The following is a 55688-nucleotide window of genomic DNA, read 5'->3' as shown; positions in this document are numbered from 1 at the left end:
CGCCAATCTCCAACGCCCGGTCCCCAAGGTCATGCGGGACGCCGCGGAACTCGTGCGCCACCACGGCGAGCATCTAGGCGACCGGCAAGATGAACTTGTCGAACGTCTCCAAGCACCTTACAGCCCCCGCATCCTCCGCACCGTCCGCGCCACCATGAACCAACCGGGCAGCCCCCACGATCGAGTCGACCAAGTCGCGGACCTCGCCGACCGCCTCGGCCTGGTACGCCAGCACGCACCACAACCCCTCCCGCCCATCACTTCAGACGACGTCCACTTGGTCTGCTGGATCGCCATCACGCCCCGCCTCGGACCCCTAGGTGCACAGTCTGGGACACCCGGCCACGTCATCTAGATCTTGTCGGTTCGATGGCGCAACCACGCCATTACGGCAGAGGCGGCCCGACGCTGTACGGATGCAGAAGCGGACCCCCTTCCGGAGCTGGCTGGCGGCTCATTCGTGCCCAGGTATCTGGCTTAGACGTCGAGTTCGATGACGTCACTACCAGGGCCTTCTGCGCATTTTCCTAGATTCCCTACGGCCGCCCCCGGAGTGGGGCCGGTAGTGATCCGCAGAAGGGACAGCAAACCAAGTGCCTGTCCCGGAAGCGGGGCGGCTGGACCGGGGGCCCGGGATGAGTCAAATGCCGCTTTCGGGTCAAGAACCACTGATGACCTCGAACCGGTCAGGGGCTGGGATCAGGCCAAGGGTGCTGCTGTTGTCCCACCGGACTTGGATGGTGCCCGGGCTGTCGTCGGTGACGGTGCCCAAAGCGCCCGGCTCCCGTGCGGGTGCAGGGGCCCGCTGGTGGTGGCCACCAGCCGGATCCGGTCCCCGCGGCGCGGACGCGGACCGGACACCTGGCAGGTGCGGTCGGAGCGGCTCGTGGATTGGACGGCAAGGCGAACCAGGCGATTGTTGATGCTCTTGGTCGAGTCCGGCCTGCGGAATCTGGATGCGGGTGACGCCGCGGCAAAGTTGAGCGACGCGTCCGGCGGGGACAGCATTGCGGTGGCGGGCCCAGAAACCGGCGCAGACGCGGACCCGAAGCGACGCATCGTCTTCACCGACCGCGCCCTGCCTCCCGTCCAGCCGGTCAACTACGCCCTCGCTCAGGGGGACGCCATCATCCGCATGTCCTCACGTCCCGCCTAACCACCGCCGCGCGCGACACCCGTCGTCGCCTTCGAGATCGACGACGTTGACACCGCCGTCCATGCTGGCTGGTCGGTCGCGATGATCGGGAAGGCTCGCCGAGCGCGCACGGACGTTTTGCGAGACGAGCAAACGCCACCACCTGAGCATGCCCTGACCGCGCTCGACCGGGTCAGGCGCGACTACGCCAGCGGCCTCCCCAACCAGGAACTGCGCGCCACAGACGGACCCCTCCTTGGCACAGGGACGAGAGGTAACCCTTGAGCCCCACGACGACCCCGGCGAAGGGCTCGGCGAGGGGGTATCTCTCCAAGAGTTACAGGCTCCCCGGCGAGGATGTTATGCCAGTGCGTCATGGTTCCAAAGTACGTCCGACGGACGGTAGAGGCCAGATCAGACTTGTCCACAGGCAGACGTTCTGGCGCCTTGGGGGTCAGGGTCTGGCTAGCGTTGCCCTCATGGGGCCACTGGACACAGCAGCCAAGATCGCCGCGGTCGTGGGAGGGACCTTCGGAGTCCTTGGCTTCATCATGGCTTTTATCGCGTGGCGTTACCCCAGGGCGCCGACTACACCTACGCAAGGTCCCCCTGGGCCGAGTGGGATGCGCACTCCTACCAGCAAGCCGTTCGACCGACATGGACGTGCGGCGGTGCCTGAGCCCTCTATGGATTGGGATTTGAAGGGTTCGCTGTGGGTCTCTAAGAACTCAAAGGAAGCACTGCGGGTCATCTATGGGGCTCTAGCTTCTCCCGTCGCATGGTATTCGGCAGTCGCCTACATGGATTGGAAGAATGACCCTACCCTGGTGACGATCGGGTGGGCGCTTCTAACAGGGATTGCAGCGGCGGTAACGTTCACTGGCTGGGTACGAGCGTACGAAGGAAGAGACGGCATCATAGAAAAGATCACGACGGTCTTGGGCGGCACTCATTTGTTGCTTATCTTGTTCAGCGTACTGGCGCTGATCGGCGCGCTGGCCGACACATGACGCGCCTCTCAGCGGCCAAATCAGGGCCGTCCAGGGCCATCTGGAGCCCCAAAAGGGCCCAAGTTTTGCCATTCCGTGATCTAGGATGTCTTCGCAGCTCTGACAAGGGTTTTCAGGTAACGAATCGGCCTAGATCGTTGCCCCAGTTTCGTACATCTACGGAGAGGGAGGTGAAGTCGACGACGACTACGGGCCCAAGACCGCCAAGGCTTTCAGGCAGCTCCGGCTGGACTGCGGGTCCGTCGCCGCCAAGGTCTCTACCGGTGGAGACAAGGTCACCAGGGCCGGTTACGCCCAGTTCCTGTTCGCGATTGGCAAGAAGGCGGCTGGTGAGTGATGGGCAGGCACTCCAGGCGGGGTCTGCCGGCCGACGTATTTCCCTCGGAGACCCGTCCTGACGGTACCTTCCTGCCCTCTTGGATACCGACGCCCGAGGAGTCCGAGGATCCCGACTGGGCCGAGAGGGCACATGAGGAGCGGGAAGAGGTCTTCGACTCCTTCTGGGAGGTCGCCGAGGACTTCGCCGAGAACGGAAAGGTCGACAAGCCCCACGTCGAGAGGCTCGTACGGGCCCTGCGGACCCTCGCCCAGGGCGCCATTGCGGCCGTCGTCGTGTCCGTCATCCCGGCCGTCTCGGACGTTGTCCAGGGAGGCCAGGCCGATGGCGCATCGCTGGTCAACGCCGCCAAGGTCGCTGCTGTGTCCGCGCTCGCTGCGTACCTGATGCCCAAGTCCAAGAAGTGAGCCCATCTCCGAGCGCCTTCGGGGTAGAGTGGCTGGTCATGACATATCCCGGTCCGCCCGAAGTTCGAGGAGGACGGACTTGAGGTCGTACGGGACGGTGTGGCTCGCACTGCGGTAGTGGAGTCGTGGTGTCCCCTGATATTTCGCAGTCATGATCGGCTGCGAAGAACGGAGAAACTTACAGCGCAAGACGCTGAAGCCCTTCTCGCCGCCAGCAGGTGAGCCCGCCCCGATGGGCGCCAGATCCGTAAGTCTGCCTCGAACCGGGATGGCTCAGTTCCACCAGGTATCGACCTGGTCGAGCTGAGGCATGCCCGCCCTCTCGATCAGGGGAGAGGGAATGGAACGTGCGGGACCTTATCGACTCGATCCTCGTGGGTGTCATTATCGCCTTGTTGATCGCGATCTTGGTGGCTACCTACGAGGGCGCGCTTGCGGCGGTCGTATCCGGCATCTTGGCCTTCTTCGCAGCCTCGCCCTTCGCGTACCTCGTATTGAGCGTTGTCGGCAGCAAGAAGACTACGAAGTAACGAACGAAGTGCCCCCCACCCGCCAGGGTGGGGGGCACTTCGTCGTCTCAAGATCCTTAGCCAGCAGGCTGTGGGGCTCGAAAATTCGGTTTGGCTACGCGACCTGCGAGTACTCATTGATCAGGCCACCGAGGATCGCGCGTCGCTCGACTCGCGCTGCGGGAAACTCCACCACTGATGACGTTGGATCGGGCGGTCTCTGCTGCAGCGATCGATGCGGCCGATGCCGGTTGTAGTGCCGGACATACTCACCAAGCACAACGTGGAGATGGTGTTCACCATAGATCAGCATACGGTCCGTGCATTCCCGGCGCACAGTGCCCACCCAACGCTCAGCGATCGCGTTTGCCCGCGGTGCCTGCGGCGGAGTGCTGATGACGCGCAAGCCAGCGGAGGTGAACACCCGGTCGAACACCGCGGTGAACTTGGCGTCGCGATCACGCAGGACAAATCTGAACCGGGATCCCGCTTGCTCGTCCATCTCCATAAGCAGGTTGCGGGCCTGCTGGGTTACCCACGCGCCGGTCGGGTTCGCGGTGAGGCCGGCCAGGTGAACCCGGCGGGTGCCGTGCTCGATGAAGAACAGCACATAGATCCGTTTGAGGAGCACCGTGTCGATCGTGAAGAAGTCGCACGACAGCATGGTCGTGGCCTGGGCGGCCAGGAACTGGGACCAGGTGGGCCCGCTGCGGCGGGGTGCCGGATCAACACCGGCCTTGGTCAAGATCAGCCAGACCGTGCTGGGCGCGATCCGGTATCCCAGCCCGGCCAGCTCGCCCTGGATGCGCCGGTGCCCCCAGGTCGGGTTCTCGGCGGCCAACCGCAGCACGAGCCGACGGATCTCGGCCGATATCGGTGGACGGCCACGCTGAGTTGGAGGGTAGGTCCACCGTCGGCGGACGGCGTCGCGGTGCCAGCGCAACAGCGTGGCCGGTGTCACGAAGAACGCTGGCCAGCGGCCGCGGGAGAGCAGCCTTGAGAGCAAGGCCAATACGGCCCGGTCAGCCGGTGACGTTCGGACCTGGCCGACCTGTCGCCGCAGCACCGCCACTTGGTGGCGCAGGACGAGGATCTCCACGTCCTTGTCGATGTCGGCACGGAACCTCAGCACCAGGAACTGGGCGAACCGGATGATCATTTTGTAGAGGAAGGAGGCCAACACAACCAGCAATCCTGCCGGAGCAAGCACCGTGATCGTGACGTAACACCGCAGGTCACAGGCCCGATTCCAATTTTCGAGCCCCACAGCCGAACCGATTAGATTGGGGCCGCACGCGGCCCTGCTTGGAGAGCCTGCCTGCGGCGGTTACCGCCGGGGTGATCGTTTGGCTCGCGTGGTCAATCTCAGGTGGGCGAGCGGGTCCAGACCGGTGTAGTCGATGCGTGTCTGGTGGGCACGGAGCGTGGCCGATATTCGCGGGTACTTCAGGCCCATCGGCAGGGGCGGGTGGGGCGTTGAGGTAGTTGGCGAAACAGCATCCGGACAGGTGCGGGCAGCGGTCGACACGAGAGTTGCAGTCCTGACAAACCAGACCGTGAATCAGCCCGGTGAAGGGATCGTGATCGAGGTAGGCGCCGAGGAATCGTCCGCAGCAGTGGCAGTCTGGCCCTAGCGCGTCGATGAGGGTGTTCAGGAGCTTTCCGCCTCGAGATTCTGGCCCTTGGTAGGGCGGCCAGGCACCGATGGCTTCTTTGATCGGACAGCGGTGGCGTCTGGCGACGAGTGCCGGGTCGGTGGTCGTCTCGGTGAAGGTGACCGTCCAGCGCACGTTCCGGGCGCCGCGCCCAACTTGCCCGGCTTGAATGGACGGAGCTTGGATTCGGTAGCAGGATCCGTCGGTCCACCAGCCGCACCGTTGTTCATGGCGATGCAGTCGGCGTGGGCGTTTTACGCGCTTCACGCAGATGGGGTGACCGTCCACCAAAAGGTGATAGCGGCCATCATCGCCCAGGACAGCAACCCGCTCGGGCTGTTGATCGGCGTGGCGGCCTCGGGACGGCCGGATGATGCCCGGGGCCAAGCATGGGCGACCGGAAGCCTCGACCACCAAGTCCTCGACACCGTAGTAGTCCAGGTCGAGAACGTACCGCCACAGCAGCAACTCCCGACGATGCTGCGGCCATGCCTCAAGGCCGGTCACGGCCTTGCGTCCCTCTGTGTCGTCGAGCCCGGTCATGGTCAGATGCTAAAACGGCCCGCCGACGAGCCCCGCAGGTCCTTATGGCCATTGTCGTTGGCCTTGCGAGCCCGAATCAGGCTCAAGGGAGGGTCGCGACCGCGACGGCGAGGAGAACCTCGGCGTCGCCGATGATCTGTCCATCCGAGGCGGAGGCCGCGTTGCGGACGCGTTCGGCCAGCTGCGCCCCTGCCCACGCTCGGGCGTGCTCATGAGCCCGGTTCTGCACGCTGGGATCAGTCCGAAGCTGCTCGGTCAAGTGCGCAGCCATATGGGTGAGGTAGGAACGCAGCAGATCCCCGGAGCCCTCGTCGTCGCCGAGTCCTTGGAGCAGCGCTGCTGCGTATTCGGGGTCTGTGGCAGCGGTTTGCAGATCGGTGAGCACCTGGATGGTGTTGAGGATCCGCAGGTTCGCCTCGTGGTCGGGCTGTTCGCCGCCGTGTAGTTTGACGTACCGGTCGACGGCCTCTTGCCATTCCTGGGCGTCGCGGTCGGTGGGAAAGCTGCCATCGGAAGAGGGGAGAAGGCCACCGGTCTGCTGGTAGGCATAAATCCAGGCCGGAGCCAACCCGGCGTGCTCCAGCAGGGACACGCTTTCATTCTCGACGTCGACCAGGGACGGCACCTGGGGCGTATCCGCATCGGGGTCAAAGAATATCGGCTCGTCGGGTGCGGGAGGTCGGCCGAACTTGTCTTCGAAGCGGCGGTACTGCGCCTTCAGCATGGCCGCGGCGTCCGGACTCATGCGGACCACCTTCCCGTCCCGGGTGACGACCTGTGAGTACCCCAGTTCGAAGGCAAGGTCGATCAGGGCACGGCCGGGGGAGGTATGCCATAGCCGGTCCTGGGGACGGACCTGCTGGGTGAAGGCGGGAACCGCGAACAGATGTCCCAGGACCTCATCGATCGACAGATCCCGCTGTGGCGCGACCAGCAGGATGTCGGTGATCGAGATCAGTGGTGAGTCCTTGTGCAGGCCGAGCGACCAGGCGGCGGCGCGCTCAGCGGTGTCATCGAGTGACTCGTCGTCTGCTGCGACGAGCGCGAGGTAGAGGGCGGGCAAGAGCATCGCGGGATCCTGGCGCGCGGGCATCCCGGCCGCGGCAAGGAGGTGAACGCCCTCACGCAGGGCGTCGGCAGGGGTCCCGTCGTGCGGCAGGTCGATTTCCGTGCTCGCCCAAAACCGGGTGATCTGTTCGCCTATCCCGGCGGGGGCATGCGGGAGCGGAAGATCGACGGGTGGTCCGAACACCGCCCGCGTGTTGGCCAGAGCGTGCTCGGGGAGCAGGTCGCGGGGCAGCTTGCGCTGATCCAGCCTGGCGTTTTCCAATCGTCCGGCGACCAGGAGCATCAGTTCCCCTTCATCGACGGGGAGGTCGTGCTCTGCGCTGGCGTCGATCACTTCACGGACGAACCGCTCGATCCCGCTCCAGTGCACGGTGCCGCGCAGCAGGTCGAGCCAGGCATCGCGGGCGTTGGCGAACTCCCGCTCGTCGAGGAAGTTCTTGGGCCATGCCGTGCCCAGGAACAGGGTGTCGAGCGGATCGAGCTCGTGGAACCAGTCCGGCCCATCATGCTCGGTCTGGGCCATCCCCAGGGCCCCGTAGCCGAACGCATACGCACCCGCCAGACTGACCTTGCCGGGGGCATTGAGCCGCAGCAGCCGGGGGACTGCGGCTTCAGCCCGTGCGCGCGGATCGGCTGGGGTGGTGTCTGTGGTTGCTTTCGCCTTCGCAGCCCGGGCCTTGCGATCTTCCTGCCGGCGTCGTGCAGCTTTGCCCATGCTCCATCCTCCCAAGGCGACCCTGCCCGAGACACCGAACTCTCGCCGCGTTTCCCGCCGAACAGCGCGTCTAAGCTCAAGGGAACTGTCCTACGCAGCCTCGGTCATCAGCTGGACTCGGCCGCCAACGCCGACCTGGTCGGGCGCATCCAGGAACTGACTCGGCGGTGCCACGCCTGTCCCACCGGCGCGGGCGGCGATCTCGCAGTGGACTGGGCCTTGTAAGGTCACGACCACCTCGTGGTGCGTAACGCCGCTGTAGGAAGGGAAGCAGGCCACCACGCGCTCGTTGAACACCAGCAGTTCCTTCAGCACGGGCCCGTTCGGGACGGCGACGCCGCGCAGCGGGGCCCAGATCCTGGTATGAAGTGGTCGGCCCGCCGTCGCCGCGATGACCTTGCCCTGGTCCACGACGCTATCGACGTGTCAAACCGCGGTCAGGCGCCGGGTCCGAGCGGGTGTCTGTCCTCCAGGTCGCTCATCGACCTGGAGGACCTGGTCGCGCGGACGCCCGACCAGGCGTCGCTGGAAGCGGAGGAATTCGTTGACGGCGAGCTATATCGTCCCGAGAACATGATCGCTATCTATCGGGCCGTGGTGGACTGGGGACGATCTGAACAGGAGCGCCTGCATTGGCCAGCGCACTGGCTGGCGAGCGTTTGTCGGCCGTTTGCCGACCCGTTGTCGACGGCAGGGGCCTCGTCGCAGGTCAGGAGGGGGTCAGCAGGGTGAACAGGGCTTGGTGGTAGGTGGCCTGGACCGGTGGGATCGACTCCAGGGAGATCTGTTCGTCGGTGCCGTGCAAGCCCCTGTAGTCGACACCGAACCCGGTGGTGGCCGGGACACCGAGCCCGGCCAGATAGTTGCCGATGTTGGACGGCCCGGCGACCTTCGCGCTCGTGTTCACCCCGGCGGCCGCGGCGGCGCTCAGCAGCGCGGTGCGCAGCGGCTCGTGTTCAGCGAGCGCGAACGCGGGCCAGTGGGTCGTGATCTCCACGTGCGTCGGCTGCGTGCCCGGCCAGGCCGCATCGACGTCGGCCGCGGCCAAGCGCAGCAGATCCAGCGCGGCGTGCTCATCGCGTTTGACGACCACGATGTCGCGGGCGTAAGCCTGCTCCAGCGGCGCGCCGGGAGTGAAGAGGTGCCGAGGCACCGCACGGAAACGCCTCCGCGATGCTGGGCGTGGCGATGACGCCGTCCGAGATGAGACCAGTCACGAGCCGTTCCCGCAGCTCACTCGGGGAAGGTGTGGCGATGGTGTCGTTGTCCATTGGCGGCAGTGTAGACATCGCCGTCGCACCTCCCGGTCCGGTATCACTCCACGGTCCTGGCATCCGGGAACTGCCCTCCCGGCCCTGCGGCGGGCTCGATCGTCCTCGCCAACGCGGTACCTTGTGGGGCCGATGGGTTACGGGTTGAGGCGATCGAGCTGGGCCAGGCGGCCCTGGCCTACGCCAGGCGTCGCCGACCTGGTCGACCTCACCGATCTCCGGATCTCTGGCAACGCAGCGGAAGAGACCGGGATAGGCCGGGCCAGCCGCGCATCAGGAACGTTGAGTGCGGCCATGTACGCATTATCGAACAGCTGTTCCGGGCAGTGTCACTCGCCGTGGATTGAGCAGAGCCCGGTCGCCGCGCACCACAGAGTCTGGGCGAGCCCATAACCGGGTGTCTCGATGGTCAGCGTCCAACACCTGATCGGTGGCCACAAGCCGACGCGCCGTAGTGGGCACGGAGTAGGAATCTAGCGCCGAGGCTAGGCGCCTGGCCGGGAGCTTCGAGGTATACCCGTGGGTGGGAGCGCACCCGCAACGTCGTGAGGCGATTGTGCGATGAAACGCTCTCTGATCATCAATTCCCACGCCAGCTCGTGCTTCTTCCGAACCTCGGTCGCCGGTGATGGGCGTAAGGCGCTCGTGCAGATCACCGAGCGGTGCAATCTGCACTGCGCGCACTGCTTCGTCTCCTCCACCCGCGAGGGACGCGACCTGTCGTTAGCGGCGCTGACCGGGACGGTGCTGCCGCGGTTGCGGCGTGCCCGGGTGGAGCGGATCACCTTGACCGGCGGTGAGCCGTTCGTGCACCCCGGCTTCATGGGGATCTGCCGGGCTGTGGTGTCCGAAGGGCTGCCGGTCGGGGTGTGCACCAACGCCACACAGACCAGCGACGAGCAGATCGCCGAACTGGCTGAGCTCGGCGGCGTGCACATTAACGTTAGCCTGGACGGGTTCCGCCGCGAGAGCCACGGCCGGTTCCGTGGCGACACCGGTTCCTTCGATGTCACGGTCGACACCATCCGGAAGTTCGCGCGGGCCGGGCTGCTGCAGGGGCTGCTCTCGACGCCCAACGCGCTCACCGACCCGGGCGAGTTCGCCGAGCTGTGCGCGTTCGCCGTCGAGGTCGGCGCCCAGTACGTGCTGATGAACCCGCTCAGCGCGTTCGGGCGCGGCAGCCTGTCCCAGGGCCGTCTGGCGGCCGCCACCGCAGCGATGGACACGATCCGCGCGGTGACCGAGCAGTTCCGCGGCAAGGGCATCGACCTGGTGCACATCCGCTTCCCCAACGCTGACCGGCCGCTGGCCGGGTGCGATGCCAGCAAGCTGCTGTACGTGTTCGCCGACGGTCAGGTCGCGGTGTGCCCGTACCTGGTGTTCGCCGCCCGCACGCCCCGATCGCGCTACAGCGACACCGACTTCCTGGTCGGCGACATCCTGCGCAACGAGATCGCCCCCGCCCTTGACCACTACGACCTGGAAGGCACGCTGGGCATGGGCGCCAACCCCACCTGCAGGTCCTGCGGCTTGAACCCGGACTGCGGGAAGGGCTGCCCGGCCGCGGTGATCTCCCAAGGAGGCCGGATCGGCGAGGTCGACACCGAGCAATGCCCCCGCGTGGAGCACCGGCCGCTGCTGCAGATCGGCCGCCGCCGTTGACCGGACCGGGCAGCGCCGGCGGCGTGTTCATCGTCATCGAAGGCCCCAACGGCGCCGGGAAGACCACCACCGCCGCGCGTCTTGGGCGGCGGCTACGGTCGGCCGGACGGGCTGTTCATGTGACCGCCGAACCTTCGGACACACCGCTGGGACGCCTGGTCCGGTCGGCCGAAGCCGAGTTGACCGGACGGGCCCTGGCGTTGGCGGTGGCCGCTGACCGCCACGTCCACGTCGAGCAGGAGATCCTGCCCGCTCTGGACGAGGGCCGGATCGTGATCAGCGACCGATACGTGCCGTCGTCGCTGGTGCTGCAACGCCTCGACGGGCTCGACATCGACGAGGTCTGGGAGTACAACGCGCGCCTCCCTGCCCCCACGCTGACCTTCTATCTCCATCTTGCTGCGCAGCACCTGCAGACGCGATTGAATGACCGGCAGCGCCTGTCCCGCCTGGAACAGGCAGGGTCTCCCGAGCGGGAGCTGCACCTGTACCGGGACGCTCACCGGTTCCTGGACCGGCGTGGCTGGCGCCAGCACTGGGTGGACTGCGGCGGCAAGAACCCCGACCAGGTCACCGACCGCATCCTCGAACACTTGGGTTCGCTGCCGTAAGCCGCCCGGGCCTGTTCCACCGCCACGCTCGCCCATTCGGATAAGAGGCCCGGTCATGGTGTCCATGCTGACCGTCAATATCGGTGCCGCCGCCGCCGACCGCGCCCAACGGCTCCTGGAATGGCTGGCCAGCCGCCCCGAGGACGTCTTCTTGATCACCGAAACCAGCAGTGGGCCCGGCACCGCCCTGCTGCTGGATCGGTTCCGCGCCGCCGGGCACGCCGTGGTCCACACTCCCGCACCCGGTGACCGCGGTGCCGCGCTCATCAGCCGCATCCGCGTCCTGGACGAACCCGCCGCGTTCGAGAAGGTCAGCATCCCCGGCCGGGTCGCCGCGGCCGTCCTGGACACCCAGCCTCGCCTCACCGTCGCGGCGGTGTATGTGCCCAGCCGGGACCGCTCGGCCGCCAAGACCGAACGCAAACAGCAATTCATCACCACGTTCCTGGACGCCCTGCGCCACCTGCCGCCCGAGCAACGCCGCGGCCTGGTCGTCGGCGGCGACTACAACGTGATCGGCCGCGACCACAGGCCCGCCCATGCCGGGTTCTTGCCGTTCGAGTACGCGATGCTCGACACCCTGAGCGGACTGGGCCTGATCGACGCCCACGCCGCGTGCCATCCCGGGGACCAGCCACACAGCTGGATCGGCCGGACCGGCGACGGCTACCGCTACGACTACTTCCACCTCGCCCAGGACCTGGCCCAGAAGCTCATCGGCAGCGGCTACGTGCACGAGATCCGCGAGCAGGGCCTCACCGACCATGCTGCCGCCGGCATCACCGTGGATGTGGAGGCGGCCCCGGCACTGCTGGACACCGGCGCCCTGACGATCAGCGACGAGATCGCCCTGTTCTGAACACCCCGAAGCCGTGCGGTGGGCCTGGGGTCAGGTCACCGCTAGTTGTTGCGGGGCAGGACGTTGACGACAGGTAGGTCTGCGTGGTCGTGGTCGTGGTCTTGCGTCGAGGCTGTTAGTCCGCGGCCAGGCTGCGTAGTGCGAGGTCTACCTGGTGTTCGATTGCGTCCGGCTCTGCGTCGGGGATCAACTGTGCGATGCGGATGAGGCCGAGCAGCTGGTAGGCGATGTCGCTTGCGGTCACGTCGGTGGCGAGAGTGTGATCGATGCGGGAGCGATCGACCGCCTCCTGGCCAATGTTGGTGAGGTGCGAGAGGCATCGATCGAGGTCTGCGTCCGACGGTGATCCGCCTGCGAGCAGGTCGACCATGGCCTTGTTGGTGGCGAGGTGCGTCATCGTTGCGGTGAAGAACTCCCGAAGGCCGACGATGGCTGACACCCGTTCGGGAAGGGTTGCGTCGGCGAGTTCGGCGATGTCGGTACCGGTCACGGCCTGCACCAGGTGCTCGCGGGTAGGGAAGTGTCGGTAGAGGGTGCCGATGCCGACACCGGCCGCTGCGGCGACGGCACGCATGTCGACGGTCATGCCGCCGTGTCGAAAGGCCTCTCCTGCGGCGGTCAAGATCCGTTCCCTGTTGTTGGCGGCGTCTCGCCGTTGCTTCCGAACCTCGGCCACCCCCTCACTATAGCGATTCGGAACTCACGTTCCGGTTGATGCTAACCTGTTCCGGAACACAAGTTCCGGAATGAGGAGGCAACCCGCCATGAGGACGATCGTGATCACGGGAGGTACCGACGGGATGGGCGCAGCGCTGGCGCGTCACTTCCTGAAAGCGGGAGACCGCGTCGTGGTGCTCGGGCGAAGCCGCAGCAAGTTCCAGGCGCTGGTCACGACCGTGACGAGCAAGGATCAGTCGGCGGCGTCGCGAGCGGAGTACATCGCCGCTGACCTGTCCCTGGTCGCCGACAGCCGCCGCGTGGTCGAGCACCTGAAGGCCAACCACGAGCGCATCGACGCACTGGTTCTCGCGGCATCGTTCATCCGGCAACGCCGACACACCACCTCCGAGGGACATGAGGCGTCCTGGGCACTGTTCTTCGTCTCCAAGTACCTGTTCGTCACTGGACTCGCGACGCTGCTTCATGCGGCCGAGCGGCCGGTCGTGGTGAACACAGCTGTTCCCGGCGCGCGACCTGATGCCATCGACTTCGACGACCTCCAGATGATCAACGGGTTCACCTTCAAACGATCCAACGCCCAGCAGCGTCGCGCCAACGAACTCCTCGGCATCCTGGCCACCATCCAGAACCCGGACCTCACTTACGTGACCTGGGGCCCGGCGCGGCTGGTCCGTTCCAGCTTCGCCGGCGAACTCTCGACGGGCATGAAGGCCGCCTCCGCCATCCTCGGGACCTTGATCGGCCAACGCCCAGAAGCTGCGGTCCTCCCGATCATCGACATCATCGACGCCCCGGCCCCAGGACGAGCCGCCTACCGCGGCGCCAGGAAGCTCTCCCTTACCGTTGGCGACCACGACGAGAAAGACGCCGCTCGCCTGGTAGCAGCGGTCGACGGCGACCTTCGATGACGCACCGTAACGCTCCGCTCTCCTACGAAGGACGCCTCCGGCTCGTGCAACGCTGCCGCACCCGTCCGATCGCTCATGTCGCCGCAGAGATGGGCATCTCGCGCGCGTGCGCGAGCAAGTGGGTCAACCGATGGCGCCGCCACGGTGACGCAGGACTCCACGACCGCTCCTCGGCCCCGCACACCAGCCCGAACGCAACCCCGGCGTGGGCCGTCGAGAAGATCGAGACCTGGCGGCGCGATCACAAGTGGTCGGCACAGCGGATCACCGACGAGCTGGCCGACCTCGGGTTCACGATCAATCGCCGCACCGTGACCCGGCACCTGACCCGGCTGGGGCTCGGGCAGCGTCGCTTCCTCGACCCGAACGGCGAGAACAATCGCAAATCGGGCAAGATCACCGCCCGATGGCCCGGCCACATGGCCCACCTGGACGTCAAGAAAGTCGGCCGCATCCCGGGCGGCGGCGGCTGGCGCGTCCACGGCCGCGACAGCGAACAAGCCAAGGCAGCGGGCCGAGCGAAGACGGGAGGCGCCAAGCGCGGCTACGTCTACCTGCACTCGATTGTCGACGGCTTCTCACGCTTGGCCTACACCGAGCCCCTTCCCGACGAGAAGGGCGTCACCGCAGCGGCCTTCCTGGCCCGGGCGAAAGTCTGGTTCGCCGCACACGGCATCACCCACATCCACCGAGTCGTCACCGACAACGGCGCCTGCTACCGCTCAGGTGACTTCGCCCGGATCGTCGGCAACCAGACCCGGCATCAGAAGACCAAGCCCTACACGCCTCGTCACAACGGGAAAGTGGAGCGCTACCAGCGAATCATGGCCGAAGAGGTCCTCTACGCCCGGGAGTTCACAAGCGAGGACGAGCGCGCGGCCGCGATCAGAGTCTGGAGCATCCACTACAACTACCACCGACCGCACAGCGGAGCAGGCGGTCAGCCACCCGCATCACGGCTGCGCAGCGGCGTCACCAACGTCCAGCCCTCCTACAGCTAGTGCTGCGCGCACCAGCGAATCGTAGGTGTCGCGCGTGCGTTCCAGCGGGACTCCCCACGACCGGGCCAGCCGGTCCAGATCGTCCTGCCCCACCGCCGACCGGGCGGAGGTGACGGCTTCCAACTCCACGAACGTCCCGGCGTGCTCGACCTCGTCAAGGCATATCGACACCCCGCCCAGCGCGTCCACCCACCCGGTACGGCGCCGTTTGCTGATCCGGATCGTGGGCCGGTATCCCATTGCCAGCAGCGCCTGATGCATCGCGGCACGGTCGCCCACACCGGTTTCCTGCTCCCGGCACGACTGCTCGTTGACCACCGGGGTCTTCAGGGTGAACAGGTGCTGGCCGTCTTGGGTCCGCAACCGCGCGAACGCCACACCGATCTTGCTTTGACCGTAGTCCCAATGCGCGGGCGCGTACGCCTGATCATCTTGTAGCACCGGGTCGGACAGGTCCACGCCGTGCGCCGCCAGCGCCGCTTCGAGTGCCCGGCTGCTGTCCACCCGGTACTTCACCTCGACCTCGTGCATCCCACCAGGCATGATCAGGCTCCCCGTTCACTCCCGCTGATCGGGGCAGCCTAGCCACTCCACGCCCGGAGCACAGCAGAATCCATAGCGACCCATGCACGATTCCTGCGATCGGGACGAGCGTCCCCGCCATCAGTCGTTCACACCCCGACCGAACCACGTTTCCGCAGCTCATAGCATTTCTGGGTGGGAAAGCGGTGGGTCGGCCCGAGGGGATGGGAGGTGGAGCTGATCCGGCTCGATGGGCGGTCCGTCCTGCGCGCCCGCCAATACGGCGTCCTCGGCGGCTACTGCGCCACCATCGCGGACCTGGAAGTGTTGCTCGCGGCCGCCAGGTTGACCCTGGACGACCTCGTGGAGGTCCTTCCCACCACCGCTCCCCGCTCCTCCCCTTGAACAGCGCCGTCGTCCCCGCCGTGCTGACGGCGAAGCCCGATCACCACGGCGGAGGCCTCCGTCAAGCCGCTTGCCCCGCCAGCGGGCCGGGCCATGCCCTACCATCAGGGGCATGAATGACCGGGTGCGTATCGACGGGAGCGAGCTGGACGCCGTGATCAGCAGCGTCCAAAGCGACGGTGAGCCCGTCCGCGTGATCGACGCCGCCGGGCATGAGGCTGTGGTCATCTCCCCCGACGCTTACGAGGAGCTGCGGCAGCTCCGGCTCGCCGAGCAGCGCCGCCAGGTCCTCGAGCGCCTTGCCGCCGACGATGGATCGAGCCGGGTGTTCACCTCCGAAGAGGAGATGGTGCGGGCCGCCGACGCGGAGCGTTCCGTGCGCGGCGTCGCCTGATGCCGCAGAGCATCCGCTGGCTTGACGCCGCGTGGGCGCAGCTGCTGGCGCTGCCGGACGTTCTCTACAAGGAGGGCCTGGCGGCCGCGGCCGCGTTGATGATGGACCCCTTCCCCGAGGACGCGCGGCCAGATCCCGAGCTACCCGACACCTACCTGCTGGAACGCGGGCACGTCCGCCTGTTCTACCGCGTGGTCGGCGGTACCGAGGTCGACATCGCCGGGATCTGGCCGAACAGCTAGCCTCGCTAGTCGTCGGTCCGTGGCGGGTGGCGCATCAGATCATCCCCGTAGACCTGGCGCCCGGCGGCCTTCATATTCTCGGCATTGTCCCGGCTGCTCGGGGTCGGGCCCCAGAAGAACGCAGGGCATTGCTCGCAGGCGCCGTCGGGGTTGAGCTGCCAGGGACGCCCGCACGCCCGGGTCCAGCGTCGGGATGCGGTGCTCGTACCGGATCCGGGCGGCCTGCTCCTGGTCCAGGATCGCGGCGTACGCCGTGGCGGTCGCGAGCCGGTCCAGCAAGCGGCCCAGCTCGGTGTTCCCGGCGTCGCGGGCCTGGTCAGCGACTCGGTCGGCGCCGAGGTCGCCCCACAGCAGCGCCCGGGACTCCAGTGCGCCCTGCCGCTGATAGGGGTCGGTCTGGACCTCGTCGGTGAAGGAGGCGTTCCGCTCGTCCCACATCTCCAGCGTGTGCACGTCCCTGCTGCGCAGGACCAGGCCCTGCGCGGCGTTCTGCACGGGGGCGTCGTGTTGTGTGTCCGCGCGGCGCTGGGCGCGCTGCACGTCGTACAGGCGTTCCGCCTGCTGGTAGGAGATGTTCTTCTCGGTGGCCAGCGCGCGGATGGCTTGCTTGCGGTCCCGGTTCTTCGTCACGGTCGTCTCTGCTCTCCCAGGGCGGGTCCCACGCTCCCCTCCCGGCGGCATGGTGGACGTCCGGACATGCAGCACACTCTTTTGCTCGCGGGAGTCGCCCTGGCTGATTCGCTGGGAACCGCGCGCTCGGACCCTTCAGCCGTTCAGGGGGTACGGCGTGGGACGCGAACGGGCCTCGGCGGGGCGACCGGTGCCGCCCATGGGGGCAACGTTACCCCGCCGAGGGCGCGCGGTGCGGCCCCCAGCAGGGGCCTCCGGAGCAGCGCACTATTCGCTGGCGGCGGCCGCGGCCTCGTACTCGCGGATGCCCACGGTGGTATCCACGATCGCGTTGACCAGGATGGTGAAGGCATCCGGATCGGCTAGAAGCGCCCGGGCGGCGTGCGCGAACACCTCATCGGACGCCTCGGGTGATTGCGCGTCGTCCCCGAAGGGGCGGGTCTTGGCGATCAGCTCGGCCAGGCCCGTCCTGATGAACACCTCGCCGACCGTGTCGGGCAGCCCGGCGTGGTCGGCCAGGTGGTCACAGAGGTGGGCGCCGATGGTGACCAGCGCGGCGCGGTGCGGCTGTATTAGGGCCTGCGCCCTTTGCATGGCTTCATCGGAGCGGGCCTCGGAGCCGGTGGCGTTGATGAGGTCGAGCAGGATTTCGTAGACGCCAGGCAGGGATGGTCCGCCAGCGGGGAGCTGGCGCGCCCAGGGGCGGGCGTTCAGCAGCTCGACAAGGTCGGGGTCTCGGTCGAGCGGTGCATGCTCGGGGCTCGTGGGGGTGTCGGTGGGCATCGGGTCGTCCGTTCGTGTCCGGTCGTCAGGGGAAAGGGCGGCGCGGCGGGAGTCGGGCTGGTCGCGTGCTAGGGATTGTTCCCGGGCTGCGGGGGGTGTGTTGAGCAGTTGGCAGGGGTGCACCTTGGCGAGCTGGCGGTGGGTCTCGTCGATGAGCTCGTTGAGGATGGCCACCTTCAGGGCCCTGATCGGGGGTGCCTGGTTCGGGTCATCATCGGGCCCGGGTTCGGCCCAGGTGAAGGTGATGGTGATGAATCCGGCACCGCCCGCAGGGGCTTGACCTTCGAAGTGTGTGACAGCTTCGATCTCGACCACCGACCCGATGCGCTCGGGCACGTCTTGCACGGCGGCGGCGACCCGGCGACCGATCTCTTCTACTACGGGGTCGCGGACCACAGGGTCGGGTACGTGCTCACTCATGTGCGGTCATTCCCATCGTTGTTTCAGGTAGGGATAGTCGGCGGGGAGAACCCCGCAGCTCGCAGGACCTCTTTGGTCCGCTTCACGCTTTCGTCGCCGATGCGGGGGATCTCCTGGAACGCGCCGGTTCGCAGGCAGGCCATCAGGTCCGCGACGGTCCGCACGTCCGGCTGGTACTTCTCCAGGGAGTGGACCACGCGCAGCGGCAGGGGCACGCAGCTCAGCGAGCAGGCCATCTTGACGCGGTGGCACACGTGGGTGGGGGGTGAGCCGAGCCCGAGCCGGGCGGCCGAGTCGGTCAGGGCCCGCACCAGGTCACTGATCGTTTCGACGCCGATGCAGGCGACCGGGCAGTCGAGCGTGACCCGGTGGCCCGGGGCGTGCGCGTCCGCGCCGCAGGCGCTGGCTGCGTTCCCTGCGGGCACGGACGGGGCGTTCTCCTCCGGTCGGGTGCCGGTCATGTCCAGTCCGGCCGTTCGGGCTGCAGCCTGGCGGCCAGCGCCGCGCGGGCGGCGCCAGTCAGGACCTGCGCGGCGGGAAGAAGAACCGCCGTGGTCCTCTTCGCGGCGCGTAGCTCCGCGAAGGGGCCCGCCATCGCCTCGTCGCAGTCCAGCGGCGCCGACGTCGTCATGGCTCCCTCCCGTTGTCCGCCGTTGCCGGCCGTGCGCGGATCATCGGGATGAGGCAGACGGCGGCCATGATCGCCCATGCTGCGGCTGCGGTGACAGGGTCGCCATGGATGGCGAAGCCGATCGCGTTGAACCCGGCGTGGAACACCATCCCCGGGAGCAGGGACCCGGTCTGTTCGACCATGACGCAGGCCATGACGGCGCCCACCACCAGCAGCGGCAGCAACAGCAGCTGATCTGCTGTGCCGGTCGGGTCCAGGTGCAGCGCGGCGAAGGGCAGCGCAGTGATCGGAGCGGCGATCAGGGCGCGGCAGTGCCCGCGTAGCGCCCGGTAGACCAGGCCCCGCCAGAACATCTCTTCGGCCCACGGGGCCAGGCACACGCCCACGACTGTCAGCGTGATCAGGGCGGCGCCGTGGGCGATGGCGACGCTGTTCTCGACGGTCTGAGCGGGAGGATCTACCAGCGCGGTATAGGGCAGGGCGAACGCCCAGTAGATGCCCAGCCACGCCGCTGGCCACAGCACCAGTTGAGGCAGCGAGACCGGCCGCAGTCCCAGGGCTGCGCGGGGACGGCGCCGCCGCGCCCGGGCCAGCCCGGCCACGACCATCAGCAGGGCCACGATGTTTGCCAGTGCGGCGGTGATGAGGCCGGCCGGGTCCGTCCCGATCGGGGCACCGGCCACGGCCAACAGCACCAGGATGATCTGGCCGAGGACGAGCTGGCCCAGGAGGGCCACGATGGCCTCCCGGAGCCGCCATGAACGGTGCGGGGGCAGCGGTGGCCCTTGGGGACGGTCGGTGAGGCCGGCGGGCTGCCGCGGCTGCTGGTCGCCGTGCGCCGTCAGTTGATGCGGAACGGTTGAGGAGGAGTCGGGCATCGCTTTCCTAGGCAGGTGGATGGGGGTGGGAAGTAGGAAGTCTTCTCGGAGTGCGAGAGGCGCGCAGGAGCGCGGGCAGTGCGGGTCGGGCGAGCTCCACGGCCTGTCCGGCGCGGCGGGTGCTGGTCATGCCGGTCCGGCCTTCTGGATCCGGGTGGTGAGCGCAGCGCGCAGGGTGACCGGGGGATGGGCAGGTGCGAGAACCTGAAAGAAGAGTTGCCGGGCCCGGCGCTGCGGCTTGGGTCGTGATTCGCGGTACAGCGCCCACCAGGTTCTGGCCGTGCCGGGTGCGGTGGTGCGGGCGGCCGCCACATCGGCGGCCAGCTCGTCGATCCAGCGCAGCAGCATCGTGACCGCCCACACCGCGGGGGCGATCACCAGCAGGTGGCGCCCCGGCACGGCCAGGCCCAGCGGCAGCCAGCCCAGCAGCACAGGCCCGCCGAGGGCCAGCCGCAGCGCCCACCAGGGACGGCGAGCGTGGTGGACTTCGTGCGCCAGGACGAACGCGAGCGCATCGGGCTGGGTGAGTAGCCGGTCACCGACCACCAGCACCGGATGTGACCGTGCGGGGGCGACGCAGGCGTTGATCCGTACCACCCAGCAGGGGCAGCCGTATCCGGTGTCGAGGGTGCAGATTCTGGCGTGCTCGTCCAGGGCCCGCGGAGAGAACAGGTAGACGTCCAGCGCGGCGGGCCGATGCCGTTGCACCCGGGCTTGGGCTGCGGTCAGCAGATGGCGGACCTGGTCGGGCAGGCCCTCGGTCAGGCGCTGCTGGTAGGGGGCCGCGGTGGCCCAGTCGATCCGCGGATCGGGCCCCGACCAGTGGGCGAGCACGGTGGCCACCACGATCACGGCCGTCAGCGCCGCGGCTGCGGACACGGTCACCACGGTCCCCACGGTGGGTGAGGTCAGGGCTCGGATGAGCGTTCCGAGGCCAGCGCCTACCAGCAGCAGCATGATCGGCAGGAGCAGGGCACCCAGCGCTTGGCCTCGGAGCGCCGTTTTGAACCGCTGCAGCATGATCTCCGCGAAGTCCCGAAGATCCTCCTTGGGCTGTTCCCCATGGGGCGGAGGGGCGGTGCCGTCTGCGGGTTGTTGGTCGCGTGGTGACGTGCTCGGCGCGGGCGGGACCGCGGGTGTGGTCGTTGGTGCTGTATCGGACATGGTGTTTTCCTCGGTAGTGGACATGGAGTCGGGGACACGGGTGGGAGGCGGCGCCTTCACGTCGCAACGGGTCCAGAGGTGCGCAGCAGCGCGGGCAGCTCGCGGACGTGGCCGACGAGCAGCGCGCCGTCCGGCAGCTCCTCGTGGGGTCCGAGGCCGTTCGGGCGGATCAGGGCGGCGTGCATGCCGTGGGTGAGCGGAGCACGCACGTCCTTGTCCAGGTGGTCGCCGACGAACAGGATCTGGTCGGCGGGGCATTGGGCGGCGGCGATGACCCGCCGGTAGAACAGCGGGTCCGGCTTTGCGACGCCGAGGGTGGCCGAGAGCAGTACGTCGTGGAAGAGGTCGGCGATCCCAGCCCTGCGCAGCGCGGGCCAGCGGGTCTCTTCGGGGCGGTTGTTGGAGGCGAGGATGAGCCGTTTGCCGAGCCTGTGCAGGCGGCCCAGCGCGGCGGCGGCCTCGGGATCGACTGGCTTTTGGCCGAGCGCCGGGTCGATCTGGTCGGTGGAGATCGAACCGCCGTAGTCGACGGCGACGGTGCTGATCGGTCCCAGGCAGGCGGGCATGGGCGTCATGTCGCCTGGCTGGAAGGCGGCGGGATCGGGGCTCATCGCGCCAGATCCAGGTTCAACCGGACCGAGACCATCCGATGATTGGTTAGCCGGGTGCCGAGTTCGCTGATCCACACCCGGTAGGAGCCGGCCACCTGGGCGGGTGCCAGGTCGGGGCTGAACAGGATGTGGTCGATCCGGCCGCCCTGGCCGTGGTCGACGTTGGCGTTGACGGTGACGGTCATGTCACCGGCCACGCACCCGGCGTTGACGAAACCCACATCTTTCAGCACCTGCATCGCGCGCCGGTCCGACCTCAGCCGCTCCGGTCCCCACCACAGTCGGGGGCGTCCACCAGGCGGCAGGGTCTTGTGGGTGCGTTTGCGCGGCGGAAGCCGCTCCCAGTTGGGCTCGAACTCGCGGTGCACGCGCCGCGGCCAAGGCCGCCACCAGTGACGGGGACGGCGGCAATCGGGCCACAGCGCATTGAAGTCCCCGCCCAGCAGCGACAGCCGGCCCGGAGCGGCGAACCCGGTCAGCTTCTGAGCGGCATCCAGCCGGGCGCCGCCGTCCCAGTGCGGCCACTGCAGAGACCTGACCGCCAGAGGGCGGTCCAGTCCTTCCACCTGGAAGTGCAGCCAGCCGATTTGATCGTGGAAGACGTCGGGCAGCCCGGCCTTGTAGTGCGTGACGGGGCGGAACCGCGGCCACCGGACGAACACCAGATCATGCAGCTGACCGATCGTGCTCGGGGTCATGAACGAGCGGAGCCCGAACCGGCCCAGCAGGGTCTCTGCGCGATACCGCAGCTCCTGTCCTCGCAGCCCGTAGTGCTTTCCCTCCTGGAACAGCACGACATCCACCGAGGGCACTTGGCCGATCAACTTGGGCAGTAGCTCCAGGTTGCGGTGGTCCTGGTGCTGCCGATCCCAGCCGCCGTCCTCCAGATTCAGCGAGACGACGGTCACCTCGCCGGCGCTCACGCTGGCCACCGAGCCGTGATCGGCTTGGTCGCCAGGGTGGCGGGCCGGGGTTGGAGGCCGGCGCGGCGGTCCTGGGCCGCTTGTGCTGGCGTGGGTTTCCGGGTGATCAGGCGTGCTGCGCCGGGGTCGGTCAGCAGCACCCAGGCGGCCACGGCGATGTAGTGCAGCGCGCGTCCTTGGGCGATCGCTTGCGGGCAGGGCAGTTCGGCCTCGGGCAGCTCCACCTCCGGGTCGGTGTAGAGGGTGGTGGCGGACTCGCCAAAGGTCAGGGGGCCCATCTCGCGAAGGAAGGCTTCGGCTTCCTCTTGTGTGCGGCCGTGGTCGCGCACATCGATTTGAGTGGCGATGCGGTTGTCGGCCCACCAGGCCAGCCACGTTCCCTCCGGCAGCGGCCCCCAATGGAAAGCGATCACCGGGATACCGAGGCTGGTGTATCCGACGCCGCTGGCGAACCGCAGAAACCCGCTGGGGGTAGGGGGCGTGACCATCACGAGCTGATCCACGCGGGATGTGCCCGCCTCGGCCAGGGGCGGCCCATGGCGCGCTATGTCATCGCTGAGCGTGACGGCTGCGGTCGTCGCCGCCTCATCCAGCCCGTACAGGTGCGCCCCGGCAACCCGCGCGGCCTCATCGGCCGCCAGCGCCGTCGGCTGCCGGGAAGCAGGGAGCGCGGCGATGGCCGGTGGCGTGGACAGGCGCCCGTACAGGCGTTGGCAGTTCGACCAGTACCTCTCGCCGAGACCGGCAATGGCCCGGTGGACCGAGCGGCGTTGATGGTACAGAGCCTCGACCTGGAGGTCGGTGTTGCCGGAAGCGAACACCACTTTCAGGTCGAAGGGCTCGTGGAACCTGCTCACCGCGCTCGCCCCGGACGCGACGGTCCTGGGCCCAGGTTCAGCCAGGTGCCACGCAGGTGCGCGGTCGCCGGCGATGAGCACCAGTCCGAACTGAAGGACGCGGATGTGACCGCACCTGGCTCACCCGGCGGCTCAAGCCCAGCTTTGACCAGCGTCTGCTTGACGGTGGCCTCACGCAGCGGGCCGATACCGCGGACCTCGCCCAGGGTCCCGGCGCGCACCAGCGCCAGCAGATCACGTACCGTTCGCACGTCGAGGCCGGGGCGGGTGAGCGCATCATGGATGCGCGCGGGCAGGTTCAAGCACGCCAGCGCGCATCCGGGCAACACCCTGCGGTGCCCAGGCTCGTGCCCCCTCCCCCGTTCTGCTGCGGTGTGCGGACGGCGGTCAGGAACTGGTATGGCCCGGCCGTGCGCATGCCCGGCACGGGCGCTCACATCGGTCATCACGATCGGGTCCCGTCAGGTTGGTCGCTCAGGCGGTGGGTGGGGAGTCGTGGCCCTCGGGTGAGAGCGCGAATTCCCGGGGCCACGACTCGTCCGGGTGGGGGCCGTACGGCGGGCGCTCCGGTTGTCGTACGGCCCCCTTGGGAGCCCGCGCTCCCTGGCTGCGCCTGACCCTTGGGCTGCGGGCTGGCACGGGTCGGGACGGCCCCGGCGCGCTGCGCGGATGAAGCGCCGGGGCCGAGCCCTTCACGAACCCGCAGGCCCTGGCCACCCCTGCCCAAGGCCCGCGAGCTGGTGCGGTGGGACGGCCCCGGCGGCTGCGCCAGAGTAGCGCCGGAACCGTCCCAGCTCCGCGGGTGAGCACGCCCCTCACGGGGTACAGCCCGGCAGGGCCAGGCGCGGGGCGTACCCACCGGTCAGGCGCCCGAGAACGCGCCGCGCAGAACCGTTGAACGGGCTGCGTGGTGTGCGGGCGACAGCACACCACACGCTCAACCCGTCCACCTGGGGTGCGTGGCCGGGACCGTCCGGGAAGGCGGCGCTGTCCAACCACGTCATGACGTCGAAGATCCCGGGCCGGACCAGCCGCATGCCGGGTGGGAAAAGCGCCGCGACTTCGGCGGGACCCCGCAAACACGGGACGGCGGCACCGTGGTCGGCGGCCAGGGACGGCAACAGCCGGGCCGTCGCGCGGTCGCGAGCGCCCAGGTGCACGATCCCGACGGCGCTGCCGTCCACTGTGCGGGCTGTGATGCGGCGGATCGCCCTGGCGGCGGTGGTCTTATCGAGCAGGTCCAGCGAGGTCACAAACAGCACCGCGACCCGCTCGTGCAGATCCACGTGCTCGGCGGCGGCGTCCAGCAGCGCGTCGGCGTCGCCGGGCGCGGCGTGCACAGCGGGACGGGTCCCGGGCCCGCGGAACAGGGCCTGGGCGTACACCACCGCGAGCTTGTCGCGGTCGGCGTACACGGTGCGGGTCGCCGGGTTGGTGTTCCAGGCGATCTCGTGGATCTCCAGATCGTTGCAGGGCAGGTCGGTGCCGGCCACGATGATCTGCCCGATGCCCGAGCGGGCCAGGTAGTGGGCCAGAGCGCACCGGCCCAGCTGCCGACTCCACGCGACCCGGAGCATTCCCGGGATGTTCTCCCACAGCGCGCGGGCGAAATCGCGGTCCGCCGGGTAGGCGTCTTTGCTGAGGTCGAGCAGATACGGCCACACCCGCGGGTAGGACGGGATGCGCGGGTCGAAGCCATCGAAGCCCTGCGCAAGCTCAGGCTCGGCCGTGCGGGTGTCCGTGATCTCGGTCATGGCCGCTCCCCGAGGACTGCGACGCCGCACAGCACCATGTCGGCCATGGACGCCCGTTCGCTGATCCGGTCGGTCTCGGTGTCGGGGCCGGGGCGCCATTCGTCGGGTTCGACCAGGCCCGGAGGGATGAGGGACCAGCCGTCGAAGAGTGCTTTGACCTGTTCGGGGGTGCGCGGGTAGCCGCTGCCGACGCTGGCGCGGTAGTCGTCCATGACCGATTCGAGGCCGGTGAGGACGTGGCTGATGGCCAGGGCGCTGCCCGAGGCCAACGGCTGGCGCAGCACCGGCAGTGCGGTCGCGATCTCCTCATCGGTCAGGAAATGCAGGCTGGCGGCTGCCGTGACGCCGATCGGTTCGTCGAAGTTCAGCGTTTTGGCCGCCTCCTCGAGGATCGCGCCCAAGTTCCGCAGATCGGCGTCGACGTAGGTGGTCGTGCCCTCGGGGCTGCTGGTCAGCAGAGCGCGGGCGTGGACGAGCACCATGGGGTCGTTGTCCACGTACACCACCCGGCACGCGGGCGCGACCTCCTGGACGACCTCGTGCACGTTGGGGCGGGTGGGCAGCCCTGTCCCCAGGTCGAGGAACTGACGGATCTCCAGTTCGGCCGCCATCGTCCGGACTGCGCGCACCAGGACGCTTCGATTGGCCTGCGCTCCCGCGCGTAGCCGCGGCTCCTGCTTCAGGAGCCGGTCGGCCAGGGCCCGGTCCGCCGCGAAATTGTCCTTGCCGCCCAGGAGGCAGTCATAGACCCGGGCTTTATGCGGGACCGAGGGGTCAACGCCCAGCGGGACCGTTTCGGCACCTGCCGGGCCGAGCGGGACGTCGGCGGGATTGTCTGTGGTCATGGTGGGTGTCCGAAGGGGGTGAGGGTTCGGGGTTGCAACACCGGCCACAGGCGCGGGTGGGGCATCCCTGTGGCCAGTGACGTACTCGATCTCGTGGAGGGCGCCGGGAATGTCACCGGCGTGCGCCAGGAACCTTCGCGTGGCCCGCCACGCGAAGTACGGGCCCGTGACGGAGACGCCGCGGTGGCCGTCCGCCGAGGCGGCGGGGTCGATGAGGATCACCGCCACGGCGCGGGAGGGGTCGCCGCGCCCGCCGGGCGGGTGCAGCAGCACCTCTGCCCCGGGCGCCGCCTCATCGGTGGCGCATGTCCATCGCCACCCGCGGTCGCGCATCGCGTCCGCCAGCTCCTGCAACCATTTGCTGCGGAACCGCCTGCGGTCGCCCGCGTTGACCCGCTCAGCGGACGCGGGCCACACGACGGCCGGATCAGCAGTGCGGGTCCTTGGAGCACTTCGTTGTGCGGTCATGGGTGTCCCTGCAGAGCAGCGTGGTCTGGCGACGCGGTCAGGTCAGGTGCGGTGCTCGTTCGCGGGCTGCTGCGCCCGCATGACGTCTTCTTCGAGCCGGTGCAGCAGCGCGGCCAGTTCGTTCGCTGGCGGGAACCATGGCTGGTCCCCTGGCGGGCGGAGCCAGTACGGGTCCTCGCCCTCCATGGCGGTGCGGTCCGGTGCTGGGACGTTCAGGTGCTCCCCGGCGCCTTCGCAGACCATGCCACCGGCCGTTTCGAGGTCCCAGGTGTTGGCGGTGCCGGGGACTACGAGAACCGCGACTCGCCAGTAGCGGGGGTAGTTGATCAATGCGGCCTTCGGGAACCGGTCGGCGACGGCGCGTGCGCAGTATCCGGGTGCCTTGACGTAGTCGAAGGCGTCCCCGGTCGGCAGCAACGCGCACCCGGTGCTGCTCCACCACCGGGCGGCGTGTTGGCGCACGTGGTCTTCCACAGCCAGCCAGAGGCCGGCGGGGGGCAGGGCCGGGCCGGGCGTTGGGGATGTGGGCGGTGACCCGGTTCTGGACGGGGAAGGCATGATGTCCTCCACTTGGAGTTCAAGTGGTGGACATCGTCACGCTGCGGAAAGGTGTGTGCGGACACAAACTGTGCCCGCACACCCCCTTGACGCGGGAATTTCGGTCAGGTAGCGACGGTGCCTGTCATCCAGCGCGCGAACTCGGCAGCGGGGCCGTGTTCGCCGCGTTCAGCTCGTGCCAGCACGCTCGCGGTGCTGCGTGCTGTCGGGTGGAACCTGGTGTGAGCAGGTGCGATCTCGGCGGACTTTTTCAGGCTGATCAGCGCACCGGTGCGGTCGTTCACTTGGGTTTGCGCGGCTGCCAGGTCGATGAAATGGTGCGAACGGCGCTCGCCCGGAAGGGTTTCGGGCGGGGAGAAACTGTCGGAGACTCGGACGGCGGAGGCCGGGTCGCTGAGGTCGAGCATCGCGTGGACTTCGTGGATCTTGATGTTGGAGGGCCCGAACGCGGTTTCGTAGGTCAGCAGGTCGACGTTGCCGCATTGGGCGGCGATCTCCTCGGCTTCCTCCAGCGCCCGGATCGTGGCGTCGATCCGGCCGCGGCGGGCCTCGGCCGCTGCGCGTTTGAGGACGATGGCGCCCAGGAGCCCGCGGGAGTCGTTGTCCCACCGGTCGGTGATGCTCCGGGTCTGCGTCTCCAGCCTGATCATCAGGTTGTTGGCGGGCCCCCACAAGCCCTGCCGCATCAGGGCGCCCAGGAACAGGTATCCGGCGACGACGTCCATGTAGGGGTCGCCGGACTGGGTTGCGGCCCAGCGGACCCGTTCGATCGCGGTCATGGACAGGTCCTGGTGGCCGAGCTTGTGCGCGAGGGAATTGGCGGCGCGGTAGCCGCGTGCGAGCCACCAGAACGCCTTTTCGCGTTCCTCACCTTCTGGTGCGGCGAGCGCGAAATGCGACAGCTCGGTCAGCAGTTGCGGCAGCAGCGGCGCGTACTTCACGTACTGCCCGTCCTGCCGCAGCTTGGAGACCGTCTCGGCCTCAGACAGCAGCACCGGCAAGGGGCGCGGCGCAGCATCCAGATCGTCCGGGTTGTCGTAGGTCCACAGCACCCGCCGGAGATCGGGGATCCACGCCTGCACCATCTCTTCGCGTTCGGCGCCGTTGTAGTAAGGCTGCCCAGTGATCCGGTCGGTGCCGACACGCAGTGCCCTGGCGATCGCGATCACGTGATGCTGCGCCGGAACGCGGTCCCCGCTTTCGAACTTCTTCAGGTAGCTCTCTGAGATGTTGGCGGCGTCGGCCAGCTGCTTCTGGCTCATCCTGCGGGTCTTGCGGAGGTCTTTGATGTGATCGCCGACGGTGTTGCCGCTGGCCATGGGCCACTCCTTAGGGGGATGTACGGGGCGCAGCAGCTCCAGAGTAAGCAGTGGCTCGACCGTTCGCGCAAGGTGGTCGCGCGCTGAGTCTGTGCGCGCCCTTCCCCCTGCGAAGCAAGGCGCATAGGAAAGGGACATCCGGGCGCTGCCCGGACGCCCAACGCCCGCCAGCGATACACCAGCAGGCACCGCGGCGGTCCCACGGGATGCTCCGCCCTTGGTGCACCGGCTGGCCGCGCGGCTGCACGCCGCGACCGGGGCCGCCCCCGAGGTCGATCGCCCCAGGGACAGCTACTGGCGCCTGGCCCTGTCCAACGAGCGTGCCGCGCTGAGGGCTGACATAGGACCCGACGGCAGAGGCCGCCCCACCGGCCTCAAGATCACTGCGGTGGTCAACGGGCGACGGTGGCCGCCTGTCAATAATCTCTACGCGGTCGTGGCGGCCTATCACCCGCTCGATGACGAGAAGACCTTTTCCCGGCAGGCCCCGGCCCCGCTGCCGCCCGTACGGGATCCCGAGCAAGCACCCTCAGCGGTCCGAGGGGCCTACACCGGTTCCGCCCGTCGCCTCCCGGACGAGGTCGAGATCGCCCTCGGCTATGCCGAGGAGGTCGGCTGGGTCCTTGGCATGAGCCGTGGTCAGCGGCATCTGCGTTTGTACTACGCGCCGACGCCGACCGGCGGATGGGCCCTGGACCCGCTGTACCCCGCCCAGGTGATCATCGACGGCCGGGACCATTCGGTCGCCACCGCCGGGAAGCTGACGAAGGCGGCCAACCTGTTCAAGAACGGTCGGCACCGGCTTCGGGATCGGCGGTCAGAGGCACGGCGGGAGCAGCCCGGACGACCTCAACGCAGGTCCGCGACGCCACCGTCCTGCGGATCTAACCGGCCCTGGGAAGATCGCCCGGCCCGGCACCGCGCCCCGACCGAGCGCCGCGGCGCGCCGCGTTTCGACCCTCGCTGGTGGACGGTTCGCCGGATCGCCTGGCTGATGCGACCCGGGCGCGCGGCCCTCAAGCAGCTGTGTCATCAGCCCTCACCGCCGAGCCCCTAATCAGTCCGAACTGTCCGCACTGACCCTTTGAGGACACCTGTTGACCGACCCGTTCGATTCGACAGAGAAGGCCGCTGAGGCCGTCGGCGAGCATGCCGATCGCCTGCGCCGACCGCACCAGCGCTGGATCCGCCAGAACCGACTCCTGCGGCACGACAGGTCAGCATCGCGCTGGCTCGTCGATGCCCGTCGGCGACTGTCTCAGCGGAGTGATGGGTGATGGCCGCGTTCACTTTGCAAGTCGCGTGCTGGAATTTCGAGGACTTCGGCTGGGACATGAGTTCCCGGAGCCATGCCCGGCTTCCGCTGTTCGGTGAGGTGATCGCCGAGGCGTGCCCGGATGTGGATGTGCTGATGGTCCAGGAGGCGCGCCAAGGCGGCTACGGGGGCGGCGAGTTGGTGTTCGCGGCCGAGGAGAGGCTGCGCGGATTGACCAATGATCGTGGGTTCCTGCGCGCGTACTATTTCCCGCCGGTGACCGGGCAGAGCCTGCTGGGGCAGGTGATCTTCCTGTGCGATCCGCTGTTGCGCGCCCAGCGTCAATACGTGCACGGGGCCCCGGATGTCTACCACGACCAGGAAGGGTTCCTGCACGCCCGGCTGGGCGACACCGGCCATGTAGTGAAGATCAAGTCGCTGCATTGGCCGCACTGGTCGGGGGACCAGCGCCTGGACGCGGCGCTGAAGCTGACCGGCCATGCCGCCCCCGGAGCGTTGACGATTCTGGCCGGGGACTGCAACTCGCTGTGGCCAAACTGCCGCGGCCACCGAGAGTTCGAGCCCAAATGGCGTGTGCGGCCCCCGCACAAGCGGTTCCACAAGACCCTGCCACCGGGACTGTCCCCCGGCCTGAGCCCGCTGCGCCCCGCCGATGTCGTCCGCCGCCTCTGTCATTGGCTGTTGCGGCGCGATCCGCGATTTCGCAGCCTGAGCGCCGATCGGCGTGCGCTGAGGGTGCTGGCCGAGGCGGGGTTCCGCAGCGCCGGGTGCGTGGCCAGCGACATGACGCCCACCGTCAACGCTCACATCGACGATGGCCAGGGCGGCCGGATCGATCACCTCATCGTCTCGCCCGCGCTGCACGTGGTGCCCGGCTCCTACAGGGTGCACGTCTCCGAACGAGGGAACCGGGCCAGCGATCACCGACTCGTCCACGCCGAAGTCCGCATCCCGCTGCCGTGCCCCCTGATCAACGCACCCCACAACCCGGACAGACCCGCCACCACCACCCACATCACCGACCATGGAAAAGCCCCCGTTGGAGAACTTCTTCGCCGGCGTTGAGCATCGCTGGCCCGCGGGAGAAGAGCGCTACCACTGGCACGCGCTGCTCCCGGCGGAGGTGCTGAACGAACGGCTGTACGCCCCTACCGGGGCCTGACACACCGCGATGGCCTGGTGCCGGTGCAGCCGAGCTGGTACCACATGACCATCCAGCACGGCGGATCGCTGCCCCCGACGCCACGACCGCGGTCACAACCCAGGAGATCACCCAGATCACCGAACGGGTGGCTGAGGCGTGCGCCCGCATCGCGCCCTTCGAGGTGCAGATTGACCGGCCCCAGGCTTGCAGGGCCGCCCTGGAGTGCTCAATCCCTGCGCGCCGGAGCGGCGACTGTGGCAGATCACGGCGGCGGCCACCGCTGTGGTCGTTGGTGACCGGGTGCCGGTGATCCCGCCGCTGTACTGGCCGCATCTAACGATCGCCTACGCCGTCGACCAAGTCGATCACGGGCCGCTGAAGGTGTGGCTCAGCGACTACGACCTAGATGCCGGGCAGGGGCCGCGGGTGGAGCGGATGGCCCTGGTCGCCCAGCGGCACGACCGCCCTAACCAACCGCCGGGAGATCACCTGGCGGCATCTGGCCGATGTCCCGCTCGGCAGATGCACCCTCTGATTGTCGTCGTCGACTTCAGGGAGGTTCAGGCGTACCGCGTCACCTGGCGCATGATGGGTCGCGTCCGCGCCCCCACGCCGCACCGACAGCGGCCGAGGTCGGCGACGGGGACGCCGTGATGGCCTTGGTCGAGGCAGCCACACGGTGTCGCCGCTGAGGCCCGCGGTCAGGGTGTCCGATGCTGTCGCTGCGCGTGAAGGCGCATGGTGAGGTCGTCGTGGGGCTGGTGGGCTAGATCGGCCAGCAACCCGCGGGTCGATGACAGCAGCTCATCTGTGTTCCCGCACGCTCCCGGTACGGGAAACGGTGCACCGGGTGGCGTCCCGGACGCGCGGCCACGTCGGTGCTGTTTGCCCCTAACGCCCGAGGAATCCGATGCGGCTAGTGCTGGCTGCTCGGTGGTTGAGGGGCTCTGTCCGTCCTGGTTGGGGGTGCGTTCTCTGGTTGGTGGTGGGGTGGTCGGGGTGGTTGGTGTAGCAGGGTGGTCAGGAGTTGGTGGGTTTGTTCGTCGGGGTCGAGGTCGATTTCGGCGAGGCGGTTGGTGAGGAGTTGGTGGGTGCGGCGTACGGCGTCGGGGTGGCCGAGGCGGGCTTGTAGGCGCATGAGGGAGCGGTAGAGGGGTTCGGAGTAGGGGTCGTGGTGGAGGGCTTGTTCGAGGACGGCCACGGCTTGGTCGGGGTGTTCTTGTTGTGTGAGGCGGGCGAGGTGGACGAGGGCGTCGGTGGCGGTGCGGCGAAGGTTTTCGCGGTGGGTTTCGGCCCATTCGTAGGTGAGGTCGTTGGTGAGTTCTGCGGTGTACAGCTCGGGCACCTGTTGCAGGGCGTGGAGGCGGTCGGTGTCGGTGGTGGCGTGGTGGGCTTGGTCGAGGGCGTGCAGGAGCGTCCATAGGTCGACCTCGATGAGGTGGGGGTCGAGGCGGTAGCGGCCGCCGGCGTGGATGACGAACATGGGTTCGCGGAGCCCGGTGAGGTTCCGCAGGTTTTTGCGGATGTTGTTGATGGAGGTGTGGAACAGCGGCGTTCCTGCTTCGAGGTCGCGGTTGGGCCATAGCGCGTCGATGCCTTGTTCGCGGGTGATGCCGTCGGGGTGGAGGGCGAGGTAGACCAGCAGGTCGCGGGCGCTGCGCCGCAGGCCGGTGGTGATGGGTGCTTGGGCTGCCTCGAGGCGGATCGGGCCGAGGAGGTGCAGCTGAACCGGTCGCTGCTGGCTCTGATCGGCCGGTCTGGGTGGGTGCGGCGGCGCCTTCACGGCGGCATCGTTGTCGGCTGCATCGTTGTTGGCTGCATCGTTGTCGGGGGCGTGCGGTGCGGGTGCGCCCTGCCGGTCGGTGGTGCCGGTGTCTGGGCGTTCGGCAGCTCCAGCTTGGGCGGGGGCTGGGGGGTCGGGGGCGCCGTGGGCGGTGCGGATGGTGGCCAGCATCTGTGCGGCTTCGGCGGTGCCGAGGTGAAATAGGCGGGTTCCGGCCAGGGTGTCGGCGTCGGGGCCGTCGGCGCGGGTGATGGTGGCGTCGGGGGCGATGCGCAGGGTGGTTCCGGCGGGCCATTCGCCGAGGAGGAGTCCGCCGACGCAGTAGGGGCGGCCGAGTTGGAGGATGGCCTGGAGCGCGGGGGCCGTTTGCTGGGGCACCGAGGCGATGATCACGATGGCGGGCAGTGGTTCGCCTGGCTCGGTGGTGCGCAGGCTGGGCACGTCGGGGTCGTCGGTGGTTTGCATGAGCCGGGCGCGGTGGACGAACTCGGCTTCCAGATGGACGATGGCTGCCTTCAGTGAGGGTGTGATGACCAGTCCCGGTGCGGCGTCGGCGAGCTGGTCCACGTCGGTGTCGGCGAACAGGGTGTGGGCGTCGGGTTGGGGGATGACGAGTTCGACCCGGTAGCGGTGGGATCTGGCCAGCAGTTCGGTGGCGATGGCGCGGGCTACGTCGGGTGCGCCGGGTCCGTCCAGGCCCAGGCTGAGTCCGGCCAGCGGCAGGGTGAGGTTTTGGTCGTTGCGGACGCCGATGGTGATGTGGGTGGGGGTGGGGGTGGTGAGGTCGGCGGCGACCAGGTCGGCGTCTGAAGGGATCGGTTCGCCGCGGTCGGCGTAGGTGTCTAGGTGGGCTTTGCGGGCGGTGGCCACCGCCGGTGGCGGGGGCGGCTCGGGTTGGGCGGGGCGGGGCCACTGTTGCGTGTGGGGGCGGCGCCGGCGGCGGTGCAGACGGGTGGCGGCCAGCGCGAGGCTGACCGCGGCGGCCAGGCCGAGACCGATGTAGGCGCCGGTGGGCAGCGTCACCGCGAACGGCTCGTTGCGATCACCGGGCGCCTGCGGCGCGGTCGAGGTCGGCGCCGCGGAGGGTGTTGGGGGCGTGTGCGTCGGTTGGCGTGTCGGTGGGGCCGTGGCCGGGCCTGTCGGGGACGGTGCGGCGCCGCTGGGGGCGGGCTGGGATGTGGAGCCGGGCGTGCCGGTCTGCGGCGGCGACGGCGCCGGTGTCGGCTCGGTGGGCCGCGGTGTGGGCCGCGGCGTGGTGGGGGCGGGGGTCGCTGTGGAGGAGGGCGGGCCTTCTCGCTCTGGTGGGCGGGGCTGCTCTGGAGGCGCCGATGGAGGTTCAGTGGGTGAGGGGGATCGCTCGGGGCCCTTGGTGGGGTGCGGGATCTTGACGCGCTGTCCTGGATAGATCTCGTCGGGGTCACTCAGGCCAGGGAGGCCGTCGGGTTGCTTGAGGTCCTTGCTGGCCTTGAAGATTTTCGGGTAGTGGGTGCCGGAGCCGTAGTGGCGGCGGGCGATGCCCCACATGGTGTCGCCGCGTTTGATGAGGCGGATATGCCAGGGACGACGTTCTGGCCGATGCGCCGCGCCGCTGGTGGCGGGGGCTGATGTGTCGTGAGAGGTGGGCGCGGCGGCCTTGGCGGTGGTGGAGGCGGTCGCCGGGGTGGAAAGCGCCGGGTCGGCGGTGGCGGTCTGATGGGTGATGGGGGCGGCGGCCGGGCTGGTGATGGGGGCCGCGGTGCTGAAGGTGAGAGCGGCCATGGCGACCAGATCGCGGGCCAGGTGCTGCATCGGCCGGATCGGCCCGGGCAGCCGCGGGGTGGGACGACCGGCCAGATAACCGGCGGCCTCGGTGAGGGTGGTGGCCACGAACAGGCACCAGGCCGCCCAGCCGATGATCCGCACCGCGCCCAGGAACAGGGTGTTGTCGGTGTCGGGCTGGGTGAGCGCCGTGGTGACCTGCGACCAGGTCGGGAGTGTGTGCGGAAGCGGAGAGCCACCAACCTGGTAGAGGGTGATCGGCACACCGGCCAGCAGCAGCGCCATGACGACGAGCGCGCCGAGGCCGCGCACGATCTCCATGGTCCGGCGAGGCAGTGAGCGTGCTGGGTGCGGGCTCATGGCTGATCGGGACCTTGGACACCGGAGATCAAATCGGCGACCGCGACGGCATCGGAGTGCACCGACGAAATCCCGATGAGGGACAGGAAGATCGTGGGCTTGGTGATCGTGACGCGCACGCGGATGCTGCGGGTGCCCACCGCCGTGACCGACCCGGCATAGCCGCTGGTCCGCAGGTAGTTCTCGGCGGCGCGCAGGGCAGCAGGGCGGTCGACGACGAAGGTGCCGCTGCGGTAGGCACGGTCGCGGTTGACCTGGCCGGCGCCGGCCCGTGCGGCCTCTTGGGCGGCGATGCTGGCGTCGTGGCGAGCCTCCAGCTTGCGTTCAAAGTCAACGATGGCGCCGAAGAACACCACCACGACCAGGGTGATGATGGCGGTGAAGATGCTGAGCCCGCCCCGGTCGCGATCAGGCCGCCTGCGCAGCGCCGCTGCTTTCGCCCGTGGATGGAACATGGTTGATCACCGGCCTCGGTGCGGATCAATGGGCGATCGGTGGACCTTGGTGACCGTGCGCGAGCCGGGCATGCCCGCGACAGCAACGTCGGCCAGCTCGATCGTGCAGGTCACGTGGGCGGTCACGGTGGCGCTCTGGCCGACCGGGCGGTCAAAGCCGGACAGTTCGAGTGTCACCCGCGGGCCGCAATGCAGCCCTTTGCGGCGCAAGGTGGCCAGCGCGCTGGTGGTCGCGGCAGCGTGAGCCTGGCTAGAGGTGCGGGCGATGGAGGCTTGGCGGGCCGCGTCGGCGGCGGCTTGGCTGACGGCCGCACTGCCGTGCTGGATGCGCATCCCGACCAGCAACGCTGCAAGGAAGAGGATGAACAACGGCGCCAGGATGGCTCCTTCCACAACGGCGTTCCCCGCGTCCCTGGCAGCACAGGAGCGGCCGCCCCTGGCTGATCGGAGGGCTGATCGGAGCCTGTTGCCGATCATGGCTGTTGCGGTGTGGTAAAGCGTTCCCGCGCGCCTCGGGCGGACTCGGAAACGTCCAGATGCACGCCCGGCAAGATCGAGGGGGCCCGCCCGCGGACCTGCACGGTGATGGTGGTGGTGCCTGAGACGGTGATGGCCGGTGAGCCCAGGACCGGTTCTCGGCGGGCGAAGCGGATGGCGGCGTTCTGGCCTTGGGCGGGGGTGCCGTCGTGGGCGCGGGCGACGCGCAGTCCTTCTTCGGCGGAGGACAGCGCGACCTCGCGGGCGGCGGCCACCATGACCGCCTGGGCCAGCGCGAGGAACAGCATGGCGATGGCGGGGAACACGATGGCGATCGAGATGGCGGCCGAGCCGGCGTCTGTGCGGCGTGGGCAGGGCGTGGCGGCGGTGGGATTCACGGCTGACCGGAGGCTCCGGGGATCTTGTTGATCCAGCCCTGGACTTTTCCGGAGACCGCGAGGTAGATGGTGAAGGCCAGCCCGGCGAACCCCGCCACGATGATGATCGTCTCCACCACGTTCGAGCCACGGTCGCGATCGGGAGCGCTGCGCCAGCGCTCGACGGCCAGCTGAAGGTGGGCTGTCAGGTGGGCCAGGAGACAGGCCATCGGGATCGCGAGGGAAAGCGGTGAAAACCGGCGGAGATGTTTCATTGTTGCCTCCTTCGTGGGTCTTCGCGGAGTGCGGTGTGGGGTTAGCCGGATCCCAGGAGCCGGGAGAAGAACGGGAAGCCGACCAGGATCACAAAGCCGAGCATCAGCAGGGAGGTGGGCACCCACATGGTGGTGGTGCGGGTGTTGGCCTCGGATCGGGCCGAGGCGGAGGCCTCGTGCCGCATGGCGGCGATCTTGGCGACCAGGACGTCGTGCATCTTGGCGCCTTCGCCGCCGGCGATCTGGGCGGTGTGGGCCAGGTCGACCAGGTCGTGGACGCCGATGTCCTCACCGAGCCGGGCCAGGGCCCGCCAGGGTTGTTGCTGGCCGCGGCGGGCGCGGGCCAGCGCGTGGTGGATGCGGCGGAACGGCCAGCCTTCGGCGACCTTGGCCGGTTCCTCCAGGGCGGCGTTGAGCGCGGCGCCGGCTTCGCGTTCCAGCACCACCAGCTGCAGATAGGCCGAGAAGGCATACCGGAAGTCCTTGCGGCGCTGGCGCGCTTGGGACCGCACGCTCAGCTCGGGGGTGAACGACAGTGCCACGGCCAGCACCAGGCTGATCAGCACGGGAACCGTCCACGGCACCGAAGCTCCCACCAGCGCCGAGAGGCTGAAGAACACCGAGGGAATGACCAGACCGGCCAGGAACAAGGTGAGCTTGTCCAGCATGAACCGCTCGACGGTGCGGTCCAGCAGCGCCAGATCGGTGCGTGGGATCGCCAGGATCCCAGCGGGGCGGGCCAGCCGGTCGGCCAGCCAGGCCCCGACCCGGTCGCTGCGGCCTGTCGCGCTCGTGGGGGCGGGGGGTGGCAGGGCGGTGGTCTGGATGCGGGCCAGGGCAAGGTCGAGGCGGGGTGGGGCCGGTCGCAGCTCGCGGGCGATCACGACCAGGCCGAGCGCGGCCAGCAGGCCGGCGATGGCGGCGAGTGCGATCATGATAGTCCTGTTCCTTGGCTGTCGGAGCTGGCGGTGAAGGCCGGGTCGGGTTTGTGGAGGAATCTGGTGCCGGTGGTCAGGACGGCCAGCCGCCGCATCCACCACAGCCCGGCGGTGTAGATCGCGGTCACCACGGCGAGCACGGCCTGGCCGAGCGGGGTGCCGTACGGGGCGGCCAGGGTGCGGGAGGAGATGAACAGCGCGCTCAGGCCTGCGACCGACAGCACGATCACCAGCAGGGTGGTGCGCAGGCTGGCGCGTTCAGCCTCGACCTCGCGGCGCACCAGAACTTCCTGTTCTACGGCGTCGGCCAGCAGGGCGAGGGCCTCGCGGGTGCCCGGCCCGCGGCGTTTGGCTGCCAGGACCAGGGCGGTGGCGATCAGGTCACCGATCGGGTCGTCCAGATCGGTGGCGAAGGCGCGCAGCGCGTGTTCGGTGTTGGCGCGGTTGTTGAGCCGGTCGGCCAGCACCCCGACCGGCCGTGCGATGGGGGTGGGGGCGATGCGGGCGCTGTCGGTCAGCGCCTGTTCCAGGCCGCGGCTGGCGCCCATCACCTCGGCCAGCCGCCGCGCCCATTGCGCCAGCGCCTCCAGCCGGGCGATGCGGCGATGAGGCTCGCGCCCGGACAACATCGGCGGCAGCGCATACACCGCGACGCCGGCGGCCAGGGCCGCGACCGGCCACCGGAGAATAAGCAGCACCAGCAGCGCGGTCCCCAGCGCCGCCGTCAGGCGATGGCGGCGCTCCGGCGCCGTCGCCGCGCGCACCCAGACACGCCAGCGGGCCGGTGGACGGCCCTCCCCGGCTTTTGTGGACGTGCCGACGATGCCGGTGACGAGGGCCAGGAGGGCGGCGGCGGCGCAGCCGCCCGCACACGCGGCCAACAGCACCATCAGGACCAACCCCGTGCGCTGGACCCCGGCGCGTCAAGCCCTCCGGCCGCCATCAGCGCGGGGTCGAACCCGGCCGTGGACAACTCCTGCATCAACTCGGCGCTGATATGCCCGCCCGCACCCGTGGCGCGCCCGTCGGGGCCGGGGACGAAGATGTGGTTGCGGGCGGGCTCGGCCGCATCGGCCGGGGGGCCGACCTCCAGCACGTGCGAGACGAACCGGGCATTGGTGCCCGGGTCGCGCTGCAGGTACACGATCAGCGGCTCGGCCAGCCCGAACATCAGGTGCAGGTCCTCGGGTTCCAGGCCGAGGCCGGCGCGGCGGCCCAGCTGGATGACCCGGTTGAACACGTGCTCGGGGCGGTGCACGTGCACGGTGGCCATCGAGCCGCGGGCCCCGGAGTACATCACCTCCAGCAGCGGGGCCAACTCGCCCTGGCGGGCCTCACCGACGATCACCCGGTCGGGGTTGAGGCGCAGGCTGGCCGGCACCAGGTCCTGCAGCCGGACCTGTCCGACGCCTTCGGAGTTGGCCTGGCGGGCTTCCAGGGCGACCACGTCGTGGTGGCGGTGCGCCAGCCGCGGGTCGTCCAGGAACAGCTCGAAGTCGCTTTCCAGGGTGATGATCCGCTCATCGGGGTCGATCTGGTTGGCCAGCGCCCGCACCAGGGTGGTCTTGCCGGTGTTGACCTCCCCGCACACGATGATGTTGCGGCGTGCCTTGATCGCGGCGCGCAGGAACTGCTCCAGCGGGTGGGTGAGCGTGCCCAGTCCGGTCAGCTGGTCCAGGGTGACATCGACCAGGCGGTGCACCCGGATCGCCAGATGGGGGCGGCGGGAGACCCAGTGCACCACCGCAAGGCGCACCCCGTCGGCCAGCGCCGCGTCCAGCAGCGGGTTGGCGTGGGAGAACTCCCGGCCGGTGTTCCCGCGGCGGGCCAGCAGCTGGATCCACTCCACCAGGTCCTCGTCGGTTTCGGTGACCGGCGGGCCGGGCTCTTTGACGCCGTTGGTGTAGGTGATCCAGGTCTGGGCGCAGCCGTTGACCACGATGTTCTCCACATCGGAGCGCTCCAGATACGGCTGCAGCAACCCCAGCCCGTACCGGTGGTCGAAGACCGCCCGCACCAGGTGCTGCTGGGCCTGCGCCGAGAGCAGCAGCGGCTCACCGCCCGCCGTTTGACCGGCCGTCATCTGCTCGTGCGCCCAGGTGCGTACCTGGTCGGCGATCAGGAGCCGGGCGTGCTGGCGGTCCACTTGATCGTCGAGCACGTCGATCAGTCGCTGGGAGATCTCCCGCACGGCCGCCCAGAACGCCGCCGGGTCCTGCTCACCATGCCCGGCCGGGCCGTCCGGGGCCGCGGTGTGCTGGCCGCCGGCTGGCGTGAACCCAGGCTGGCCATTGACGGCCGAGGAGACCGTGGTCCAGGGGTAGCGGCTCACTGGCCACCTCCCGCTGGCGCCACGGCCACCCCACCGCGGGCACCACCGCGGGCACCACCGCGGGCACCACCGCGGGCACCGCTGTGGAAGGCGCGTTCCTCGACGGTCTTGCGCATGCGGCGTCCCAGGCCGTCGATGCCGCGCACCAGCAGTGAGGTGCGGAAGGTCAACCGGGGCTCGGCGCCATCGGACAGCACCCGGGCATCGGCCGCAGCATGCGGGAGCTCACCCAGCACCGGCAGCCCGAACAACACCCGCTGCACGTCCGTGGTCTTGTAAGCGCCGTCGTCGACCACACACAGCGCCACCGGCACTTGGTGATCAAGTGCGCCGCGCAGGACCTCCAGCCGCGGCACGGCCGCGTCCACCTGGGACAGGGTGCGGTGCAGCACCATCACGATCAGATCCGCGGCGGCCAGCAACGGAAAGGGAGTGTCGGCGCCACCGACACGCCCCAGATCGGCGATGACATCCACCTCGGCCGCGGCGAAGGTCTCGGCCAGGGGCTGCCACAAGGCGGTCAGTTTGGGCAGGTGCCGCGGATCGCGGATCCCGTGCAGCAGCCTGGCGTGGCCGTCCTCGGCCAGGGGGATGGTGTAGTCGTTCAGGGTGGCGGCGGCCACGGTCGGGTCGGGCTGCACCACCATGGCCAGCCCGAGCAGGCCCGGCCCGGGCGGCTGAGCAAGCCGCTCGGCCATGAACCCCGGAAGCACCCGGCGGCCGGCCGGATCGCATTCGGCCAGCACCACCTCCCGTGGCCAGGTCAGCGCCAGGCCGAGTGCGGTCGTGGTCGCCCCGGGTGCTCCGCCGGGTGAGATCACGCAGTACAACGCCACGATTCAGCCTCCTCTCGCGGTCACGACCAGGGCGATCTGGCCGGTGGCGGCTTGCCGCGCCACCGCGCTGCTGTCGGCATCGGCCACCAGCAGCGACACCGTCATCACGCCGTCGGCATCGGGCCCGCCCACCTGATCCACACTCGCGAGCACATCCCGGGCCGGTGTGCTCTGCCCGGGGCCGCCCGCGGTGTTCTGCTCGGCGGGCGGCTGGCCTTGCGTACCGGTGGTGGCGCCGGTGGTGGCGACAATGCGTACCTGCCAGCCCGGGGCCAGGCCGCGCGGTAGCTGGCTGGGCTTGAGCGCCGCCGTGACCAGAGCGTGGCCGCGCTGCGGCGTCAGCTGGGTCGTGACTTGCGAGGCCGCCAGCAACGTGCCCTGGCGTAGATCCACCGCCGCGCGCTGGCCGACTACCTCTGGCAATTGGCGGCCGGGAATGGTCGAGGTCTGCGAATCCAGCGCTGCCAGGGCGGTGTTCAGATCCGCGCGGGTGATCTGTTGCCCGACCGGGACATCCCGCGCCATCCGGACCACCGACACCCGCTCGCTGGAGGTCCGGAACAGGTACACGTTGGCCAGTACGGCTACGGCCATTAACATCACCCCGGCGGCGATCCAGCCCGGCCGGCGTTGCCGGGCCAGCCGCGGAGCTGGCCGGCGGGCTTGCCCATCGCCCGCCCCGGGATGGGGATCGTGTGCCGTCTTGGGCGGGGTTTTGCTCAGCGGCGCCATGCGTGCCCCCTCTTATCCGTACTCATCCGTACAGGCCCTGTGCCTCGGCGATCCGCAGCGCAAAGCTGGTGGACCGGCTCAACGGCGGCAGGCTTCCCCCGCTGCCATCCGAGCCGACCCATGTGCCGCCCCATACCACCGTCACGGTGACGCGGTAGGCGCCGCGCGGCTGGGCGGCTGAGGACTGCGGATAGGTATAGGAGCAGTCCGACTGCTGCGAGGCCGCTGACCGAGCCGGGTCATAGGCCGTTCCCGGACCGGGGCAGGTGATCGACGGCAGTCCCGCGCCCGGATGAATCGTCATGCTGGTGGGCCGGGCGGTGACCTCGGCCCAGACCGCGCCGGCCTGGGCGCGGGCGGTACGAGCCGACCAGTTGGCGATCCAGAACCACTGCGGCAGGCCCACCAGGCCGTCGGTGCCACGAGGCGGCGCGGTCCGCACCTGCGGCAGCGGAATCGGCAACTGCTGCCAGCGCGTCGTCGCCAACTGCCCGGGTGTTACCGCAGGCGCAGAATCAGCATCGGCATCGGGCCTTTGAAGCATCTGGCATGCGACATCAAGCCAGTCGCCGAGCGCCGGCTGACATGTTTCCGGGGGCTGTTCGCCCGAGGTGTCCCCGCCGGCGGGGTCACCGGTAGCGCCGTCGCTGCCGCCGGTGTCTCCGCCGTTGCTGTTACTGCCCTGTTGACCGTCCTGGCGGGCGCCGAGGTGGTAACCGCCTGGGTCGGTAGAGGGAGGTATCGGTTCCTTGGGCGGGGCTGCGGCGGCTGAAGGAGCGAGCGTCAGGCCGCTGATGACCAGCCCGCCGACGGCGATGACGGCCACGTGCATCAGCATCCCTGGCCGAGCCCGATCACCTTGCTCACGCGCCATTTCCCGTCACCTTCCTTCACCAAGGACGCCTCGGTGTGATCTTCCTTCACCCCTCGGTTGACCTTCTTCCGGGTGGTGGCGTTCATCAGCCCGCTGTTGCTGGAGTCCTGGCAGTCGCGCAGCGTGGCGGTATTGCCTTTGGCGCGCACGTTGGTGATGTGCACGACAACCGATCCATAGAAAGTCAGGTTGTTGGCGTGCAGTTCCTCGACGCGCTGCAGCACCCGGGTGAGTTGGGGATCGACCATGTACGCAGACAGCTGTTGGCGACGGGTGCTGGCGGGCAGCCTGTCGGCGCGGCTCAGCAGCGCTGAATATTGCCGATAGGTCCCCTTGATCGCGTCCGCGTCAGAAGTGGCCGACGGTGACGCCTGTACGGGCGAGGATGGGGGCGCAGGAATCGTGCTGTTCTTGGTCGGCAATGTGACGTTGGAGTCCCCGCCGCACCCTGGTGCCATCACCAGCACGGCACAGGTGAGGCCGGCCAGGGCGCCGCGGCGAGGACGGAGCGTGCCTGCCGCCTGCTGCTGATGACCGGCTGGCGCCCACGTCCGGGTGATGGTTCGGTGTGCGGAGAGCCTGGGGGGACGGTTCGGCTGCATGGTCAGCTCGCTTCCCAGCAGATCGGCAGTTCGGTCAGGCCACGCACCAGCAGTCCGGTCTTCCAGCGCAGCCGGTCAGCCGGGATGGCCAGGCGCAGGCCGGGTAGGCGGGCTAGGAGCGTCCCGAGGGCCACCTGGAGTTCCATGCGGGCCAGGTGAGCGCCCAGGCACAGGTGGATCCCGTAGCCGAAGGCCAGATGCGGGACTTGGGGGTCGCGCGACAGATCCAGGGTCTCGCCGTGGGGGAAGACGCCTTCGTCGCGGTTGGCCGCGGGGCGAGCTACGTACACCGTGTCTCCCGCGCGGATCAGCACACCGCCGAGCTGGACGTCCTGGGTGGCGACGCGGGGCATGCCGGCATCGGCGCCGAGCGGAACGAACCGCAGCAACTCCTCGATCGCCGAGGGTAGTTGGTCGGGATGATGTCGCAGCCGTTGCAGCTGCTCGGGATGGGTGAGCAGGGTAAAGGTCAGGTTCGTGATCTGGTTGGCCGTGGTTTCGTATCCGGCGACCAGCAGCCCCACGCCCAGGTTCACCAGCTCGGTCTCCGACAGCGCCCCGTCGACATCCCGCGCGCGGATGAGCGTGCTGAGCAGGTCGTCACGCGGGTGCTGGCGGCGTTGGGCGATCAGGCCGGCCAGGTAGTCGGCGAGCGCCTGCCGGGCGCCGGTGATCTGCTGTGGGGTGAAGGCGGTCGTGGCCAGGAACGCATCGGCCCACGCGCCGAACTGCTGCCGGTCACCAGGGGGAACGCCGAGCAGTTCGCAGATGACCGTGACCGGCAGCGGGAACGCCAGCCCTTCGACGACGTCGGCGGGCGCACCACCGTCGATCATCGCCTCCAGCAGCTCGTCGGTGATCTGCTGGGTGCGGGGCCGCCACCGCTCGATCCGCCGCCGGGTGAAAGGGCCCACCACCAGGCGGCGGATCCGGGTGTGCTCGGGCGGGTCCATCGCGGTCAGGTTCGCCTCGGGTGGCCCGATCACCGAGGAGGTGGCCTCGGCCCGGCTGAAGATCGGATCTGACAGCACCCGGCGTGCGTGCTGGTACCCGGTCACCAGCCAGGCCTCCTGCCCGGTGGGGAAGCGCATCCGCGTCACCGGCTCGCTGTGGCGCAGCTGCGCGAACATCGGGTCAAGATCCAGGCGTGGCTGCTGGGACGGGTACCGGCGCACCTGCTGTTGTCCCGTCATCGGGCGAAGACCTCCCTGCGTGTGATCGTCACCGTGGGCCCGCTCCCCGGGGCTACCGCTTCCGGAACGCTTGGCTGGCGGCAGGGACGTCAGGGAGCAGTGAATCGACGGTAAGTCCGTGGGATCAAAAAAGCGTCATCGCCCCGTCATCGGCAGCGGGGCCTAGGTTCGCCCAGTGGTTCACACCGTGGCCGCATCCGGCCATGACAAGTCACATCCGCCTCTGTAAGGCTGCTTGTTCACGGACGGGGACGTAGCGCCTGCTGGGGACACGGGGATGGAGCTTCGCATTCTGGGACGGGTCGAGGTCGTCTCTGACGAAGGCGAGCCAACCCCGGTAACCCGGCCCTTGATCCGCGCGGCGCTCATCGCTTTGGTGCTGCACCGCAACACCGCCCTGACGCCCGAGCGGCTCATCGACCTGCTGTGGGGCCCGGACGGCAGCGGCGGAGATCCCTTGCACGGGCTGCGTAGCTGCATCTGGGGGATCCGCAAGGTGCTGCCGCCTGACCGGCTGGTGACCGACGACGTCGGCTACCGCCTGGTCATCGATCTGGGGCGTGATCGGGTCGATGTGGATTCCTTCCGCGACCTGCACCGCCGAGGCCGCGCCGCGCTGCGCCACGGCGACCACCTCACCGCCATCCAGCGGCTCAGGGCGGCGGTGAACCTGTGGCAGGATGCACCGATCAGCGACCTGCTGCCGGACACTCCGGCGATGAAGGCCCTGGTCACGGGGCTGGCCGAGGAGCATCGCGACGCCCAAAACGCCTGGGTGCAGGCGCGGCTTGCCCTGGGCCAGCATCACGATCTGCTGCCGGAGCTGCGCACTCTGGTTGCCCGCGATCCGCTGAATGAGCAGCTGTGGTCCGATTTGATGCTCGCTTTGTACCGGTGCGATCTCAAAGCCGACGCGCTGCACGCCTTCGAGGAAGCACAAGCCGCGCTGGCCGCGCACGCAGATCTCGAGCCGGGCATCCAACTGCGCCGGCTGCGGCGGCGCATCCAGGCCGATGACGCCGTGCTCAAGCCGCACCAGGCCGCGGCGATTCCTTCCCAGTTGCCGCCCGATGTCATGGACTTCACCGGCCGCGCCAACGAGGCGGCCGAGCTGACCGAGTTGCTGTCGCCGGCTGGTGAGCACACCGCCGTTCCGATCATCCAGATCTCTGGACCGCCCGGGGTCGGCAAGACCACGCTGGCCGTGCATGTCGGACACGCCGCCCGCGCGTCCTACCCCGACGGGCAGCTGTACTTCCACCTGGCCGGATCCTCCGCCCACCCCCGCTCGGCGCACGAGGTCCTCAGCGAGGCCCTTCGCGCCCTGGGGGTACGGCCGACCGACATCCCCGAGACCACAGCCCAGCGCGCAGCCCTGTACCGCACCCAGCTCGCCGGGCGCCGGGTGCTGGTGATGATCGATGACGCGGCCTCGCCCGAGCACGTCCGGCCGCTGCTGCCCGGCACGGCCGGCTGCGCGGTGATCGTTACCAGCCGCAGGCAGCTCATCGGGCTGGCCGGCGCCCACGCCACCACGCTGCACCCCTTCGAGGATGCCGACGCCTTGCGGCTGCTCGCCCAGATCATCGGCCCCGCCCGGGTCGATGTCGAACCCGACGCGGCCGACGACATCGTGGCCGCGTGCGGTGGGCTGCCGTTGGCCGTGCGGATCGCCGCGCAGCGGCTGGCCGCACGCCCCACCTGGCCGCTGGCCTACCTCGCCCGCATGCTCACCGACGAAAAACACCGCCTGGACGCCCTGGTCGCCGACGACCAGGCCGTGCGCGCCAGCATCGCCCTGAGCTACCAAGGGCTCGAAGGGCGGGCGGCGCGGGCCTTCCACCGGCTCGCCCTGGTCGGCCCGCACGATGTCGCCGGATGGGTGCCCGCCGTCCTCCTCAACGAACCGGCGGCCGACGAGGTGATCGACACCCTCGTCGATCACTCGCTGCTGGCCGCTGCCGGCGTCGACGCGCTCGGACAGCCGCGCTACCGGCTGCATGACCTGCTGCGCGACTACGCCACCGAACGCGCCGACACCGACCCCGGCTCCCAGGCTGCCCGCCACCGCCTCTTCCACGCGTGGCTGGAGCTGACCGCGCTCGCCAACGCCGCGGTACCGCCCATTCCCTACTTCCCGCCGCCCCAGCCCGCACGTAGCCCGAGCGTGATCAGCGAGGCCACCCGTCGGCTGGTCACCGACCAGCCCCACCTCTGGCTTGCCACCGAGCGCACCAATCTGCTGGCGGCCATCGAGGCCGCCTGCGCCGCCGGGCTCTACCAGTTGGGCGCGCAGCTCACCGACCACCTCGCGGCGTATCTGCACCTGCACAGCTACCACGAGGACGCCGAGCGCCTGTGGACCCTGGTCGGCGCGGCTGCCGACCGCGGTGATGACCAACGCTTTGCCGCCTGGGCACGCCTGCGGGCGGGCACCGTGATCGCCGCCGATCGCGGCCGCCCTGCCCGCGCCCTGCCCCTGTTCAACACCTGCATCGCTGGCTTCGAGGGCGCCGATGACCGCGTGAACCTCGCCCGCGCCTACGGACTGCGCGGCTACTGCCACCAGTCCCTCGGTCAACTATCTGAGGCCCACGCCGACGCCGAACACGGACTGGACCTGGCCCGCCAGGTCACCGACAGCCACGCGCAGTTCACCTGCCTGCGCATTCTCGGGCTGACACTGAGCCAACTCGGGCACCATCAACAGGGCATCCAGTTTTGCCAGCAGGCCCTGTCCATCGCCCACGATCTCGGCCTCACCGTCTACATCGGATTCGGCCTGTATGCACTGCTGCGGACCCGGTTGCTGGCCGGCCACTATGACGCTGCGATCGACCTTTGTGAGGAGGGCATACGGCAGTGCGCCCTCGAAGGCCACGAACGCGGCGGCGCCCACTTCCGCCAGCAGATGGGCCTGGCCTACCAACACCTCGATCAGCACGCCAACGCCATCGAAGCGCTCACCGACGCCCTCCAGACGTTCCAGATGCAACGTGACGGCATCCAAACCGCCTACTGCCTGCGCCTACTGGCCACCAGCTACCAGGCCACCAATCGCCCGCGCGAAGCGATCAACCTTCTTGAAGAAGGCATCGCCACCTACCGACGCCAGGGGCTGAGCGGTCCGGCGGACGAACTACAGGCGACGCTGGCCGAATACCACAGAAAAACAGACCCGCCCTAATAGACCGTTTAGTACTGACGTGCTAAACGGTGCCGCATCCCGACTGCCTACGGTCCGCAGCAATTCCACAGGACCCAAGGCGATGATTGCACTTACCGCTGGCAGCACTTCTCCACTGCCAAACACTCACGCGGGCTTAGTGCAGTCCCATTTTATACGACGCAGTCCATGGCGTTGCGGCGGGACTTGACCAGGATTGGCAAGTCGGCGCTCGATATCCCTCCGGTGCCACCACCGAAAACAAGCCCACGTGGCGCCGGGCCGGGATGTCGAGGAGGTTGCGGAAACGATGACTGCATCAGGCGGTAACGCATATCACCCCGCGGCATGGCTGTGCGGAAACGGTGCCATGGCGTGGCGGCGGGTCTTCCCCGGGCGGCTCGATCAAGTCGCCCGGGCACGGTCGTGGTCGGCGATGCTGCTGGCCCACACCAGCCGCGCCGATGACGCGGAGTTGATCCTCACCGAATTGGTCAGCAACGCGTTGCTGCACACCCGATCGGGCGAACCGGGCGGCTGGTTCGGCGTCGAAATCGCCCTCGGGTGCTACGCCCGTATGGCCGTTCACGATCTGGGCGGACGCCCCACCCCGCAGCTTCCGTGCACCGCACCGGAGAACGAGGACGCACTCACCGAGCACGGACATGGGCTGCGGGTCGTGCAGGACCTGGCCGCCCTGGTGGGCGTCGACGGCAGCCCAGCCAGCGGTCACACCGTGTGGGCGCTGCTGGCCCTGGAACCGTCCCCGGCGCTCCAGGCGACCTGACACCCGCTCCTTTCCGTATGCGGTGCGCCACGGCACCCCTCAGCGCGCGCGTCAGCATGCCGCGCCGTGCGGTGGCGTGCCGTAGCGGTGTGTCGTGACGGTGTGTCGCCGACCTGATCTCCTCCCGCTGCACGGCGTACCCCGGCTGGGCTTGATGACCAGAAAGGGACCACACCATTGGTTGACCATCCTTCCGCGCGTCGGCTCGGGGATCGGGTCCGGGAGATGCGGCTGCGCCAGGGCATGTCCCAGGCGGCGCTAGCCAAGCCGGATCTGTCCGACAGCTACATCTCGCTGGTCGAATCCGGGAAGCGCACGCCGTCGGCGGCCGTGGTCGAGGCGCTGGCCGAGCGGCTGGGCTGCTCGGTGGACTACCTGACCTGCGGGCTAGCGGAGACGACGCTGACCGAGCTGAAGACCGGGCTGGCCCAGGCGCGGCGCGCCCTGTACACCGGCAACCCCGAGCAGGCCCTGGCCCGGTTGCAGCAGCTGGCCGACATACTGGCCGAGGTTGCGCAACTGCCCCCGATCCCACAACTGCACGTGGAGGTGCAGCACACCACCGCCCTGGCGCTGGAAGCCACGGGGCGGTTCGACGACGCGATCGCTGCGCTCCAGCCACTGCTGGATGCCATCGACCCGATCGTCGCGCCCGCGGGGCTCCCGAAGCACTCCGATCAACCCTCAGCGCTCACTGGCCGGCCGGAGTGGCCGGGCTGGGCGCAGTGGGCCACCCTGCAGGTCGCCCTGGCGCGGTGCCACCGCCGCAACGACGATCACGCCCTGGCCGCCCGCAGCGCCGGGCCCGCCTTCGCCATCGCCGCTGTGGCCACCGATGGCGGTGACGTCGAAGCCGCCGAGGCGGCCGTGCAGATCGGCGCCGTGCTGGTGGAGGTGTTCGCCGATGCCGGTGAGGTGCTGCTGGCCCGCCAGACCTGCACCCGGCTGCTGCAGATGGCCCAGGACTCCGGCCACCCGCACGCCCGGTTGCAGGCCTATCAGCAGGCCGTCCTGGTCGCCGAGACCCTCGGGGATCTGGGGGAGGCAGCACAGTGGGCCGAACGTGCCCTGCACCTGTTGGAGGCCGACGAGGCGTTCCGCAGCGCCACCGAGTGGCACGCCCGGTGCGCGGCCCTGCTGCTGCGCGTTCGCCCGGACCAGGCCGAACGCGCCCGCGATCTGCTGACCCAGCAGCTGACCCGCGCGGCCCTCACCGGCGCCACACCCCAAACCCTCACCGCTCTGGCCGAGGCCGAGCTCCTCCTGCAGCGCCCCGACCAGGCCGCCGCGCACGCCCGCCAGGCCCTCCACCCCCCAGAAACCGGCGAAACCGCCGACTCCACAGACGCGGGTGAGCAAGTCCCGGACTGGGTGAGGGCGCGAGCTCTGGCCGTGCTCGCCGCCGCCTGCGACCGGCTCGGCGACCGCGACGACGCGATCGCGGCGCTGGTGCGCCGCGCCGAACTCCTGGAACACCACGGCCCACGTCGACAGGCCGCACAGGCGTGGCTGCAGGCCGCCGACCTCCTAGCCCCACCGCACCCCGCTGACCGCGATCACGACGAGGTGGAGGCTCCGCGCCTGCGGTACTACCAGCGGGCGCTGGCCGCAATGGGCCTAAAACCCCATGTCTAGGCCCAGCAGGGCTCACAGGGCCTGCAGGGGGACCGATGTGGCGGTGCTCGGACCCCAAGCGGCTCCCGGAGCTGCGGGGCAAGCTCACCCCCCGGCTGGCCGAACGCGGTGCGGCGTTCCATGCCCCACCGCGCGCCGAGCAGGGCGATCGCGACTACTCGGTGCGGTGGTGGGTGGACGGGCACTGGCGCCGCTATCACTGCGGCCCCGGCTGACAGCGCATCGAACGCCGTTGAATCAAACCCTAATCTGGCCGGTCCCGACGACAAACCTGTTCGTGGCACGCAGCGGGTGAAGGCAGGGGACCGGGTACGCACGCCATCCCCGTTCCCCTCCGACGTGGGTCACCACGCGCGGTGCAGCGGCCCGGGACGTTCCCCATCGCCTCACCCGGCCGCCCGGCACCGGCCGTGGCGGCGCCCCTCCCACACCTTGCATTTACCTACCTACCTACCTACCTAGTCGGATTCCTGACCAGATCCCCTTCGCCGAAGCGGAGCATCCGCATGCGCGCGAAATTGCCGGAGCTGTCGGAGCGGCTGGCCCGGTTGCCGGTCCGCTCGCGCCGTAAACTTCCCGTCCGCTACGCCAATGTGATCAACGCAGCGGGACGGGCGGACTCCGCCACGCTCGATTCGGTCAAGGTGCACCAGATCGCACGGACCGGTTGTGCGGATTGTGCGGTTTCCCGCTGGGCTATTGGATCGCCTTCGTCGGCGGGCCGCGCTGTGTTCAGCAGCGGCCCTATCTAGACCCGCCCATGCACGAAGACTACGCCCGCACCGCCCTGTGAATGTGCCTGTGTCTTGCGCGGGAGGCTCTGCAGCGTCGCAAGAACCCGCCGCCGTGCGCCGTCACCCCTCCCGGCTTTATCGAAGATAAGCCGGACGCCTACTTCCTGTAGGTCACCCGCTCCTATGATCACACCGTCACACGCGATGGTGTGATCTTCTGTCTCCGCTCTGGCCGTGGGCCTCGAACGGTGCCGCTACCTCGAGGGCTGGCTCATCCCGCCGGGAGATGACTCTTCTCCTGGACCATCCGGTCGGCCTGACGGCGGCTAACCCCGTCCTGCATCGTGGTCCCGGTATCTCTGTCAGCCGTACATACACGGGGGCTCGCCGGTGGCCCTGGAATTCGCCCTGACCGGCGGACTGCTGGCCAACGCGTGCTCGCGGGCCCGGGCGCCAGCACCCGGCTCGGAAACGACGGACGTGCAGGCGCCAAGGATGCCGGGGCCGCCGCCGGCAAGCTGACCCATTGGCGCTTGTTCCAAGACGCGCAGGTCAGAGCCGATTTAGGCAGATACGCCAATCGAGCCACATCCTGCCTAGGCACGCCTAAACGAGGTTAGACACCCGGGTAGGCACGATGCGGGCCACCGCTGGTCTGACACGCTTGGATGTGCGGACTAGATGGCCAATCCCAGAGGTCAGCAGCGATGTAGGCACAAGCATGGGACTATAGGCACAAGCACGAGGTAGGAACCTGGGCACCCGACCCTAACCAGCCTCCGACAGTGGCTTACCCTCAATCCACCGATGGTGGTTCGAGGTTGGTCTCTCGGCTGTTTCGGTGAGGTTTGTCGGGTTGGCGGCGGCTGGCGGGCAGGGCTGATTGGCTGGTCTGCCCAGCTTTTCCACGTGTTTGGTTCCGGTCGGGCCCGGTCGGGCGGTGGATAATGGCAGGTCAAACGCTGTCGGGTGGGGCGTGGACGGTGGTGAACAGGTGCATCCACGCATCAGCCCAGGGCCAGTTGCGGGGCAGATGCAGCAGCAGGCGGCGTGCTGAGCGGGCCAGCCGGGCGGGGACGTTGACCAGGTGGGCGCGGATGGTGGCGGTGGTGGCTTTGGCGTGGAAGGCCGAGGCCAGCGCGCCGGCGGCGCGCAGCAGGTTGAACGACATCGCCCACAGCACCAGCCAGGCGGCGTTGGCGTTGAAGTGTCCAGACGGCAGGTGGGCCAGGGGTCCGGCCTTGCCGTCGGCGATGACCTGCTCGATCACGGCGTGGTGGCGGTGCTGCCGCTCGGCCTGCAGGGTCTGGAACGGGCTGTCGGTGAAGAACGGGTGATAGCGCCAGGCGGGGAACAGTTCGCCCTGCTCACCCACGGTGGCGGGTTTGGCCAGATCACGCACCCGGCGGACGATCAGCCGCGCGGTGACCTGCTCGGCCTTGCGGCGTCCGGTGAAGGCGGTGTAGCAGCCGATCTCGGCGACCTGGGCGTCATAGATCAGCTCGCCGGTGTCGGGATCGATCACACCGGTGGGGTAGCGGATCTGCGTCCACGCGTCCTCGCCGATGGCGGCGATGGCCCCTTTGATGGACGGGTTCATGCCGCAGGTGATCGAGAAATAGGCCCCCGCGCGGCGGCAGGCGGCCACCACATCGGCGTTGTAGAACTGCGAATCGGCGCGCAGTACGCGAATGCCGGTGGCCCCGACCTGCGGCGCGGTGGACAGAGCCTCGGTGACCAGGCGCATTGCTCCCCGGCTGTCGGCGGACTTGCCTTGGCGCAGCCGCACCGCGGCCACGATCGGGCGGGCGATCGGGGTGCAGATCGTGGCCAGCAGCGGATGCAGGGTGCGTACGCCTTTGAACCGTCCGATCTGTGCGCCCTGCTTGGCGCGGCCGAACACCCGCCGGTGGGTGGAGTCGACGTCGATGAAGGCGACCTGGTCGGCGCCGGGCAGCAGCGGCGTCCGCCTGGCCAGCTCGGCCAGCAGCCGGCGGTGCACCGCGTGCAGCTGCAGGGCATGGCCGTGGGTGAACGAGCGAAGGAACGTGCCCAGCGTCGAGGGTGCACGGACCCCGCCGAACGCGATCGGCACCGCCCCGTGCCGCAACCGGTCGGCATCATCGATGCTGTCGGCTCCGGCGCACATCGCCGCCACCAGCGACATCACCTTCGCGGCCGGGGCGGCACCAGCGCTGTTGCGCGCACCGTCGATGCGCAGCGCCTCGGCCGCCAACCCAGGCAACCCCGCCCGCTCGGCCAGCCGCACCACCGGCACCAGCCCGGCATCGGCGATCAGGTTCGGCTCGTCGAACGCGGCAGCCACCGCCGATGAGACATGAGAGGATTGCACTTACGGGATGCCTCGTTGTTTCTGCGCTGCTGGACCCTAGACAAGCCCATCATCGCAGGCCACGGGGCATCCCTTTTGCCGTTTCCGCAACCTGAACACCAATCAACCGGTGGATCGAGGCTTACCCTTCCCAGGGCACGCGGTCGAGCCCATGCCGATGGGGGTACCGACCAGGTCGGTATACCCGCCGGGTACTAACGCTGCTGGTAGCGGCGGATTTGTCCTTGCCGATGGTCCACCCGACTCTCTCTAGAAGTCGTCTCTGTCGAGGGAGCGGGGCGGTGCCCGGCGTGGTGGTGATGTTGTAGTGGCGGGTGGCTTGACGGTGTCGTGCGGTGTTGTGGGCGGCCGTGATGCTGACTCAGGGAGTGGATGAGGTGCATGGGGGTCGACGCGCGCTGCGCGAGGCTCCTCGGGCCGGCGCCAGGGGCGTGTGAGCCCGGCCCCGGCCCGAGGGCGCGGGTGAGGTCCTGATCACCGGGCGGGCGCGAACTCATCCGTAGGCATGACGCCGAGGTCGGTGGCGGTGTCCGGGATGACGTGCCGTGTCATCAGCCGCCCGCCGTGCGTACGCATGTAGCGCAGGGCCAGCTGGCGTGCTCGCGGACCGTGACTGGGATGTATCGCGTAGATGTCGCCCCGTTCCGGGCGTTCGATGCCGTATTGGATGATCATCCCGGCCTCCACCCCGGCGTCGTAGGGGAACTCGAACACATAGGTTCGGCCGTCATCATCCCCGCGCGCCTCGACGATCACCCGGCGCCGGGCCTCGTCCCGGATGATCACTTTCACGGTGGCGTAAATGTCATCATGCCGGATCGGGTGACCGACCCGTAGGTGCTGGGCGGTGATCTCGGCGTCATACCAGATCGTAAACGGTGCCGTTTCCATTGCGTGCCTCCCGTTCCATTCCGGTGACCGTTCAATGTGTTTTGCCGTTACCCCTATTAGATCTCGTATTCGGGTGAAGTCAAGCCGTGGCCGGGTGTTATTTTCCGGCTGGCCGTCATCTCCGGCTAGGTAAGGGTCTCCAGCCGTTTAGGGCTGGGAAAAAGTTCGAAATCGCCCTTGACTATGGGATAGCGCAGAGCGAACCTCGTGGTGGAACGGCAAGACGGAACGCCGAACCGAACATTTGAATAGGAGGTGTCATGGGCAATTCAATTGTCGTGCGAGCGCATCATGTGGCGCGTTTTCGCCGCTGGTGCGAGGGCGGCGGGAACCCTTATCTGATCTGGACGGGCAGGGGTGTGCGGACATTCCTGACCGATCGGTGGCCTGCGCTGTGTGACACCGGCGCGTTCATCATCACCACCCGTGATGATCTGCTCGCGGGCAATCCGGAGGCGCTGGATCTGCCGGACGAATCATTGGCCACGGCGCTCACGCAGATCACCGACGACCTTATGGCGGAGCGAGCTGGCTCCTGCGGGTGAACCGGCAGGTGCTGAGCCAAGTGCCGCACGCCCCAAGCCGGGGCGTCCAGGGTGATGCCCGCCCGCCGAGGGCGGGCCTCGCCCCGGATGACCCGACCCCCCAACGGGTCGCCGACATGGCACGGCGCGGCGAAGGAGAGGAGGAGCCGCAATGACGGCACCGTCCACGCACACCACCCCACAGTCCGCTCCAGGGTCGCCCCCACGGTCGGCGGTGCGGCATTGGCATGTGATCGAGTCCGAGGCCGGGTACCTGCCCGAAGCCGAGCCGGACACCTGCGATGAGGTCATGCGCGCGCTGGATGCCCTGGCGCACCAGATCAAGGACTGGGCGCAAGCCCAGCCCGATCCCGAAGACGCCGAGGCAACCGCAGTGGAAGGGGTCGCCGAGATCTACTGCACCTGCCGCACCGAAGGGCGCTCGGCCGAGCACCGCGACGCGGTAGCGCGGGTGGACAGCGGCCGCGGGATCAGTGAGCAGTTCGACCAGCGGGTGTTCGAGCTGACCCCCTGCACCGAGTACGGCTGTCTGAAGTTCTGCCCGGATGCCGAGTGCGGCACCTTCACCCCGATCACCGATCTCGATGACCGATGCTGGTGCTGCGGCGCCACCTGGGTGGACTGGGAGGCGTGCGGCTGGCTGGCCTGACGGGCGGCCAGCCGCCGTGCCCGGCAACGCGACCCCGGTGTCGAGACCAGCGGCCGCGTTGCCGATGGCCCGGACACGGCCATCACCGAGCCCCCGCCGGCGGGGGACAGCCCGGCAATCGGCACAGCCGAGCCGTGTTCGAGGTGGCCCTGATGGCGCCGCCGGGCCGGGCGCCGCACCCGGCGGGCCTTGCCCAGCGTGCGGCTATGGCGCGGCCGAGTCGGCGGATGCCCGCTCGCCTGTGATCATGTTCGGGTGCGGCAGCGCGGCGGCGGTTCGGCATACCGCGGTCAGGTGCCGGTAGGCGTCCTGTCGTCGCGCGGCGAGCGTGTCGATCATGCGCCCGGTGTCCTGCAAGATCCCGCTGGGGTTGAGCCACTGCCCGGCGTCCAGGGCGGCCTGGGCGGTGTCAAGATCGCGCCGTCCGGTGTTGATCTTCTCCCGGAGATCCTCCTCGATTCGGGTAATGGTGCGGGCGGCCTCGATCACAGTGTCGATGACCGCGTGGTGAAGAGCGCTGGCTTCGGCGAAATGACCCAGGTCCCCAATCGTCAAACCGGCGTTTGCGATAACCGTCCTTTCCATGTCGCTGATATACATGATCCCCTCCTGGCGTGTTTCTGTCGTTCGGCGGTTCTGGTGTTTTTGCGGTCACCTCGATTGAATCTCGGGGTGCAGCGAAGTCAACCCGAATCGGGGTGTGTTTTACCGGCTGGGTGGCATTGCGGGCGGGTAAGTCCATCCAGCCGTTGAGGGATGAGGAAAGGATGAATCACGCGTCGAAGGCGGTGCACACCGGCCCGCACTCCCCGCGGTCATGAGGGCCGCCCGGCGCGAAATGCGCCCGGATCGCCTGCTGCCGTTGCTCCTGCTGGCGCCGCGCCCGTTGCCGGTGTCCGCGGCGTGGGGCCGCGCCGTCATGGAGCTGGTCACATCGCGGGCATTGTCCGTAGGGCTTGCGGCGCCCGAAGGGCAACGGCTCATGAGTGTGATCAACGATTCCGCGGGCGGCGTGGTCGGCGCGCCGCAGGTCACAGCGCGGGCATTCCCCAGGCGGGCGTAGCGGGCTGAACGGCTCAACGACGTGGTTATGCCCAACCCTGGCGCGCGAGTGCGGCGCCGTCATTTCATGGTTGCTCATTGTGTTCTCGCCTTCGTGTCATGTGACTTTTTCTGGTAGCGGGCTGGTTTTTGGGTGTGGGTCGATCGAACCTCGATTCATCGGCAAGTCAAGAAGAATCGGCCAGTTTTTGCGGGTGAGTTCCGCCAGCCGGCCAGGTAAGGCCGCCCAGCCGTTCACGGCAGGGCAGAAGGCGAGCCGGTCGTTTTACGGCTCGAGGTGGCCGACGGGCTTGACTGGTGGTGTTTTTTCGAGATAGTGGCGGGATTGGCAGGTGAGCCTCTCCAGCCGTTGTGGTAAGCGAGAAACCCGCGATTTTCTATTGCGAGGCCGTTCGGGCAGAGCGATGGTCGAGCTCCGAACAACGAAACGCGGCACCACCGAAATGGCGCCGCCCCCGTTCAGAAGGAGCTTTGGCAATGGCGAAGGAAAACACCGCCGCCCGCGACGGCAACGGCACCGAAACGGCCCCGAATGGCCCCACGGCGCGCGAGAACCCCGCGCCGGGTACCGGTGCCGAGACGCACGCGGACGGCCCGGCAGCGGCCGTGCAGGGCGCGCTGGCGGCCAACCCTGGCGGCACCGTTAGCGCGATCGCGCTGGCCGCGGGGGTGTCTAAG

At 69.0% G+C, this 55688-nt stretch carries 59 protein-coding genes (1 of these 59 running past the window's edge); 21 read left to right on the top strand and 38 right to left on the bottom strand.

The window, feature by feature from the left end; all coding sequences use genetic code 11:
• Positions 1–355, top strand: the end of a protein-coding gene (locus ACGWYJ_RS22040; protein WP_395108136.1) for a helicase-related protein. The gene continues 3053 nt to the left of window position 1, outside the view; 355 of the gene's 3408 nt are visible here — the last part of the coding sequence; its start codon lies off the left edge, out of view; the stop codon is at positions 353–355.
• A 303-nt stretch (positions 356–658) separates the two neighbouring features.
• On the opposite strand, the gene ACGWYJ_RS22035 is transcribed toward ACGWYJ_RS22040, so the two are convergent.
• On the bottom strand, positions 659–868 hold the full coding sequence (locus ACGWYJ_RS22035; RefSeq protein ID WP_395108151.1) for a DUF4314 domain-containing protein: 210 nt from the start codon (positions 866–868) through the stop codon (positions 659–661).
• A 54-nt stretch (positions 869–922) separates the two neighbouring features.
• On the opposite strand from ACGWYJ_RS22035, the gene ACGWYJ_RS22030 reads away from it, so the two are divergent.
• The 3 genes from ACGWYJ_RS22030 to ACGWYJ_RS22020 all read left to right on the top strand — a co-directional run bounded on the left by ACGWYJ_RS22030 (position 923) and on the right by ACGWYJ_RS22020 (position 2889).
• Complete coding sequence (locus ACGWYJ_RS22030) at positions 923–1156, top strand: hypothetical protein (protein ID WP_395108135.1); 234 nt, start codon at positions 923–925, stop codon at positions 1154–1156.
• Positions 1157–1806: 650 nt separating this feature from the next.
• A complete protein-coding gene (locus tag ACGWYJ_RS22025; RefSeq protein ID WP_395108134.1) occupies positions 1807–2145 on the top strand; it encodes a hypothetical protein in 339 nt (112 codons plus the stop codon).
• A gap of 336 nt (positions 2146–2481) precedes the next feature.
• On the top strand, positions 2482–2889 hold the full coding sequence (locus ACGWYJ_RS22020; RefSeq protein WP_395108133.1) for a hypothetical protein: 408 nt from the start codon (positions 2482–2484) through the stop codon (positions 2887–2889).
• Positions 2890–3513: 624 nt separating this feature from the next.
• On the opposite strand, the gene ACGWYJ_RS22015 is transcribed toward ACGWYJ_RS22020, so the two are convergent.
• From ACGWYJ_RS22015 to ACGWYJ_RS21995, 5 genes are all read right to left on the bottom strand, one after another.
• Entirely contained in the window at positions 3514–4557 is a 1044-nt protein-coding gene (locus ACGWYJ_RS22015; protein WP_395108132.1) for an integrase core domain-containing protein, read from the bottom strand.
• Between the two features lie 76 nt (positions 4558–4633).
• On the bottom strand, positions 4634–5596 hold the full coding sequence (locus ACGWYJ_RS22010; protein WP_395108131.1) for a hypothetical protein: 963 nt from the start codon (positions 5594–5596) through the stop codon (positions 4634–4636).
• An 82-nt stretch (positions 5597–5678) separates the two neighbouring features.
• The gene (locus ACGWYJ_RS22005; RefSeq protein WP_395108130.1) at positions 5679–7379 is read right to left on the bottom strand and encodes a hypothetical protein; all 1701 of its coding nucleotides are present in this window, start codon (positions 7377–7379) and stop codon (positions 5679–5681) included.
• A gap of 90 nt (positions 7380–7469) precedes the next feature.
• The gene (locus tag ACGWYJ_RS22000; RefSeq protein WP_395108129.1) at positions 7470–7790 is read right to left on the bottom strand and encodes a hypothetical protein; all 321 of its coding nucleotides are present in this window, start codon (positions 7788–7790) and stop codon (positions 7470–7472) included.
• Positions 7791–8088: 298 nt separating this feature from the next.
• Complete coding sequence (locus ACGWYJ_RS21995) at positions 8089–8532, bottom strand: hypothetical protein (protein ID WP_395108128.1); 444 nt, start codon at positions 8530–8532, stop codon at positions 8089–8091.
• 679 nt (positions 8533–9211) lie between these two features.
• Here ACGWYJ_RS21995 and ACGWYJ_RS21990 point away from each other — a divergent pair.
• The 3 genes from ACGWYJ_RS21990 to ACGWYJ_RS21980 all read left to right on the top strand — a co-directional run bounded on the left by ACGWYJ_RS21990 (position 9212) and on the right by ACGWYJ_RS21980 (position 11782).
• Positions 9212–10312 (top strand): radical SAM/SPASM domain-containing protein, encoded by a 1101-nt coding sequence (locus ACGWYJ_RS21990; RefSeq protein WP_395108127.1) that lies wholly within the window; start codon positions 9212–9214, stop codon positions 10310–10312.
• Positions 10313–10335: 23 nt separating this feature from the next.
• Positions 10336–10923 (top strand): dTMP kinase, encoded by a 588-nt coding sequence (gene tmk / locus ACGWYJ_RS21985; protein ID WP_395108126.1) that lies wholly within the window; start codon positions 10336–10338, stop codon positions 10921–10923.
• 64 nt (positions 10924–10987) lie between these two features.
• Complete coding sequence (locus ACGWYJ_RS21980; protein ID WP_395108125.1) at positions 10988–11782, top strand: endonuclease/exonuclease/phosphatase family protein; 795 nt, start codon at positions 10988–10990, stop codon at positions 11780–11782.
• A 115-nt stretch (positions 11783–11897) separates the two neighbouring features.
• Here the strand turns inward: ACGWYJ_RS21980 and ACGWYJ_RS21975 are convergent, their stop codons facing one another.
• The gene (locus tag ACGWYJ_RS21975) at positions 11898–12458 is read right to left on the bottom strand and encodes a TetR/AcrR family transcriptional regulator (RefSeq protein WP_395108124.1); all 561 of its coding nucleotides are present in this window, start codon (positions 12456–12458) and stop codon (positions 11898–11900) included.
• Positions 12459–12546: 88 nt separating this feature from the next.
• On the opposite strand from ACGWYJ_RS21975, the gene ACGWYJ_RS21970 reads away from it, so the two are divergent.
• Both ACGWYJ_RS21970 and ACGWYJ_RS21965 read left to right on the top strand, forming a co-directional pair.
• Positions 12547–13371, top strand: a complete 825-nt coding sequence (locus ACGWYJ_RS21970; protein WP_395108123.1) for an SDR family NAD(P)-dependent oxidoreductase — start codon at positions 12547–12549, stop codon at positions 13369–13371.
• Entirely contained in the window at positions 13368–14372 is a 1005-nt protein-coding gene (locus ACGWYJ_RS21965; RefSeq protein ID WP_395108122.1) for an IS481 family transposase, read from the top strand. The genes ACGWYJ_RS21970 and ACGWYJ_RS21965 overlap by 4 nt, the downstream gene beginning before the upstream one ends.
• Here the strand turns inward: ACGWYJ_RS21965 and ACGWYJ_RS21960 are convergent.
• The gene (locus tag ACGWYJ_RS21960) at positions 14325–14915 is read right to left on the bottom strand and encodes a class IV adenylate cyclase (RefSeq protein ID WP_395108121.1); all 591 of its coding nucleotides are present in this window, start codon (positions 14913–14915) and stop codon (positions 14325–14327) included. The genes ACGWYJ_RS21965 and ACGWYJ_RS21960 overlap by 48 nt on opposite strands.
• 174 nt (positions 14916–15089) lie before the next feature.
• Here ACGWYJ_RS21960 and ACGWYJ_RS21955 point away from each other — a divergent pair, with 174 nt between their 5' ends.
• The 3 genes from ACGWYJ_RS21955 to ACGWYJ_RS21945 all read left to right on the top strand — a co-directional run bounded on the left by ACGWYJ_RS21955 (position 15090) and on the right by ACGWYJ_RS21945 (position 15935).
• A complete protein-coding gene (locus tag ACGWYJ_RS21955) occupies positions 15090–15299 on the top strand; it encodes a transposase (protein WP_395108120.1) in 210 nt (69 codons plus the stop codon).
• A gap of 112 nt (positions 15300–15411) precedes the next feature.
• Positions 15412–15693 carry a hypothetical protein gene (locus ACGWYJ_RS21950; protein ID WP_395108119.1) on the top strand — a complete coding sequence of 94 codons (282 nt, stop codon included), beginning with the start codon at positions 15412–15414 and terminating at the stop codon, positions 15691–15693.
• Positions 15693–15935 (top strand): hypothetical protein, encoded by a 243-nt coding sequence (locus ACGWYJ_RS21945; RefSeq protein WP_395108118.1) that lies wholly within the window; start codon positions 15693–15695, stop codon positions 15933–15935. The genes ACGWYJ_RS21950 and ACGWYJ_RS21945 overlap by 1 nt, the downstream gene beginning before the upstream one ends.
• Before the next feature lie 39 nt (positions 15936–15974).
• Here the strand turns inward: ACGWYJ_RS21945 and ACGWYJ_RS21940 are convergent, their stop codons facing one another.
• The 14 genes from ACGWYJ_RS21940 to ACGWYJ_RS21875 all read right to left on the bottom strand — a co-directional run bounded on the left by ACGWYJ_RS21940 (position 15975) and on the right by ACGWYJ_RS21875 (position 27776).
• Entirely contained in the window at positions 15975–16565 is a 591-nt protein-coding gene (locus tag ACGWYJ_RS21940) for a hypothetical protein (RefSeq protein ID WP_395108117.1), read from the bottom strand.
• A 267-nt stretch (positions 16566–16832) separates the two neighbouring features.
• Positions 16833–17768 (bottom strand): hypothetical protein, encoded by a 936-nt coding sequence (locus tag ACGWYJ_RS21935; RefSeq protein ID WP_395108116.1) that lies wholly within the window; start codon positions 17766–17768, stop codon positions 16833–16835.
• Between the two features lie 23 nt (positions 17769–17791).
• Positions 17792–18229, bottom strand: coding sequence for a hypothetical protein (locus ACGWYJ_RS21930; protein ID WP_395108114.1), 438 nt, complete (start codon positions 18227–18229; stop codon positions 17792–17794).
• Positions 18226–18399 carry a hypothetical protein gene (locus tag ACGWYJ_RS21925; RefSeq protein ID WP_395108112.1) on the bottom strand — a complete coding sequence of 58 codons (174 nt, stop codon included), beginning with the start codon at positions 18397–18399 and terminating at the stop codon, positions 18226–18228. The genes ACGWYJ_RS21930 and ACGWYJ_RS21925 overlap by 4 nt, the downstream gene beginning before the upstream one ends.
• Positions 18396–19277 carry a CPBP family intramembrane glutamic endopeptidase gene (locus ACGWYJ_RS21920; protein WP_395108111.1) on the bottom strand — a complete coding sequence of 294 codons (882 nt, stop codon included), beginning with the start codon at positions 19275–19277 and terminating at the stop codon, positions 18396–18398. The genes ACGWYJ_RS21925 and ACGWYJ_RS21920 overlap by 4 nt, the downstream gene beginning before the upstream one ends.
• 126 nt (positions 19278–19403) lie before the next feature.
• Positions 19404–20297 (bottom strand): hypothetical protein, encoded by an 894-nt coding sequence (locus ACGWYJ_RS21915; RefSeq protein ID WP_395108109.1) that lies wholly within the window; start codon positions 20295–20297, stop codon positions 19404–19406.
• A gap of 200 nt (positions 20298–20497) precedes the next feature.
• The gene (locus ACGWYJ_RS21910; RefSeq protein ID WP_395108108.1) at positions 20498–21052 is read right to left on the bottom strand and encodes an HAD family hydrolase; all 555 of its coding nucleotides are present in this window, start codon (positions 21050–21052) and stop codon (positions 20498–20500) included.
• On the bottom strand, positions 21049–21975 hold the full coding sequence (locus ACGWYJ_RS21905) for an endonuclease/exonuclease/phosphatase family protein (RefSeq protein WP_395108107.1): 927 nt from the start codon (positions 21973–21975) through the stop codon (positions 21049–21051). The genes ACGWYJ_RS21910 and ACGWYJ_RS21905 overlap by 4 nt, the downstream gene beginning before the upstream one ends.
• Positions 21972–22832 (bottom strand): hypothetical protein, encoded by an 861-nt coding sequence (locus ACGWYJ_RS21900; RefSeq protein WP_395108106.1) that lies wholly within the window; start codon positions 22830–22832, stop codon positions 21972–21974. The genes ACGWYJ_RS21905 and ACGWYJ_RS21900 overlap by 4 nt, the downstream gene beginning before the upstream one ends.
• Positions 22829–23134, bottom strand: a complete 306-nt coding sequence (locus tag ACGWYJ_RS21895) for a hypothetical protein (RefSeq protein WP_395108105.1) — start codon at positions 23132–23134, stop codon at positions 22829–22831. The genes ACGWYJ_RS21900 and ACGWYJ_RS21895 overlap by 4 nt, the downstream gene beginning before the upstream one ends.
• A gap of 513 nt (positions 23135–23647) precedes the next feature.
• A complete protein-coding gene (locus tag ACGWYJ_RS21890; protein ID WP_395108103.1) occupies positions 23648–24586 on the bottom strand; it encodes an SAM-dependent methyltransferase in 939 nt (312 codons plus the stop codon).
• Positions 24583–25899 (bottom strand): SAM-dependent methyltransferase, encoded by a 1317-nt coding sequence (locus tag ACGWYJ_RS21885; protein ID WP_395108102.1) that lies wholly within the window; start codon positions 25897–25899, stop codon positions 24583–24585. Before ACGWYJ_RS21885 ends, ACGWYJ_RS21890 begins: the two co-directional genes overlap by 4 nt.
• Positions 25900–25941: 42 nt before the next feature.
• Positions 25942–26361 (bottom strand): hypothetical protein, encoded by a 420-nt coding sequence (locus ACGWYJ_RS21880; RefSeq protein WP_395108101.1) that lies wholly within the window; start codon positions 26359–26361, stop codon positions 25942–25944.
• Positions 26362–26561: 200 nt separating this feature from the next.
• Positions 26562–27776 carry a helix-turn-helix domain-containing protein gene (locus tag ACGWYJ_RS21875; RefSeq protein ID WP_395108100.1) on the bottom strand — a complete coding sequence of 405 codons (1215 nt, stop codon included), beginning with the start codon at positions 27774–27776 and terminating at the stop codon, positions 26562–26564.
• 220 nt (positions 27777–27996) lie between these two features.
• Here ACGWYJ_RS21875 and ACGWYJ_RS21870 point away from each other — a divergent pair, with 220 nt between their 5' ends.
• Positions 27997–28833, top strand: coding sequence for a hypothetical protein (locus tag ACGWYJ_RS21870; RefSeq protein ID WP_395108099.1), 837 nt, complete (start codon positions 27997–27999; stop codon positions 28831–28833).
• A gap of 219 nt (positions 28834–29052) precedes the next feature.
• Positions 29053–30117 carry an endonuclease/exonuclease/phosphatase family protein gene (locus ACGWYJ_RS21865; RefSeq protein WP_395108097.1) on the top strand — a complete coding sequence of 355 codons (1065 nt, stop codon included), beginning with the start codon at positions 29053–29055 and terminating at the stop codon, positions 30115–30117.
• A 995-nt stretch (positions 30118–31112) separates the two neighbouring features.
• Here the strand turns inward: ACGWYJ_RS21865 and ACGWYJ_RS21860 are convergent.
• From ACGWYJ_RS21860 to ACGWYJ_RS21800, 13 genes are all read right to left on the bottom strand, one after another.
• Positions 31113–34049: a BTAD domain-containing putative transcriptional regulator gene (locus ACGWYJ_RS21860; RefSeq protein ID WP_395108096.1), complete on the bottom strand. Its 2937-nt coding sequence runs from the start codon at positions 34047–34049 to the stop codon at positions 31113–31115.
• 44 nt (positions 34050–34093) lie between these two features.
• Positions 34094–34552: a pilus assembly protein TadG-related protein gene (locus tag ACGWYJ_RS21855; RefSeq protein WP_395108095.1), complete on the bottom strand. Its 459-nt coding sequence runs from the start codon at positions 34550–34552 to the stop codon at positions 34094–34096.
• 6 nt (positions 34553–34558) lie between these two features.
• Positions 34559–34921: a hypothetical protein gene (locus ACGWYJ_RS21850; RefSeq protein ID WP_395108094.1), complete on the bottom strand. Its 363-nt coding sequence runs from the start codon at positions 34919–34921 to the stop codon at positions 34559–34561.
• 104 nt (positions 34922–35025) lie between these two features.
• Positions 35026–35427: a hypothetical protein gene (locus ACGWYJ_RS21845; RefSeq protein ID WP_395108093.1), complete on the bottom strand. Its 402-nt coding sequence runs from the start codon at positions 35425–35427 to the stop codon at positions 35026–35028.
• On the bottom strand, positions 35424–35636 hold the full coding sequence (locus tag ACGWYJ_RS21840; RefSeq protein ID WP_395108091.1) for a hypothetical protein: 213 nt from the start codon (positions 35634–35636) through the stop codon (positions 35424–35426). Before ACGWYJ_RS21840 ends, ACGWYJ_RS21845 begins: the two co-directional genes overlap by 4 nt.
• A gap of 86 nt (positions 35637–35722) precedes the next feature.
• A complete protein-coding gene (locus tag ACGWYJ_RS21835) occupies positions 35723–36616 on the bottom strand; it encodes a type II secretion system F family protein (protein ID WP_395108090.1) in 894 nt (297 codons plus the stop codon).
• Entirely contained in the window at positions 36613–37509 is an 897-nt protein-coding gene (locus ACGWYJ_RS21830; RefSeq protein ID WP_395108089.1) for a type II secretion system F family protein, read from the bottom strand. Before ACGWYJ_RS21830 ends, ACGWYJ_RS21835 begins: the two co-directional genes overlap by 4 nt.
• Positions 37509–38951: a CpaF family protein gene (locus ACGWYJ_RS21825; protein WP_395108088.1), complete on the bottom strand. Its 1443-nt coding sequence runs from the start codon at positions 38949–38951 to the stop codon at positions 37509–37511. Before ACGWYJ_RS21825 ends, ACGWYJ_RS21830 begins: the two co-directional genes overlap by 1 nt.
• A complete protein-coding gene (locus ACGWYJ_RS21820) occupies positions 38948–39787 on the bottom strand; it encodes a hypothetical protein (protein ID WP_395108087.1) in 840 nt (279 codons plus the stop codon). Before ACGWYJ_RS21820 ends, ACGWYJ_RS21825 begins: the two co-directional genes overlap by 4 nt.
• 3 nt (positions 39788–39790) lie before the next feature.
• Positions 39791–40519, bottom strand: coding sequence for an SAF domain-containing protein (locus ACGWYJ_RS21815; protein WP_395108086.1), 729 nt, complete (start codon positions 40517–40519; stop codon positions 39791–39793).
• Positions 40520–40541: 22 nt separating this feature from the next.
• Positions 40542–41345: a hypothetical protein gene (locus tag ACGWYJ_RS21810; RefSeq protein WP_395108085.1), complete on the bottom strand. Its 804-nt coding sequence runs from the start codon at positions 41343–41345 to the stop codon at positions 40542–40544.
• Positions 41346–41350: 5 nt separating this feature from the next.
• Positions 41351–41995: a hypothetical protein gene (locus ACGWYJ_RS21805; RefSeq protein ID WP_395108084.1), complete on the bottom strand. Its 645-nt coding sequence runs from the start codon at positions 41993–41995 to the stop codon at positions 41351–41353.
• Between the two features lie 2 nt (positions 41996–41997).
• A complete protein-coding gene (locus tag ACGWYJ_RS21800) occupies positions 41998–43188 on the bottom strand; it encodes a cytochrome P450 (RefSeq protein ID WP_395108083.1) in 1191 nt (396 codons plus the stop codon).
• Between the two features lie 277 nt (positions 43189–43465).
• On the opposite strand from ACGWYJ_RS21800, the gene ACGWYJ_RS21795 reads away from it, so the two are divergent.
• The 4 genes from ACGWYJ_RS21795 (at position 43466) to ACGWYJ_RS21780 (ending at position 48991) form a co-directional block, all read left to right on the top strand.
• Positions 43466–46375: a BTAD domain-containing putative transcriptional regulator gene (locus ACGWYJ_RS21795; protein ID WP_395108082.1), complete on the top strand. Its 2910-nt coding sequence runs from the start codon at positions 43466–43468 to the stop codon at positions 46373–46375.
• A gap of 349 nt (positions 46376–46724) precedes the next feature.
• Positions 46725–47141: an ATP-binding protein gene (locus ACGWYJ_RS21790; protein ID WP_395108080.1), complete on the top strand. Its 417-nt coding sequence runs from the start codon at positions 46725–46727 to the stop codon at positions 47139–47141.
• A 177-nt stretch (positions 47142–47318) separates the two neighbouring features.
• Positions 47319–48776: a helix-turn-helix domain-containing protein gene (locus tag ACGWYJ_RS21785; RefSeq protein ID WP_395108079.1), complete on the top strand. Its 1458-nt coding sequence runs from the start codon at positions 47319–47321 to the stop codon at positions 48774–48776.
• Positions 48777–48811: 35 nt separating this feature from the next.
• Positions 48812–48991, top strand: coding sequence for a hypothetical protein (locus ACGWYJ_RS21780; protein WP_395108078.1), 180 nt, complete (start codon positions 48812–48814; stop codon positions 48989–48991).
• Between the two features lie 1474 nt (positions 48992–50465).
• Here ACGWYJ_RS21780 and ACGWYJ_RS21775 read toward each other — a convergent pair.
• Together ACGWYJ_RS21775 and ACGWYJ_RS21770 are read right to left on the bottom strand one after the other, a co-directional pair.
• Positions 50466–51863 (bottom strand): IS1380 family transposase, encoded by a 1398-nt coding sequence (locus ACGWYJ_RS21775; protein ID WP_395108077.1) that lies wholly within the window; start codon positions 51861–51863, stop codon positions 50466–50468.
• Between the two features lie 474 nt (positions 51864–52337).
• Positions 52338–52754, bottom strand: a complete 417-nt coding sequence (locus ACGWYJ_RS21770; RefSeq protein ID WP_395108076.1) for a hypothetical protein — start codon at positions 52752–52754, stop codon at positions 52338–52340.
• Between the two features lie 260 nt (positions 52755–53014).
• Between ACGWYJ_RS21770 and ACGWYJ_RS21765 the strand changes: the two genes are divergently transcribed.
• Together ACGWYJ_RS21765 and ACGWYJ_RS21760 are read left to right on the top strand one after the other, a co-directional pair.
• Complete coding sequence (locus tag ACGWYJ_RS21765) at positions 53015–53299, top strand: hypothetical protein (protein ID WP_395108074.1); 285 nt, start codon at positions 53015–53017, stop codon at positions 53297–53299.
• 229 nt (positions 53300–53528) lie between these two features.
• Positions 53529–53948, top strand: a complete 420-nt coding sequence (locus ACGWYJ_RS21760) for a hypothetical protein (protein WP_395108073.1) — start codon at positions 53529–53531, stop codon at positions 53946–53948.
• A gap of 204 nt (positions 53949–54152) precedes the next feature.
• Here the strand turns inward: ACGWYJ_RS21760 and ACGWYJ_RS21755 are convergent, their stop codons facing one another.
• Positions 54153–54548, bottom strand: coding sequence for a hypothetical protein (locus ACGWYJ_RS21755; RefSeq protein WP_395108072.1), 396 nt, complete (start codon positions 54546–54548; stop codon positions 54153–54155).
• 939 nt (positions 54549–55487) lie between these two features.
• Here ACGWYJ_RS21755 and ACGWYJ_RS21750 point away from each other — a divergent pair.
• The coding region (locus ACGWYJ_RS21750) for a hypothetical protein (RefSeq protein ID WP_395108071.1) at positions 55488–55688 on the top strand (201 nt) is incomplete at its 3' end.

The organism is Actinomadura sp. SCN-SB, from assembly GCF_043906805.1.
In the GTDB taxonomy this organism is placed as follows: domain Bacteria; phylum Actinomycetota; class Actinomycetes; order Streptosporangiales; family Streptosporangiaceae; genus Spirillospora.
The sequence above is the reverse complement of the archived record's forward strand: the minus strand, read 5'-3'. Positions and strand labels throughout refer to the sequence as shown.

What these genes read in the sequence shown, in the direction of transcription:
- ACGWYJ_RS22030 (WP_395108135.1), top strand. Translation starts at nt 923, where the DNA reads ATGCTCTTGGTCGAGTCCGGCCTGCGGAATCTGGATGCGGGTGACGCC.
- ACGWYJ_RS22020 (WP_395108133.1), top strand. Translation starts at nt 2,482, where the DNA reads ATGGGCAGGCACTCCAGGCGGGGTCTGCCGGCCGACGTATTTCCCTCG.
- ACGWYJ_RS22015 (WP_395108132.1), bottom strand. Translation starts at nt 4,557, where the DNA reads ATGATCATCCGGTTCGCCCAGTTCCTGGTGCTGAGGTTCCGTGCCGAC.
- ACGWYJ_RS22010 (WP_395108131.1), bottom strand. Translation starts at nt 5,596, where the DNA reads ATGACCGGGCTCGACGACACAGAGGGACGCAAGGCCGTGACCGGCCTT.
- ACGWYJ_RS22005 (WP_395108130.1), bottom strand. Translation starts at nt 7,379, where the DNA reads ATGGGCAAAGCTGCACGACGCCGGCAGGAAGATCGCAAGGCCCGGGCT.
- ACGWYJ_RS21990 (WP_395108127.1), top strand. Translation starts at nt 9,212, where the DNA reads ATGAAACGCTCTCTGATCATCAATTCCCACGCCAGCTCGTGCTTCTTC.
- ACGWYJ_RS21980 (WP_395108125.1), top strand. Translation starts at nt 10,988, where the DNA reads ATGCTGACCGTCAATATCGGTGCCGCCGCCGCCGACCGCGCCCAACGG.
- ACGWYJ_RS21970 (WP_395108123.1), top strand. Translation starts at nt 12,547, where the DNA reads ATGAGGACGATCGTGATCACGGGAGGTACCGACGGGATGGGCGCAGCG.
- ACGWYJ_RS21965 (WP_395108122.1), top strand. Translation starts at nt 13,368, where the DNA reads ATGACGCACCGTAACGCTCCGCTCTCCTACGAAGGACGCCTCCGGCTC.
- ACGWYJ_RS21960 (WP_395108121.1), bottom strand. Translation starts at nt 14,915, where the DNA reads ATGCCTGGTGGGATGCACGAGGTCGAGGTGAAGTACCGGGTGGACAGC.
- ACGWYJ_RS21950 (WP_395108119.1), top strand. Translation starts at nt 15,412, where the DNA reads ATGAATGACCGGGTGCGTATCGACGGGAGCGAGCTGGACGCCGTGATC.
- ACGWYJ_RS21945 (WP_395108118.1), top strand. Translation starts at nt 15,693, where the DNA reads ATGCCGCAGAGCATCCGCTGGCTTGACGCCGCGTGGGCGCAGCTGCTG.
- ACGWYJ_RS21935 (WP_395108116.1), bottom strand. Translation starts at nt 17,768, where the DNA reads ATGAGTGAGCACGTACCCGACCCTGTGGTCCGCGACCCCGTAGTAGAA.
- ACGWYJ_RS21930 (WP_395108114.1), bottom strand. Translation starts at nt 18,229, where the DNA reads ATGACCGGCACCCGACCGGAGGAGAACGCCCCGTCCGTGCCCGCAGGG.
- ACGWYJ_RS21925 (WP_395108112.1), bottom strand. Translation starts at nt 18,399, where the DNA reads ATGACGACGTCGGCGCCGCTGGACTGCGACGAGGCGATGGCGGGCCCC.
- ACGWYJ_RS21920 (WP_395108111.1), bottom strand. Translation starts at nt 19,277, where the DNA reads ATGCCCGACTCCTCCTCAACCGTTCCGCATCAACTGACGGCGCACGGC.
- ACGWYJ_RS21915 (WP_395108109.1), bottom strand. Translation starts at nt 20,297, where the DNA reads ATGCTGCAGCGGTTCAAAACGGCGCTCCGAGGCCAAGCGCTGGGTGCC.
- ACGWYJ_RS21910 (WP_395108108.1), bottom strand. Translation starts at nt 21,052, where the DNA reads ATGAGCCCCGATCCCGCCGCCTTCCAGCCAGGCGACATGACGCCCATG.
- ACGWYJ_RS21890 (WP_395108103.1), bottom strand. Translation starts at nt 24,586, where the DNA reads ATGACCGAGATCACGGACACCCGCACGGCCGAGCCTGAGCTTGCGCAG.
- ACGWYJ_RS21885 (WP_395108102.1), bottom strand. Translation starts at nt 25,899, where the DNA reads ATGACCGCACAACGAAGTGCTCCAAGGACCCGCACTGCTGATCCGGCC.
- ACGWYJ_RS21875 (WP_395108100.1), bottom strand. Translation starts at nt 27,776, where the DNA reads ATGGCCAGCGGCAACACCGTCGGCGATCACATCAAAGACCTCCGCAAG.
- ACGWYJ_RS21865 (WP_395108097.1), top strand. Translation starts at nt 29,053, where the DNA reads ATGGCCGCGTTCACTTTGCAAGTCGCGTGCTGGAATTTCGAGGACTTC.
- ACGWYJ_RS21855 (WP_395108095.1), bottom strand. Translation starts at nt 34,552, where the DNA reads ATGTTCCATCCACGGGCGAAAGCAGCGGCGCTGCGCAGGCGGCCTGAT.
- ACGWYJ_RS21840 (WP_395108091.1), bottom strand. Translation starts at nt 35,636, where the DNA reads ATGGCCTGTCTCCTGGCCCACCTGACAGCCCACCTTCAGCTGGCCGTC.
- ACGWYJ_RS21835 (WP_395108090.1), bottom strand. Translation starts at nt 36,616, where the DNA reads ATGATCGCACTCGCCGCCATCGCCGGCCTGCTGGCCGCGCTCGGCCTG.
- ACGWYJ_RS21830 (WP_395108089.1), bottom strand. Translation starts at nt 37,509, where the DNA reads ATGGTGCTGTTGGCCGCGTGTGCGGGCGGCTGCGCCGCCGCCGCCCTC.
- ACGWYJ_RS21815 (WP_395108086.1), bottom strand. Translation starts at nt 40,519, where the DNA reads ATGGCGCCGCTGAGCAAAACCCCGCCCAAGACGGCACACGATCCCCAT.
- ACGWYJ_RS21805 (WP_395108084.1), bottom strand. Translation starts at nt 41,995, where the DNA reads ATGCAGCCGAACCGTCCCCCCAGGCTCTCCGCACACCGAACCATCACC.
- ACGWYJ_RS21800 (WP_395108083.1), bottom strand. Translation starts at nt 43,188, where the DNA reads ATGACGGGACAACAGCAGGTGCGCCGGTACCCGTCCCAGCAGCCACGC.
- ACGWYJ_RS21795 (WP_395108082.1), top strand. Translation starts at nt 43,466, where the DNA reads ATGGAGCTTCGCATTCTGGGACGGGTCGAGGTCGTCTCTGACGAAGGC.
- ACGWYJ_RS21790 (WP_395108080.1), top strand. Translation starts at nt 46,725, where the DNA reads ATGGCGTGGCGGCGGGTCTTCCCCGGGCGGCTCGATCAAGTCGCCCGG.
- ACGWYJ_RS21780 (WP_395108078.1), top strand. Translation starts at nt 48,812, where the DNA reads ATGTGGCGGTGCTCGGACCCCAAGCGGCTCCCGGAGCTGCGGGGCAAG.
- ACGWYJ_RS21770 (WP_395108076.1), bottom strand. Translation starts at nt 52,754, where the DNA reads ATGGAAACGGCACCGTTTACGATCTGGTATGACGCCGAGATCACCGCC.
- ACGWYJ_RS21765 (WP_395108074.1), top strand. Translation starts at nt 53,015, where the DNA reads ATGGGCAATTCAATTGTCGTGCGAGCGCATCATGTGGCGCGTTTTCGC.
- ACGWYJ_RS21755 (WP_395108072.1), bottom strand. Translation starts at nt 54,548, where the DNA reads ATGTATATCAGCGACATGGAAAGGACGGTTATCGCAAACGCCGGTTTG.